The organism is Paraburkholderia sp. (assembly GCF_035501035.1).
Lineage (GTDB): Bacteria > Pseudomonadota > Gammaproteobacteria > Burkholderiales > Burkholderiaceae > Paraburkholderia.
This window is the reverse complement of sequence record NZ_DATJWR010000300.1, coordinates 1-51,582: the sequence shown is the minus strand read 5'-3', so window position 1 is coordinate 51,582 and position 51,582 is coordinate 1. Positions and strand designations below refer to the sequence as shown.

Genomic DNA, 51,582 nt, shown 5'->3' with positions numbered 1-51,582 from the left:
GATCACGGAAAAGAACCTGCACGCGGTGGGCTGGGTGATTCTCGCGATGACGGTCGTGATCCTCGCCTACGACCAGTTCCTGTTCCGCCCGCTCGTGGCATGGGCCGACAAGTTCCGCATGGAGACCACGAGCTCGGGCGACGCGCCCGAATCGTGGCTGCTCGATCTGATCCGCCGCACGCGGCTCATTCACCGTTTGCTCGTGCCGATGGGCTTTTTGCTCGCCACGCTCGCGCGTGTGCCGATTCGCGTGCAGTTGCCGAAGGCCATGCCTGTGGTGAGCGTCACGCGCAGCGTGCGCTCGCGCGCCGGCGATATCGTCTGGGCGCTCTTCGTGATTGCGCTCACGGTGTACGTCGTCTGGCGCGTGGCCGTCTATGTGCGCACGGGCGTCACGCTCGACGAAGTCGGCCATGTGTTCGTGCTCGGCCTCATCACGCTCATGCGCGTGTTGCTGCTGATCGTGATCGCATCGGTGATCTGGGTGCCGCTCGGCGTGCTGATCGGCCTGCGCCCGGCGCTCGCCGAGAAGATCCAGCCGCTCGCACAGTTCCTCGCGGCGTTCCCGGCGAACCTGCTTTTCCCGGTGTTCGTCATCGTGATCGTGAAGTTCCACCTGAATCCGGACATCTGGCTCTCGCCGCTCATCGTGCTCGGCACGCAGTGGTACATCCTGTTCAACGTGATCGCGGGCGCCACCGCTTATCCGAACGACTACAAGGAAGCGGCAAAGAACTTCCATATCCGCGGCTGGCAATGGTGGCGCCGCGTGATGCTGCCGGGCATCTTCCCGTACTACGTCACGGGTGCGATCACCGCTTCGGGCGGCGCGTGGAACGCGAGCATCGTCTCCGAGTTCGTGCAGTGGGGCGATACCAAGATCGAGGCGCATGGCCTCGGCGCGTATATCGCGCAGATGACCGCCGCTGGCGACTTCCCGAAGATCATCCTGGGCATCGCGATGATGTCCCTGTTCGTCACGCTGTTCAACCGCATGCTTTGGCGTCCGATGTACGCGTTCGCCGAGGCCCGCCTGCGCCTCGATTGAGATGGAGTAGACCAACATGCTGAATCCTCAAACCGTCTCACCCGACCTGCTTTCGGTGCGCCCCGCGCCAGGCGCAGAAGTGCTCGCGGTCAAGCACGTTTCGCGCGGCTTCGCGCAGAAGGACGACGAGCGCCTCGTGCTCGACGACGTCAACCTCTCGCTGCGCGAGGGCGAAATCGTAGGCTTGCTCGGCCGTTCCGGCTCGGGCAAGTCCACGCTCTTGCGCATCATCTCCGGCCTGATCGAGCCGAGCGCGGGCGAAGTGAACTGGCTCGGCAAGCCGCTCGAAGGGCCCGCCAAAGGCGTTTCGATGGTATTCCAGACCTTCGCGCTGTTCCCGTGGCTCACGGTGCTGCAGAACGTGGAGTCGGGCCTCGAAGCGCAGGGCGTGGGCGCGCGCGAGCGGCGCGAGCGCGCGCTGGCCGCGATCGACCTGATCGGTCTGGACGGCTTCGAAAATGCCTATCCGCGTGAGCTTTCGGGCGGCATGCGCCAGCGCGTGGGCTTCGCCCGCGCGCTCGTGGTCGATCCCATGCTCATGCTGATGGACGAGCCGTTCTCCGCACTCGACGTGCTCACGGCGGAGACGCTGCGTACCGACCTGCTCGACCTGTGGACGCAAGGCCGCATGCCGATCAAGTCGATGCTGATCGTCACGCACAACATCGAGGAAGCGGTGTTCATGTGCGACCGCATTCTCGTGCTGTCGTCGAATCCGGGCCGCGTGGTGGCCGAGATCAAGGTGCCGTTCAAGCATCCGCGCAATCGTCTGGACCCGGCGTTCCGCAAGCTCGTGGACGACATCTACGCGAAGATGACCGCGCGCGAAGCCGCCGAGGCCACGCATCGCCGTCTCGAAGTGGGCAGCCGCCTGCCGGACGTCTCGACGAACACAATGGCCGGTCTGATCGAGACGCTGGCGGCCGCGCCCTACCATGGCCGCGCCGACATGCCGGAAATCGCCCGCTCGCTGCACCTGGAAGTGGACGATCTGTTCCCGATCGTGGAAATGCTGCAGCAGCTCGGCTTTGCTGACGTGCGCGAGGGCGACGTGCTGCTCACGCCGCCCGCGCGTGTATTTGCCGAGATGGGCACGCAGGCGCGCAAGCTCATGTTCGCCGATCACCTCCTACGCAACGTGCCGCTCGCGGCGCGGATCAAGAAGGTGCTCGACGAGCGTCCGGGCCATCGTGCGCCGCGCGTGCGCTTCGAGCAGGAGCTGGAAGACGTGCTTTCCGACGTCGCCGCCGAAGAAACGCTCGACACCGTGATCGACTGGGCACGCTATGGCGAGGTCTTCTCGTACAACGACCAGACCGAAATCTTCAGCCTCGAGGACGTCGAGGCGTAAAGCGCATCTACGCGCGCAGCCGGGCGGCTTGCCGCCCGGCGTTCTTCATGCCGCCGCCCCGGCGGCGGTCACGTCTTCCCCCTCGCTTCTCTCATATTCGCCACGGCTTGGCAGAGCCCACGATAGATCAGCCCACGAAGCGCGCCTAAGGTGAGCTTCTTCGGGAGCCGTCGCGCCGTGTGTGCGCCGCACCGTGGGCACTGCGCGCAGGCCCTTGATTAGATGGGAAAGTTTGTTCCACCGGCACTGCGCCGCGGCGACTCGCGCGGTGCATCGGTGAGCCTTTTCGGGATGGTGACCAGGCGAAGCGAAGGGTGAGGCCGGTGCGCGCGAACCGCGCACCGGCTGCGGCTTCAACGCGTCAGTTGGGCTTGCCGCCGCTCGACGGCCCGTGGCCGTCGGCCGACGCGCCGCTCCTGCCGTTGCGAGGCTTGCCGGCTCCTTGCGTAGCCTTCGAAGCGTCTCGCGATTGCGCGCGCGTGCGATCGTCGCCCGTGTCGTCCTCGCGATCGTCGCCGTAGGCAAGGCCTTCGACATCGCCTTCGCGCGCCATGCCGACGAGGAAGCTGCGCTGCGGGTTCGCGAGCTCGATGCCACGCTCGGTGAAGCGCAGCAGCACGCGGCGGTTGAACTCGCGCTGCACGCCCCAGCGCGCCGAATCCTTGCACTGGATCTGGCCGACGAGCGTCACGCTCGCGCCGTCCACCTGATCGACGCCCCAGTAGGCGAAGTCGCCGAGGATGCCGTCCTTGTAGGCGTCTTCGTTGCGGATCTCGGCGCCGATTTCCTTCAACGTGTCGATGGCGCGTTGCAGATCCGCGCCATGCGCGATCGCCACCTTCACCGCCGCATTGCCGATGCCGCGGTTCGTGTTGTTCACGGTCGTCACCGAGCTGAACGGCACGGTATAGAGCGAGCCGTCGCCGCCGCGCAGGCGCACGGTGCGAATGGAAAGGAACTCGACCGTACCCGACACGCCCGCCACCGTCACCCAGTCGCCCACCTGCATGGCGTTTTCGGTCAGCAGAAAAATGCCGGTGATGAAGTCCTGCACGAGCTTTTGCGAGCCGAAGCCGAGCGCCACGCCGAAGATGCTTGCGCCCGCAATGAGCGGCGCGGTGTTCACGCCGAGCTGCGAGAGCGCGGTGAGCCCGACCACGACGAGGATCGCGACGAACAGCGTGGTGCGGAACATCGGCAAGAGCGTGCGCAGGCGCGCGGCGCGCACGAAGTCGCCCGTGTCGGTCCAGGCGTTCAGGCGCCGCTCGGCCGCGCCGTTTGCGAACTCCCAGATCACGACGGCGGCAACGACGGCGATGACGATCGTCAGCAGCGCGGAGCCGAGCAGATGCCCGATGGGCGCGAGCGCGAGAATGCGCGCGGGACGCAGGCCCCAGGTGTGCAGCAGCAGGTCGAGCGTCACGATCCAGATCGCCACGATCACGATTCGCCGCAGCGCGGGGTAGTAGCGATAGGCGCGGCGCTGGCCGAAGCTCATGTTCTCGGGGCCTTCGCGCAAGCCGAACAGGCGGCTGAGCGCGCCGAGCAGCACGATCGCGCTCACGCGCGCGGCGAGCAGGACGACGAGGGAGAGACCGCCCGCGCGCACCAGTTCGGCGTAGCCGCCACGCAGATCGAGCGCCCAGACGAACCACAATGCAATGACGACGAAGAGCGCCACGCCAACCCAGATGTCGGCGAACCATTGCATGAACCACGCGTACGAGCCGTGTCGCGCGGCCGCCTTGCGCATTGCGTCGGCCACGGGGCGGCGCAACTGCAGGATCATCACGGCGAGCGCGAGGTGGCCGATCAGCGTGACGACCTTCACGAGCGCGAGATGGGCATCTTCGGTCATGCCGAGCGGCACCGCGCCGCCAATCGCGCCGCCCACGCCGCCAATCGTGACGATGCGCACAACCCAGCGCTGCGCGTAGGCGGCCCAGTCGTCGGGAAGCGGCACGAGGCGCAGCGCGGCCGCTTCGGGTGCGAACAGCAGCTTGCCGAACATGACGGCGATGCGACAGATCACATAGGTATCGACGATGTGGCCCACCGCTTCGGCGCTCGCCGCGTCGTCGGGGCCGAACAGCGAGAGCACGGCCGCGGCGCACAGGCCGAACGCGACCACGGGCACCACTTCGAGCAGCATCACGAGCAGCGCGCCCGGCAGGCGCTGGAGCAGGCGCCAGTGGTGCGCGCCGCGCAACACGTGATAGGCCTCTTTCGCACGCTCGGCGGCGCTCTTGAGCGAGGCGGCGGCGTTGTCCCCGGCCTGGACGGCGATGACGGTTGCGCGTGCCGCCTCGTTGGCGCGCGCATTGGCGTTGGGGCCGGCGTTCGGGTCGCCGTCAGTCTTGCCTTCGTCGTGCGCTTTGTTGTGCGCCTCGTTGTCCGCTTTGTTGTCGGCCAGGTTGTCGGCGGGTTTCATGCCGGCGGCTTCACGCAGGGCTTCCTCCTTTGCGTGTGCCCCGGCTTGCGCCGCGAGCGCGATGCTCGTACCTGTGGCTTCGGGCGATTGCGGCTGCGGTGAGGGCATGACGCCGCCTTCCGGGGTGTCGTCGCCGTCGCGTTGTCTGGCGGCCTGGTGCGCGGCAATGGCGCGCTCCGGCGTGGCGATGGCGCGGCGCAGCAGCGTTGCGAGCACGAGCGCGGGCAGGAGCGTGAGCGCCAGCACGCGCAAAAGGCTCAGCAGCAACGCGTGACCCTCCGGTGTGGAGAGGTGGTCCTGCCACCAGTTACGCGTGGACCAGAGACCGAGCAACGTCGAGAACGTATGGTTCAGATGCTGGCCGACCATGCTCGCGCCGTGCGCAGCGTGATTGGCGAGCTGAGCGACGAGACCGTTCGAGCGCAGCGCGCCTGCGAGCGGCGTGGAAGCCGGCGTGGCTGCGGATGCCCCGGACGCAGTCGCCGCCGTACTGGAAGGCGCACTGCCCGATGCGGGCGCGGCGAGCGCACCGGCAGCTGCGATGGCGCGTAGCGTGTCTTCCACGCGGCCGCGCTGCACGGGATCGTCGAGGACCTGGAGCGCCGCTTGCGCCTGGTTGGGCGTCAACGCGACGGGGGCGGCTGGGTTGCTTACATGCACGTCGGCATTGGGCGCGTGCGCAGCGGGTTGGGACGGATGCGAGGGGCTCGCAGCGGGCTTGAGCATTGCGGCGACGGAGGCCGGTGTCGCCGCCGTCGCGCTCGAAGCGCCGAGCGCAAGTGTCATACAGGCGAATGCGGCGAGCAGAAAATGCAAGCGTGGCGTGCGTGGTAATCGAAAGGCGAAAGAAAGCAACTTCCTTGTCATGGGCTTACGGGTCGGGTGTCGACGACCTTGAGTGGCGGCGGAAAGAAAAGACAGCGGGACGAGTTTGGGGCGTGCGCTTGGGGCGCGTTGGCGCGGTGAACGCTGCCGTCGCCCGATTCGTCCGATCGTTTGTGGCGCTGCCGCAAATGTTGTGCCCGAGCGGGGCCACATGGCGTTTGCGGAGCCGCAAACGGCGCGGCGCGCGAAACGGGAGAGCTGGCTACGCCTCGGAGTATGCCTCTTTTGGCGCACCGGCGCGGTTGAACCGCACACGGCAGGTGCGGATAAAGAGGGACGCTTCGAGGGATGCGCAAGCGCTTTTTCGGGGACCGGCGCCGCTTCTCGCCACGTTCTCTACGCGGGTTTTGATCAGTGGCGCACGCGCACCCGCGAATGCTAACGTTGCACGATCCACCATTGAGGCCCGCCAGAGGCCAACGAGGAGAGCCCATGAACAGCGTCAGCATGTCCGGAGTGCAGAAGGGCAAACTGAGCCGCACGCAGCTGATCGTCGCCGCGACGATCGGCAACGCGCTCGAATTCTTCGATTTCACCGTCTACAGCTTCTTTGCGCTGACCATCGGCAAGCTGTTCTTCCCCACCATGTCGAGCTATGGCCAGTTGCTGGCCTCGGTGGCGACCTTCGGCGTGGGCTTCGTGATGCGGCCACTGGGTGGCATCGTGATTGGCGCTTACGCCGACCGCGCCGGACGCAAGGCCGCCATGACGCTCACGATCTTCATGATGGCGGTGGGCTGCATGCTGATCGGCCTGGCTCCCACCTACGCGCAGATCGGCGTGGCCGCCCCCGTTCTGATCGTGTTCGCGCGGCTGCTGCAGGGCTTTTCCGCCGGCGGCGAAGTGGGTGCTTCCACCACGCTGCTGATCGAAGCGGGCACGCCCACCAATCGCGGCCTGCTCGGCAGCTTCCAGTTCGCGAGCCAGGGCATCGGGGTTTCGCTGGGCGCGTTGATGGCAGGACTCCTTACCACCTTCCTCACGACCGACGCGCTGCTCGCCTGGGGCTGGCGCGTGCCGTTTCTCATGGGCGTGGTGATCGCGCCCATCGGCATGTGGATTCGCCGGCGCCTGGAAGAACAGACGCCCGAGCAGGCGAGCCAGGAGCGCATGCCGGTGCTGACCGTGCTGCGCGACCACTGGCGCCGCGCGGGGCTCGGCATCCTGCTGACGATCGGCTCCACGGTCACGGCCTACGTCGTCACGTTCTATATGCCGACCTATGCGATCCACGAGCTGAAGGTGCCCGCGCCGACGGCCTTGCTGGCGGGGCTCGTTTCCGGCGTCGTGACCTTCGTGGTCGCGCCGCTCTCGGGGCTGCTCTGCGACCGTCTGAGCCGCCGCACGCTGATCCTGTGGCCGCGCGTGGCAGTCGTGTTGCTGATCTATCCGGCGTTCCTCTGGCTCGCGAGCGGCCCGGATGCGGCGCGGCTTCTCATCACCGTGGGTGGCCTGAGCGTGCTGCTCGGGCTGCAGGCCGCACCTTCCATCACGATGCTGCCGGAGATGTTCCCGCGTGCCGTGCGCGCGACGGGCATGGCGATCGTCTACAGCATCGGGGTGGCGATTTTCGGCGGCTTCGCGCAGACCATCGCGACCTGGCTCGTGAAGACCACCGGCAATCTGCTCTCGCCTGCGTGGTACGTGATGGCATGCGTGGCGCTCTCGTGCCTCGCGCTGCCGTTCATTCGCGACCTCACGGGCAAGCCGCTCGAGGATTGATCGTGCACGCCTGGAAATGATCGGCGAGGAGCGCAGGCCGATGGCGCGCTCCCGATGGATTATGCCGCCGCTGAGGCCTTTTTAGCGCGCAACGGCGCGGCGTGTGGCTTCGAGATTCGCGTCGAGCTGGCGCGCGAGTCCGTAGAGCATGCCGAGCGAAGGCGCTGCGAGGCCCATGCGTTGCGCGAGTTCGTACGGCGCGCCTAGCAGCGCTTCCACTTCGAGCGTGCGGCCCGCTTCCACGTCCTGCAGCATCGAGGTCTTGAAGGCGCCGAGCTTGCGCGTGATCGCGTTGCGCTCTTCGATCGTCATCGCGAGGCGGATGCCGAGCGCTTCGCCTATCGATCTCGCCTCGGCCATCACGGCGCTCACGAGTCCCGCCGTGAGCGGATCGTCGAGGATCACGTCGGCGGTCGAGCGCGTGAGCGCGCTGATGGGGTTCATCGTCATGTTGCCCCAGAGCTTCGCCCAGATATCGGCCTGGATGGGTGCGCCCGGCGTGACCTCGAAGCCCGCGCGCGTGAGCAGCTCGCGCGCGGCTTGCGCGTGCGCGGCCATTTGCGGCGAGCCCTCGCCGACGATCAACTGGTTGCCGTTGCCCTTGTGGATCACGCCGGGCCCCGCGATCGACGACGAAAGATGCACGACGCAGCCCGAGGCCTGCTCGGGTGGCAACGCCGCCGAGACGACGCCACCAGGATCGACCGCTTCGAGCCGCCCGTTCGCGCGCGCGCCGCCGAACGCATGGAGGAACCACCAGGGCACGCCATTCATCGCCGAGACGATGTGCGTGTGCGGCCCGACGAGCGGCGCGAGCGAGGCGGCCGCTTGCACGAGCGCCTGGCCCTTCAGGCAGACGAAGACGAGGTCTTGCACGCCGAGCGATGCGGCGGTGTCGGTGGCGTGCACGGCCTGCGTGTAGCGCGTGTCGCCTTCGACGATCGTGAGGCCGTCGCGGCGGATGGCTTCCAGATGTGCGCCGCGCGCGAGCAGGTTCACCGCGACGCCGGCATGCGCAAGGCGCGCTGCGATCAGGCCGCCGATCGCGCCGCCGCCAACGACGGTGATCTTTTGATTAGGTGTATTCAACGCTTCACTCCTGACTAATCGTGGCCAATCGTGCCTATTCCTGGTAGGTGGGATCGATGCGCGTCACACGCCGGATCAGCGCGTCGAGCACGTTCTGGCCCGCGCCGTGCTCAGGCGAGAACTGCAGCGCGTCGCGCGTGGCGCGCTCGGTGATGTCCGGCGCGATCGGCAGCGTCTGGCCGCGCATGGAATCGGTCACGACCTGTACTTCGCAGGCGCGATTGAGCGTCCACAATAGCGCGAACGCATGGGCGAGGCTCACGCCATGGGAGAGCAGCCCGTGATTGCGCAGGATGAGCAGACGCTTGTCGCCCATCGACTTCAGGATGCGCGTTTTCTCGTCTGCGTGCACGGTGATGCCTTCGAAGTCGTGATAGGCAACCATGTCGTGCAACTGCGCCGAATAGAAGTTCGTAGACGCGAGACCGCCTTCCATGCAGGCCACCGCGAGCCCTGCCGTGGTGTGCGTGTGCATCACGCAATGGGCATCTTCCACGTTCGCGTGGATCGCGCTATGAATCACGAAACCGGCCGGGTTGATCGGATACTCGCTCGGGCTCAGGATATTGGCTTCGAGATCGATTTTCACGAGATTCGAGGCCTTGATTTCGTCATACGTGAGCCCGAACGGATTGATGAGGAAATGTTTGTGCGGCCCGGGCACGCGCAGCGTGATGTGGTTGAAGATCAGCTCGGTCCAGCCCATCAGATGAAACACGCGGTACACGGCGGCAAGCTGCACACGCGCTTCCCATTCCGTGGGGTCGCACCATTCGGGGCGCGAGCGCTGGATGTTTTCATTCATGACAGTCTCCTCCTTTTCAGGCACTGATGACGGCGATCATATGCTCAAATAGATGCGTGCGCAAGCATCAAAATTTCGATGGAATTCCTGCATGACAGCGCTTGCGGCGATGCTATGCTAACGGCGTGGTCGTATCGTTGCGGCCGGCGAAATCAGTCAGGAAGACGAATGACGGGGAAGCACAACATTGAAGAGCTGTTCACGTACCGGCTGCATGTGATCAAGAAGCAGACCGACCGGACGATGAACGACGCGTTCGCGGCGGCGCTTTCGCTCTCGCTCACGGAGGCGCGTATTCTGCTAAGCGTGGGTGCGTTCGGGCCGTTGTCGGTGTCGGATCTCGGGCGTGTGTCGAATCTCGATCGCAGCCAGGCAAGCCGCGCCACCGACGTGCTGGAGCGCAAAGGCCTGCTCATCAAGACTTCGAACGAGGCGGACGCGCGCGGCGTGCTCGTAGCGCTCACGCAGCAGGGCCGCAGCACCCACCGCCGTGCGGCGGCGATCTCGAAGTCTACGAACGACGCGATCCTCGGCACGTTGAGCGAGCACGAGCGCGCGGTGCTGGCGGCCGTACTGGCGAAACTCGTGGCGAGCGGCGAAGAAAGCGATTGAAGCAGGCTTGCAAGGTGCCGCGCGCGCTTTGGCACTGAACACGCGCGGTGGCGGTAAGAGGCGTGTCAGCCGCGCGTCGCGGGCTGGCGGAACTTCGCGGCGAGATCGCTCGCACTGCGTGCGAGCAGTGCCACGTCGCTGCCCACGGCTACGAAGGTCGCGCCGGCTTCGAGATATTCGTTCGCAATGATGGGGTCGGCCGCGAGCACGCCCGCGCCCTTGCCTTGTGCGCGCACAGCGCGTATGCCCTTGCCGATCGCTTCGCGCACCCGCGGCGAGCCCGGCTGGCCGAGCAGGCCCATGGAAGCGCTCAAGTCCGCCGGGCCGAAGAACACACCGTCCACGCCATCTACACCCGCGATCTCGTCGAGCTGCGCGAGTGCGCTCGTCGTTTCCACCTGGACCAGCACGCATAACTCGCCGGCGGCATGATGCAGATAATCGCTCGAGCCGTTCCAGCGCGAGGCGCGCGCAAGCGCGCTGCCCACGCCGCGCACGCCGTGCGGCGGATAGCGTGTTGCGGCCACGGCGGCGCGCGCCTCATCGGCGTTCTCGATCATTGGCAGGAGCAGCGTTTGCGTGCCGATGTCGAGCAACTGCTTGATGATCGCGGTGTCGTTGCGCACGGGCCGCACGATGGGGTGCGTGGGATAAGGCGCGACGGCCTGCAATTGCGCGAGCGTGCTGCGCAGATCATTGGGCGCGTGCTCGCCGTCGATCAGCAGCCAGTCGAAGCCGGTGTTCGCGAGCAGTTCGGTCACGTACGAGTCGGCCAGCGCGGCCCACAGGCCGATTTGCGGGCGGCCTTGCGCAAGCGCGCGCTTGAACGGGTTGGCGGGTGCGGTCATACGGTTGGCAATCCTGATCAGATGAAATTGAAGCCGATGCCGCCGAGCGGACCATAGTCGGCATGGAACGTGTCGCCTGCGCGCGCGGGAATCGGGGCGGTGAACGAGCCGCTCAGAATGATGTCGCCGGCTTCGAGCCGCTCGTCGTAGCGCGCGATCTTGTTGGCGAGCCACGCCACACCCGTCGCCGGATGGTTGAGCACGGCCGCGGCCAGCCCGCTTTCCTCCACCGCGCCATTCTTGTAGAGCAGCGCGCCCACCCAGCGCAGGTCCACGTCGAGCGGCTTCACGGGGCGTCCGCCCAGCACCACGCCCGCGTTGGCCGCGAAGTCGGAGATCGTGTCGAATACCTTGCGCGGTGCCTTGGTCTCGCGGTCGAATTGCTCGATGCGCGCGTCGATGATCTCGATGGCCGGCGTGACATACGCGGTGGCGTCGAGCACGTCGAATAGCGTCACGTTCGGCCCTTGCAGCGGCCCGTTCAAAACGAACGCCAGTTCCACCTCCACGCGCGGCGCGATGAAGCGGTCAGCGCGTATGTCGCTGCCGGCGGGAATGAACATGCTATCGAGCAGCGGTGCGTAGTCGGGCTCGTCGATCTGCGACGAGCGCTGCATGGCGCGCGAGGTGAGGCCGATCTTGCGGCCCTTGATCGTGTGGCCCGCGGCGAGCTTGAGCTTGACCCACTCGCGCTGGATTGCGTAGCCGTCGTCGATCGTCATCTCCGGATGCGCTCTGGAAAAGTGACGCAGCTGGGTGCGCGTGCGCTCGGCTTCGTCGAGCTGCGCGGCGAGCTCGCGGATGGTTTGCTGATCTAGCATCATGAATTCCTGTGCGTGCGCGCACTCACGTCTTGTGCCGGGCGTGCAGGTTGTTGTGTTTCCACGCGCCTTCCTCGCTGAACTCGACGATCTCCAGCGAGAGCGCGAGACCGTGCGCGGCGAAGGCTTGCGCGAAGTGCTGCTTCATCGCTTCGAAGAGCGCTTCGCCGGTCGCCTTGCGCACGGACGGCGAGCGGCCCGCGCCGATCTTCAGGCAACCGTGCATGAAGGCGTTGCCGGGATTGCCATCTGCGATGAAGTAATGCTCGCAGCGCAGCGCGCGCGTGCGGATGCCGCCGCGCGGATAGACGCGCGCACCGGTTTCATCGCGTTGTGCATCGAGTACGTGTGCGAGCGCTTCGCAGAGCTGACCGATGCTTTCGGCGCCAGCGAGATTCGCGCTGTATTCGAGGGTGAGATGGGGCATGGCGTTCTCCCGCGTTCAGGCCGGCAACGGCGTGACCGGCAGAATCGCGTTGATCTGCCCGGTGCCGGAGCTGCCGAAATACGGCGTGACGATTTCAGCGCGGCCCTCGTAGCGGTCCCAGCCGAGCGCACCGAGCAGCATGGCCGTATCGTGCATGCCGCCTTCGCCCCAGCACTTTTCGCTGTACATCGGCAGCATGCCGCAGAAGGTCTTCCAGTCGCCGCGTTCCCACATGGCGACGACGTTGCGATCCGTCGTCTCGAGGAACGGGTCCCAGACCTTGTGCATATACTCCTCGGCCGTGCCGTTGTTCGCGAAGTGGTGACTGAGCGAGCCGCTCGCAAGTATCGCCACCGTGCCGTCGTAGCGCTCCTCGATCGCGCGGCGCACCGCGAGGCCGAAGCGCGCGCTCGTGGCGAGGTCGTGCCACACGCACCAGCCCGCCACCGAAACGGTGCGGAAATGCTGGTCGCCGTTCATGTAACGCATCGGCACGAGCGTGCCGTATTCGAGGTCGAGCGTCGTTTCGCTGTGCGCGCGGCTCTTTATGCCCATTTCGTTCGCGACCTCGGCGATCAGGTGGCCGAGTTGCGGGTTGCCGGGATAGGCGTACGGCATGTTCTTGATGAAGTGCGGCAACTCATTGCTCGTATAGACGCCTTCGAAGCGCGGGGCGCAATTGATGTGGTACTCGCTGTTCACGAGCCAGTGCACATCGAACACGACGATCGTGTCGACACCAAGTTCGCGGCAACGGCGGCCGATTTCATAGTGGCCGTCGATGGCGGCCTGGCGACAGCCCTTGTGGGGGCCGTCGAGTTCGGATAGATACAGCGAAGGCACGTGTGTGACCTTGGCTGCGAGTGCGAGTTTGCCCATCGTCTCCCCATGCAAATTGGTTCGTCATCCTGATGTACGAGGTACGCTCACGCGCCCCAGTGCGGAATGTGATGCGAGCCGAGCGAGACGCACACGTTCTTCGGCTCGAGGAACACTTCGTAGCTCCACGTGCCGCCTTCGCGGCCCACGCCCGAAGCTTTCGTGCCGCCGAACGGCTGGCGCAGGTCGCGCACGTTCTGGCTGTTCACGAAGCACATGCCGGCCTCGACGGCGGCCGCCACGCGCAGCGCGCGGCCGGTGTTCTCGGTCCACACGTAACTGGATAGTCCATAGGCAATGTCGTTGGAAAGACGGATTGCTTCGGCTTCGTCCTCAAACGGAATCAGGCAGGCGACCGGCCCGAAGATTTCCTCTTGCGCAATGCGCATGCGGTTGTCGACATCGACGAACACGGTCGGCTGGACGAAGTTGCCCTTCCTGAGCGCTTCGGACAACGAGGGCGTGTCGAGGCCGCCGCATGCGAGCGTCGCGCCTTCCTTCGGCCCTAGCTCGATGTAGCTGCGTACCTTCGCGAGATGGCCCTGGCTGATCATCGGGCCGACGAGGGTCTTTTCATCGAGCGGGTCACCCACCGTGATGCGCTTCGCGCGCTCGATGAAGCGCTCGGCGAACTTCGCGTAGATCGAGCGCTGCACGAGAATGCGCGATCCGGCCGTGCAGCGTTCGCCGTTGTTCGAGAAGATCATGAACACGGCGGCGTCGAGCGCGCGCTCGAAGTCGGCGTCGTCGAAGATCACGAAGGGCGACTTGCCGCCCAGTTCCATCGAGAACTTCTTGAGGCCTGCGGCTTGCACGATGCGGTTGCCCGTGGCGGTCGATCCCGTGAACGAGACCGCGCGCACGTCGGGATGCGCGACGAGCGGCTCGCCCGCTTCCTTGCCGTAGCCGTGCACGATGTTGAGCACGCCCGCCGGAATGCCGGCTTCGAGCGCAAGCTGGCCGAGCATCGAAGCGGTGAGCGGCGAGAGTTCGCTCATCTTCAGCACGGCGGTGTTGCCAAACGCGAGGCAGGGCGCGACCTTCCACGTCGCCGTCATGAACGGCACATTCCACGGCGAGATGAGCGCGCACACGCCCACCGGATGAAACAGCGTGTAGTTCAGGTGCGTGGACGTGGGATAGGTGTGGCCGTCCACGGCCGTGCAAACCTCGGCGAAGTAGCTGAAGTTATCGGCCGCGCGCGGCACGAGCTGCTTGCCCGTTTGCGAGATGGTCTGGCCCGTGTCATTCGTCTCCGTTTGGGCGATTTCGGGCACGTTCTTCGCGATCAGTTCGCCGAGCTTGCGGATGGCCTTTGCGCGCTCGGCGGGGGGCCTCGCCGCCCACGCGGGGAACGCTTCCTTCGCGGCGCGCACCGCAAGATCGACTTCCTCGGCGCCGCCGCGCGCGACTTCCGCGAGCACGTCCTGGTTCGCGGGATTCACGGTTTCGAAGTAGTCGTGGCTGGCGTGCGAGCGGCCGTTGATGAGATGTTCGATTCGCATGACTAAATTATCCTGGGTTCGATTCGCTGGCGGATCAACGCGCGTAGTCGGCGTCGCTTGCAATCGTATTGACGAGGCGGCCGAGACCGTCGATTTCGCACACCACTTCGTCGCCCGCGTTCACGTTGACGACGCCTTCGGGCGTACCGGTCAGAATGACGTCGCCGGGGGCGAGCGTCATGAAGCTGCTCAGGTACTCGATGAGTTCGGCGATGCCCGTGACGAAATCGCGCGTGTTGCCATCCTGCTTGAGTTCGCCGTTGACGTAAGTGCGCAGGCCGAGCGCGTTGACGTCGCCAATGTCGGCGGCGTCGACGAACCAGGGCCCTAGCACGGTGCCGCCGTCGCGATTCTTCACGCGCAGGTTCGGGCGGTAGTAGTTCTCCAGATAGTCGCGGATCGCGTAGTCGTTCGCGATCGTGTAGCCGGCCACGTACTGCATGGCGTCTTCGCGCTTCACGTTCTGCGCGGTCCGTCCGATCACGACGGCAAGCTCGCACTCGTAATGCATGAACGTGACGTCGGCGGGGCGGCGCGTCGTGCCGCGATGGCCGATCACCGTGCCAGGTCCCTTGAGGAACACGAGCGGCTCTTCCTGCTTCGAGAATTGCAGCTCCTTCGCGTGTTCGGCGTAGTTCAGGCCGAGCGCGAAGATCGTGCCGGGCTCGAGCGGCGCGAGCCAGACGACTTCATGCTCCTCGCGCACGCGGCCGTCGGCGAGCCGCACGCGGCCGCCTTCGGGTGTGGCTTCGTGTATTGCGCCTGCGTAGGCAACGCGTCCGCGCATCATGCTTGTGCTCCCTGCGCCGCGTGTGCCGCGACGAATTCGATTTCGAGCGGCGCCCAGTCGCCGATGGCGAGCGTTGCGCGCTCGCCGGCCTGGACCACGGGCGCGCCGTGCGGCACGCCGAGCGTAATGACGTCGCCGGGGGCGAGCGTCATGAAATCGGTGACGTCGGCGAGCAATTGCGCCACGCTGCGCACGCTCGTGGCCGTTGTGGCGTGAAAGGCGGGCCGGCCTTCCACGTTCACGGCGAGGGCGAGCTGGTCGGGATTGGCCACGTGAGAGCGCGCCACCACGGCAGGGCCGATCACGCAGAAGTTGTCGCGTGCGCGAAAGCGCACCGAGGGGCGATAGACGCTCGCGTGCGGCACGCTCAGGTCGGCCACGAGCGTATAGCCCGCAACGTAATCGAATGCTTCATGCGCCGCGACGCGCGCGGCGGTGCGGCCGATCACGATGCCGAGCGACGCGCCCACCTGCACGCCCTCGTTGCCGGGCACGATCACGCGCGCGCGGTGGCCCGCAAGCGTGTTGCGCGGTTTCAGGTAAAGGATGGGCGCACGCGGCGGCGCCTTGTAAGGCGGCGCGTTCACGGCTTCGCCCAGCGCTTCGAGCGCGTGACGGTCGTTGAGCAGCGTGCCGTAAACGGCGCCGCTCACGGGCGCGCGGCAGGCCGCGCACGTGGCTAGCAGCGCGTGCACGGCAGCCGCGTTCACGTCGCGCGGCAAGGCCTCGCCTTCGACGTGCAGCAGATGATCGGCAACGGAAAACATGGCTTGGATTGGCTTCCTGAAAACACTAATATGTTAGCGATAGTGCGCTTGCTATGATCCGTCGTCAATCTTCGATCCGATTTTTGCGGGTTTCCCCTGGGGGTGTCCCCGCTGACCCGATTCTTCGCCTGGCCGAAACCACCATGTCTGAAAACTCGCGTACGTCCACCCGCGTTGCGCACCGCAACCTGCCCATGCTGCTCTTGCGCGCGCGCGAAAAAATGATGGAGCGCTTTCGCCCGCTGATCACCTCGCACGGGCTCACCGAGCAGCAGTGGCGCGTGATTCGCGCGCTCAACGAAACGGGGCCGCTCGAGCCGCGGCAGATTTCCGAGCTGTGCACGATTTCCAGCCCGAGCATGGCGGGCGTGCTCGCACGCATGGAGGCGCTCGGGCTCGTGACGAAGGAGCGTTTCGCCGACGACCAGCGCCGCGTGCTCGTCTCGCTCACGAGGAAAAGCCATCAGCTAGTGAAGGCGATTTCGAAGGATCTGGAGGCGCGCTACAAGGCGCTCGAAGAGGAGGTGGGACCGGAGGTGGTCGAGCGCGTCTACCGCGCGATCGACGATCTGCTCGCCGGGCTGGAGTGAGCGCGGTGCGTGAGGTGAGACTTTACGGGAGCGGCCGGCACGGTGAGGCCGGGCCGCTTGGGTGGGCTAACCGAGCGTGGCGAAAGCTTCATCTAGCTCGGCGGCGTTCTGCGGGCGCACCACGCGCGCGACTTCCACGCCGTTGCGCAGGAAGATCAGCGTGGGCCAGAGCTTCACGCGAAACGAGCGGCCCAGCGCGCGGCCAGGTCCATCCTCGACTTTCAGGTGGCGCACCTGCGGGTTGCGCTCGAAGGCCGCGCCGATCAGCGGCTGCGCGCCCTGGCAATACCCGCACCAGTCGGTGCCGAACTCGATGACGGCGGGCCCGCTGAGCGCGTCGATTTCTTTGCGGGCGGGCGCATTCGTGGCGTAGCTCATGGTGGGATTCCATGCGTTGGCATCTGCATACGATACCGCATCGCGCGGCTTCGTTCAGGCGTGCACACGCGTGGCGATGGTCGCCGTCGATTCGATGCGCTCGACGAGGCAGCCATCGTCCTCGGCGTGCGCGGCCACGAGCGCGTCGATGTCGGCGAGCAGGGCGTCGAGACGCTCGCCCAGGCGCTCGCGCGAGAGGCTCGACATCGAAAGCGGGCGCGCCTTCAATTGCGCGGCGCTCACGCGCCGGTATTCGACCACCGAGATGCGTTCGAGCGCTGCAAACGCGGAGCGCGCGAGTACGTCGAGATGGCTTTCCCATTCCGCCGACTTGCGCAGCGCGCGGGTCGGGTCCGTATCGGCGTAATGATCGAGCAGGTTGCGATATTCGCGTGCCCATGGGCGCAGCGGATCGTCGAGATGCGAGGTGTTGAACAGCGCGACGGCGCCGCGCGGCGCGAGAAGGGTGTCGAGGCGCGCGAGCGTGTCGGTGCGATCCATCCAGTGAAACGCGCGGCCGATCACGGCGAGATGGAACGTGCCGAACTCGGGGCCGAGGTCGTACGAACTGCCCTGGCGGTAGGCGATGTTCGGCGCGATGCCGGCGCCGAGTTGCGCGGCGATCTCCAGCATGGCCGGCTCGGGGTCGACGGCAACGGCTTGCGCCACCCAACTGGCGAACGCGAGCGAAAGCTGGCCCGGGCCGCAGCCGAGATCGAGCAGGCGCTGCGAGCCGTCGAGGCCGACATGCTGCGCCACGCGGCGGATCAAGGCGGGCGAGTAGGCGGGGCGGCCGCTCAGGTAGTGCTGCGCGGCGTGACGAAAGCGATCGGGAATGAACGGCGTGACGTGACTCATGGCGCGGACGAGCCTGTGGACGTGAGGACCCGCACAGTCTGGAGAGGCGCGAGAGCGGCGTCAAGGCACGCAAGAGCGGAAGGTGAGGCTTTTCGGGAGTGAGCAAGCCGGTGCGTGAATGCGCACCTTTGGTCGAAGCGCGCGCGTTCGACCGCGAGGCGCTGTTTCACGAAAGTACCCTGAAAACAGGCCTAAAACTGCATTCTGACGTGCGATGAGGTGAGCGCTGCCTGATCGCCGGCCGCACTCGGAGCGAGACGAATCCACGCTTCGGCGAGCAAAGGTGAGTGCTTTCGGGAGCGGCTCGACGCACGCGCGGCGTACGGGTGAAGCGGGATATGGCGCCAGCCGCAAAATGAAACGAAACGCACTTTAGGCCTGATTTCAAGGCGTTTTTCCATACCTTGCCCGACAAGGCGACAAGCGGCCGCGCCCGCTGTAACGTCATGCGGGCGGCAAAGGTGAGAAGATTCGGGAGTGCGCTGCGCGTTGCCCAGAGCGCCGCCTGCCGTCCGGCTTCGGATGGACGCCCGCACGCGATGGGTATATAACAGAAAGCAGGTGCGGGATTCTTTCGACTACTGTTCAGCAAGGGGATAGGGTTCATCATGACGAGCGACGACACGCAAAAGCAGGACGCTCAAACGCCTGGCGCCGGGGCGCCACAACCGGATCTGGAGAGTCTGAACGCTGCGCTTTCCCACGTCGACGAAGGCGTGAAATCCGGCAAGATCGCGGCGGGCGCGGCCAAGGGCCTCGTCTTCAGCCTCGTCGAAACACTGGGGGCGCTGGTGGGCGATCCGGACTTGCCCCAGCACGCGCGCTCGGGCTACGAAGGGCTCCTCGAAGCCGCGCGCGAATTGCGCGCCAAGCTCGAGCACTGACTACCGCCACCGCGTGCGGCGCTTCGCAACCGCACGCTCACGAAGCCAGCAGGGCGGCCGCCAGGCCGTCCGGCGCGGCGCCTATGTTCAGCTGCGGCGTGCCGTGCCATTCCGCGCAACGCTGCAGCGCCCGGCGCAAATCGGTCACCAGACGGCCGCTCGCCCGCACGTCGGGCTCCAGATGCAGCGACTTCACCTCGAATACCCGTTGCGTGCGATGCGCTTTCGCGTCGATGCGCCCGATCAGCCGCCCGCGGTTCAAGATCGGCAGTGCGAAATAACCGTACTTGCGCTTCGAAGCCGGCAGATAACATTCGATCGCGTAGTCGAAATCGAATAGCGCGACCGCGCGCTTGCGGTCCCACACCACCGGATCGAACGGCGAGAGCAGCGTCGTGACCGTGGAGGCGAGCTTGCCGCTCGCGGCATCGTCGATGAGCGTCGCGTAGTCGCGATGCACGAACGCTTCGTGTTTCCAGCCTTCTACGCGCACCGGCTGCAGCTCGCCCGCGTCGGCGAGCGCGTGCAGTGCCTCGGCATAAGAGCGGCGCGGCAGCCGGTAGTAGTCGGCGGCCCAGACCGCGCGGATCACGCCGAGCGCGCGGCAGGTGCGCAAGAGCAGCGCGCGCTCCGCGTCGGCGCGCTTCGGCAGGTCGCGCGCGTCGCTCCAGTTCGGCAGCACGCGCTCGGCCACGTCGTACACGCGCTGGAAGTTGCGCCGCTCGGCCACCATCAGCGCGCCGGTCGCGAACAGCACTTCAAGGTGGCGCTTCTCCGGCTTCCAGTCCCACCAGCCGCTGCGCTTGTCGCCTTCGGCGCGAGCGAAGTCGGCGGAACGCACGGCGCCCTCGGCGCGGATATGTTCGAGCAGCGCTGCGATTTCGTCGCGGTATTTGGCGTGCCACTCGGCCGCGTATTTCCAGCCCATGCTGGAAGGGTCGAGCATGCGATGGCGCAGTAGCCCGTAGTCTTCGATCGGCACGAAGCACGCCTCGTGCGACCAGTATTCGAAGAGCCGGCCCTCGGCGAGATGCGCGTCGAGCCAGGCCGCCTCGAATGCGCCGATGCGGCTGAACAGCACGAAGTAAGGACTGCGCGCGACCACGTGGATCGTGTCGATTTGCAGTTGCGCCATGCGGCGGATCGCCTCGAGCACGTCGTCTTTCGTGGCCTTGCGGCGCGGCGGCGTGAGCAGCCCCTGCGCCGCGAGGTGCAGCGTGCGCGCCGCAGCGAGCGGCAGTGTCAGCGTGTGGCAGTGTGGGCTGGCCTCGGCAATCGCGCTCGTTTCCGCAATATCCGGACTGCGCTCACGCATGGACGCCCGCTGCCACCGTCACCGGCCGCAGCGTGGCGAGCCGTTGATGGATCTGCGCGACCACGGCCGCGCCTTCGCCCACCGCCGCCGCCACGCGCTTGGTCGAGCCCGCGCGCGCGTCGCCGATTGCGTAGACGCCTTCCACCGAAGTCGCGAGGCTGCACGACGCGTCGCCGTCGCCGGTCAGCACGAAGCCGTGCGGGTCGAGCGCCACGCCGCACGCGCGCAGCCAGCCCGTGTTCGGGTCCGCGCCGGTGAAGAGGAAGAGGTGGCGCGAGTCGAAATGGTCGATGCCTTCCGGGCACGGTTGCTTGAGCAAAACCGAGGCGAGGCCGCTGTCGTCCTCGCCGAGCCCGCCGATCTCGCTGTGCGGATGCACCATCACGTTCGAGAGCGAGGCGATGCGGTCGATCAGGTAGCGCGACATCGTCGATTCGAAGCCGGTCTTGCGGATCAGCACGTCGATCTGGCGCGCATGCGTGGAGAGATAGACGATGGCCTGGCCCGCCGAATTGCCGCCGCCCACGAGCACCACGTTCTCGTGCTTGCACAGCTTCGCCTCGACCGGCGAGGCCCAGTAGTAGACGCCGCGGCCGGTATATCGGTCGAGGCCCTGGATGGCGGGTTTGCGGTACACCGCGCCGCTCGCGATCACCACGGTATGGGCGCGCACGTCGCCGCTGCAGGTTTCGAGGCGGCGCGGTTCTTCCTCGCAGTGCAGCGCGCGCACCGTCACCGGAATCGCGACGTGCGCACCGAACTTCTGCGCCTGCACGAATGCGCGGCCCGCGAGCGCCTGGCCCGAAATGCCGGTGGGAAAGCCCAGATAGTTTTCGATGCGCGAGCTCGCACCCGCCTGGCCGCCCGGCGCGCGCGCGTCGAGCACGATCACCGAAAGGCCCTCGGACGCCGCATAGACCGCCGTCGCAAGGCCGGCGGGGCCCGCGCCCACCACGGCGACGTCGTAGACGCGCTGGCCGTCGAGCTCGGGCAGGATGCCGAGACACGTGGCCATTTCGGGCGAAGTGGGATGGCGCAGCACCGTGCCATCAGGGCAGATCACGAGCGGCAGGTCCTCGCAGCGCGCGGCGAAGCGCTCGATCACGCAGAGCATGTTTTCGTCGCGCTCGTCGAGCAGGGAATATGGATGGCCGTTGCGCGCGAGGAAGCCTTGCAGCGAAATGAGTGCGGGATCGTTGTGCTTGCCGACGAGAATCGGGCCGCCCGCGCCCTTTTCGATCAGCGAGACGCGGCGCAGGATCAGCGCGCGCACGATGCGCTCGCCGAGCTCGGCTTCGGCGACGATGGCCGCACGCAGCCGCTCCGGTGGAATCAGGATCGCATCGACGGGTTCGAGCGCAACGCCGTCGACGAGCGCCGGGCCGCCCGAAAGCTGGCCCACTTCGGCAAGAAAATGGCCGCGCCCATGCTCGACGATGAGCCGCTCGCGACCGAGCCCGTCGCGCTGGAACACTTTGACCGAACCGGAGAGCAGCACGAACATGCCGGGGCCGGTTTCGCCCGTGCGAAAGAGCATTTCGCCCGCTGCCCAGTGCTGTTGCTCGCCGAAGCGCGCGAGGCGCGCGATCTCGTCGTCGGTGAGCTGCGGGAACATCTGGTGGCGCCGCGTGGAAAGCGTCGAGAACGGCGCTTCCGCGGGTTGCGGCTGCGTATCGGAGTGGCGGCTCGCGGAAGGAGGCACCTCGGAATCGGGAACCTCGGCTTCGGTGATCGTGCCCATCTGGCGGTTCTCCTCGTGCGGGCGGCTCGGGAGCGGGCCGCCCGGATCAGACAGCTCTAGGCGTAATGTTGACCGGGACTTCGGAGGCGGCCTCCACCTTCAGCGACTCGAGCGTGCGGCCGGCATCGCGCCACGCGTCGAGGCCGCCGAGCAGCGGCAGCACATCGGAAAAGCCGGCCTCGACGAGTTGCTTGGCCATCCAGGCCGCGGAAATTTCATTGGGGCACGAGCAGTAGATCACGAGCTTCTGATCGCGCGGATATTTCTCGAGGATCTCGTTGAGCTGGCGTTCGTCGGCGAAGAGCGCGCCCGGAATGATGTACGGATCGAGCTTGCGCTTTTCCTCCGAGCGAATGTCGAACACCACGGGCGGCGGCTTGCCGCCCATCGCGTGGTAGAGATCGTCCACTGTAATGCGGGCTCTGGCGAGCTTCTTGATGAGCTGGCGGCGGCGCTGCCAGCGGTAAGTCGCGTACAGCAGCAGGAGCACGACCACCACGACCGCTGCCATGCGCCCAAGGCGGCTCGCGCCGGCGAGCATCATGTCGATCTGCGGTGCGAACAGCACGCCGATCAGCAGGCCGGTGCCGGACCACAGCGCCGCGCCAATGCCGTCGAAGCCGACGAACTGCCGGTAGGACACGCCCATCGCACCCGCCATCGGCACGGAGACGATCGAAAGCCCCGGCACGAACTTGGCGATGGCGAGCACGCGCACGCCCCAGCGGCCGAAGAAGCGTTCGGTCTTCTTCACGCACGTGTCGCGCGAGAGCGAGAGCTTGCAGAGCGTCTTGAGCGTGTTGCCGCCATAGAGACGCCCGGCCAGAAACCAGACGCTGTCGCCAATGAGCGTGGCGAAGATGGAGAGCACGATCACCGGCGCCACTTGCTGGCCGATCGAACCGGGATGCATGGCCGCCATCGCGCCGAACAACACGAGCGCGGGCATCGCGGGCACGGGCAGCCCGAGCGATCCGGCGAGCACATTGATGAACACCAGCGCAGGCCCGTAGTGCGCGATGAGGTCATGTAGCATCGGCTTACTTCCGTTGCGCCTTGAGCGGGGAAACGGGAAAGATTGGAGGGTAACGTAAAGATTATGGACGCATTTCGAAGGCGTGCAAGCGGGGCTGCGCGCGCCGTGCGCGAGAGCAGCGAAGTGCGTGCGCCTGAACCCACCTCAAGCCCCGTCGGGCCGGGGCATCACGACCGCTCGTGCTCGAGCGCACGTGAGCCGGCCTGTCACGCGCGGCACGCGTGTGAAAAAAGCGCCGGATTGAAACGAGACGACAGAACGCAGCGGGCAAGCGGCGTGCAATTGCATGCGCGCCACTTGTCCGCTGCTTGAATGCGCGCGCTTAGCGCGTGTGCGTTTCCCCAGGCAGCTCCGCGCCTTGCGCGCGAATTGCTGCGATCAGCTCAGCCGGCGTGATTTCGTAACGCACTTCGCGATGCATGCCCGGCTTGCGCTCGTCGACTTCGACCAGCAAGAGGCTTTTGCCGTCGGCCGCCGATTCGAGGCGCAGTGAACGCAGTTCGCGCCCGGTCGCGTCGTCATGCTCGGTGAGCAGGGTCATGTTTCCGGAAGACCCGGTCGTGCGCATTGATGTTGTCCTCGTGCGTTGGGTGGTCGAGCCATTGTACGGGGTCGGCCGCGCGGCGTCTTTTAGCGAGTGAGCGTAGCCGCACACAGCAAGGTCGCCGTGCCGCGATCCTGGCCAGCCAGTTTAACGCGACTCGCCGCCACGACGCTCCATTTTTGCTCGCCCCGCAACGGCCCTTGCGAAATGCGTTGCGCGTTGCACCATTGTCATGGTTGCGAAACACGCCGGTGTCGGGCCGGGACGTGCGCCCCAGAAAAAACGGCTCGCCCGGGCAGGCCGTCAAAACGCCATTGTTACTCGATCAGCAAGCCTGCGGTGCGGGTTGCCGACGGTTCGCATGGTGACGCTCGACCGTGGCAGCGTCGAGATGGGGCGAACGCCGATCCCTCTGACCAATCGGCGCACGCGTGCCGCTAGATGCCCGCCGCGTGGCGGCGCCCGCTTCGAGACTTACGCCGCGATGTCCTCGGCCGCCTCGGCAGCGACGTTCGCCGCGCGAACCGGCTGATGGCTTGCGGGGTGGCGTGCGGAGGAACGAGCGGACGGCGAGCGCGCCGCCGGCTGGACGCCCGCCACGGTGAAGAGCCGCACGGCTTCGTCGAGCACGTCGGCTTGCTCGGCGAGACGCTGTGCCGTGGCGGCGGCCTGTTCGACGAGCGCGGCGTTCTGCTGCGTCGCGCTGTCCAGATGCGCGACCGCCTGGTTGACCTGGCGGATGCCCTCGGCCTGCTCGCCGCTCGCATTCGCGACCTCGACGATGATCGACGAGACGCGGCTCACCGCTTCGTCGATCGAGCGCATTTGCGCCGTCGTGTTGCCAACCAGCCTCGTGCCCTCGGCGATCTCGCTCACGCTGGCGTCGACGACCTGCTTGATCTCCTTGGCCGACGCCGCGCAGCGCTGCGCGAGCATGCGCACCTCGCCCGCCACCACGGCGAACGAGCGGCCCGCCTCGCCGGCGCGCGCGGCCTCGACGGCGGCGTTCAGCGCGAGAATGTTGGTCTGGAACGCAATGCCGTCGATCACGCCCGTGATGTCGGCAATGCGCTGCGACGCCTCGGTGATGCCCACCATCGTGTGCTCCATTTGCGCCGCGATCGAGCCGCCTTCGGCAGCGGCGGCCTGGGCGTCGCGCGCGAGATCGAGCGCGCGGGCGCTGGCCTCGGCGTTGGCCTGCACGGTGGTCGTCAGCTGATCCATCGTGGCGGCGGTTTCTTCGAGCGAGGCGGCCTGCATTTCGGTGCGGCGCGAAAGATCGAGATTGCCGCTGGAAATTTCGTGCGCGGCGTCGAGCATCCCGTCGATCTGCGAGCGCACGTCGAAAACGATCGCCGTGAGATTGGCCTGCAATTGATTGAGCGCCTGGAGCACGTCGCCGAGATCGTCGTTCGTGGCGATCGCGAGCGTGGCCGTGAGGTCGCCGGCGGCCATGCGCGTGGAAGCGGTTGCCATCTGCGCGAGCGGCGCGCCGAGGTGGCGCGTGGTGAGACGCCAGGCCCCGAAGGCGCAGACACAGGCCGCGCCGAACGCGCCCCAGAACGGCAGCGGCGGCAATCCTTGCCAGGCGGCGAAGCCGGTCGCGGCGAAGACGGCGGGCACCGCGCCAAAGCCGAAGGCGATGCGCGTGGCGACGGGCACGCGCATCAGCGACTGCAGCGCGCCGATCACGCCCGTGCGAACCACGGCGCCATGGCGCAGTCGCACGCCGTGCAGACGGCCTTCGCGCATTTGCGCATAAAGCGCCTCGGCCTGGCGGACCTCCTCGCGCGTGGGCTTCACGCGCACGCTCAGATAACCGACCAAGGTGCCTTGCTCGGAGACGGGCGTGACGTTCGCCTGCACCCAGTAGTGATCGCCGGTCTTGCGGCGGTTCTTTACGAGCGCGGTCCAGGGCCGGCCTTCGCGAATGGTCTCCCACAGGTCGGCGAACGCTTCGGCCGGCATGTCGGGATGACGGATGATGTTGTGCGGCTTGCCGATCAGTTCTTCTTTCGTATAACCGGACACCGCGATGAAAGCGGGATTGCAGTATTGAATGCGGCCCTTGAGATCGGTGGCCGAGACGAGCATCTGCGAAGCGGGATAGTCGAATTCCTGCTGCGTGACGGGCTGATTGTTGCGCATGAGATTCCTTCGAGAGGGCCGCTTGAGACCCAACGACACTGGAGGGTTAACGGCTTTTCCCCTACGAACTTTAGGGATTTGAGCAGGCGGGAGGCGATCCGCGGGCAACGGGAAAATCCGTTGTGCGATCAATGGATTGGGTGGGATGTTGGGGGGTGTATGCACAGACTTGTGCACTTGAACTGTGGACAAGTCCGTTGCCTCGAAAACGTGCAACTTCTCTGTCGCGCGCACCATTGATGTTTGCGATCAGGGACTTAGCTTCGCTGTCCAGAAGTTATGCACAGGGCTGCCAACAAAAACTGTGGAAAAGCGCGGTGGCTTTTCGACTGCTTCGGGCCGTGATGCTGCGATTGGGAACGCTGGGCATTATCCGAAGCGCGTCAAGGACTTGATGCGATCTTCCCGGGGTTACGCACAGGGCTACCCACTATATTTGTGGACAAATCGCGGTGTATGGGGTGCTTCGCGTTGCCGGGGAAATCGGGTGGTGGCTGAGGGCATGTTCTGATGCCCGGCGAGGTACTCGCGGGTTGCGAGCCACGCAAGACATTAGGCCTGCCGCTGTGAAAGCTTGCAACTTGCTTGACGTTCGGACAGTTACCGTTTTCGATCAGGGACTTGGGTTCGCTGTCCAGAGGTTGTGTGCAGGGCTGCCAACAAAATTTGTGGACAAATCGTGGCTGGCAGAACGTCTCGCGTTACCGGAGAAATCGGATGGTGGATGGTGGTATTAGTTGATGCCTGACGAGTCACGACCTGCCCTCCGGATTGGGTCCGCGCCGGTGCCGGCCCTGTTCGGTGCCCGCTTACCCCCGTTCCTTGTTGGGAATGTGCAGATTTCAGAACCGGCGGACGCCATGTACATCAACCTGCCTTGCCTGGCCGCATCGCCAAGGAAGAACCGGCTGATGCAGGTGCGCGCCTGTCTGGGTTGTCGCAAAGCTGTCTTACATACCTGAAGGGCATTTTGCGCGTCTCGGATGGGATCGAGAGCGGGCAACCTGCGACGAGTGAGTCGGCGCGATGAACCCGCTCAGTGAAATGGTAAAGCTGGCCACAATCCGCTATCCCGAATTTCTGCCAGCCAGGCACTGATCCAGTTCTCCGATCCACCGCAACATTCCCTCTGGCTGTGAGCACCGGGTGACTTGCTGCGTCACATAATCGTTCGTTTGCTGGTACGGGGAATTTATCTATTTACTTCGCATAACGAACTATATATGGAAATGTGTCCGTGGAATCGAAATTTCCCAAACGCTAGCTGGGCTGCGTCAGATGCTGCGCCCATACCTTGGTGCCGGGGACCCGTCAATGGCTCGGTTCCTTGACAGCCTCGTGGGCGCGAGCGTGAAGGTGGTCCATGACATGCACCGCTGGGCGGACGACCTGCATCTGACGCGCGGCCTTGCGGTCACGCTCACGTTCGATGAATCGCGCACCGATGGCTGGTCGCCCTTTGCATTCGCGCTGGCGCTGGAGCGCTACGTTGCGCGGCACGTCTCGCAGCATTCCTTTACCCGCACCACCTACTGCACCACCCAGCGAGGGGCGGTGTTCACCTGGCCGATGCCTACCGGTACGCGCGGTGTCTTCTGATGGAGGATCACGGATGACATGGAACACGCAGCCGCGTGCGCTGGAGGTCATCAGCGATGCGATTCCCGAGCACTGAACGTCTCGTTGTTACCGCGACAAAGCCGACACAAGGAGTGAAAATTAAAGCAGTAGATACGATGAAGGCAATTTTTTCGACCATTTTCAATCCGTCCTTGGCTGGCAGCCTTCTGGAAATTCGAGAAGAGTCCCCTGCTCACCAGGAAATCGATACTCACCAACGACGGCGAGGACCTGCGCAAATCCACCGCATCGAGCAACATAGCCATTAAAGGGATGCTTTGGGTGCCCACCGGCCCTCGCACAATCGCCTACTGCGCTCCCTCCCGCCACTCCTCGGCCCCTCCCACATCTCCCGCCACCGAATAGAGCACTCGCGTATTGCGCGTCTTGAGAAAATCCTCGAGCGTTTCCCCACGCATGGCCGCGTAGATATGAAGGTTAGAAGTCCCGATCACTGCGCCGAGCTTCTCCAGCACGAAGAAGATCACGCCATAATGAATCAACCCACGCCAATCGCGCCTGCGCACGAGTTCCTTTTCCTCTTCAGTCAGCCCAGCCTCGGCAAACGAGCGCTCAGGATCGGCGAGAAACGCGCGGCGATGCGACTCGTCGATCATCGCGTGCAAGTACTTGTTCAACCGGTACGCCTTCAGGCTCGCTTCGAGACCGAACGGATACGTGCCGGCCAGCTTCTGCGCGCCAGCCAGTTGCCTCGCTACGTGCTGCCGGTGCCGCGCCTGCGCCTCGCCAACTGGCGCCATCGCGGCATTCTCGAGCACGAGCGTGCCGATGCCCGTCATCGAAGGCAGGTAGTAGCCGCTGTGCACCGTCTTCACGCTGGCGCTCAGTGCGCCGCGCATAACGAGCCACATGATGACCTCCGCGCCTTCCAGCCCGCCCGCTTGCGCGTACTCCGCGTGCGTGAGTTCGGCGAGCGCCTCCGGGTCGTTCGTGATGGCGTCGAGAAAGCGGTGGTCCCAGTCCACGTTGTTGAAGCCTGCACGCTCGCCGTGCACCTGGTGAGAAAGGCCGCCCGTCGCCATCACCACGACGCGCAGGTCCTCGGGGTAGCTCTCGATCGCGCGGCGCAGCGCCTGCCCGAGCTTGTAGCACCGCCGCGCCGTGGGAATCGGGAACTGCAGCACGCCCACCTGCAACGGCACCACGCGCGTGGGCCAGCCCGTGGCCGTGCGCTCCAGCAGCGCCGACATGGGCGAGAAAAAGCCATGGTCGAGCGGCTTGTCCTGGAAGAACGACATGTCGAATTCGTCGCTCATGAGGCTCGTGCCGATGTGCCGTGCAAGCGCCGGATGCCCGCCGATGCCGGGCAGGTCGCGCACGCCGCCGCCTTCGTCGGCGACCGTGTACTCGCTGCCTATGCCCAGCGCGAACGCTGAGTAGTGGTCGAAGAAGAACGACGTCACGTGGTCGTTGTAGATGTAGACGATCGCGTCCGGCTGCTGCTCGCGCAGCCAGCGCTTGACCGGCTCGAAGCTTTCGAAGATCGGCGCCCAGGCCGGCTCCTGTTCCTTGTGCGCGTCGTGCGCAAAACCAATGGTCGGGGTATGCGAAACGGCGATGCCGCCAACGATCGTGGCCATGTCTCCGTGCTCCTTGTGTCGGGTGTGTGTCGATGGATGGCGACAATGTATGGTTGACGGCAGGTTAAGTAAATTGACTTGTTCGGCAAAATTCCATAACTTCAGATTATGGAAAATAGCGAATCGCCATCTCGCAAGAATTCGGCCACGAAGGTCGCCACGAAAGCGGCCACGAACGCGACCGTGAAACCCGCCACCAAACTGACTAAACGCGCGGACCCCGCCCGCGACGCGGCGGACGAGGCGCGGCGGCAACTGGCATCGAGGCTGCGCCTTCGGCATTTGAACTGCTTCGTGGCAATTGCCCAGGAGCGCACGCTCGCACGGGCGGCGGCTCGCCTGCATTTGAGCCAGCCCGCCGTTTCGAAGACGCTCGTGGAACTGGAGCAATGGGCCGGCGTGCGCCTCGTCGAACGCGGCAGGAACGGCGCGGCGCTCACGGTGCAGGGCGAGCACTTCCTGCGCTACGCGCTCGACGCAACGCGCGCGGTCGAGGCGTCCGCCTCGGCGCTCGCGCGGCATGAAGCGCACGCGGTGCCAGCCGTTCGGCTAGGCGCGTTGCCGACCGTTGCGACTGCGCTGGTGCCCGAGGCGCTTCTGCGCTTCAAGGCGCTCTTTGCGCATGTCGGCGTGAAGATTCATACCGATTCGAACGCCGAACTCTTGCGCGCAGTGAAAGCCGGCGATCTCGACCTGATGGTGGGCCGGATGGCGGAGCCGGCCATGATGCAGGGTGTTTCCTTCGAGTACCTGTACACGGAGTCGCTACGGGTCGTCGCGCGGGCGGGGCACCCGCTTGCGGGCGAAGGCGTGGCGCCCGCCCTCGATGCCGTGCTCGGGTTCCCGCTGGTGATTGCAGGCGAGCGCACGGCGCCGCGTCATCACACCGAGGCGTTCTTCGAGACGCACGGTTTGTCGGTGCCCGAAGGCGCGATCGAAACGCAGTCGGCTTCCGTGGCGCGCCTGATCGTCGCCGGCTCGGACGCCGTGTGGATCGTGCCGCAGCGTGTCGCGCAAAGCGATATCGATGCTGGGCTGCTCGTGCAGATCGACGTGCCGGCTCCGCAGGGCGTGGAGCCTATCGGCATTCTTCGGCGCAGCACTGTCGCGCTCAACGACGCTACCGCCGCGCTCTCGCATCAACTGCGTGCATGCTCGCAGGCCGTGTAGCGCCTGCCGCCGGAAGTGTTGTTGAAATGTCGATTGAGATTGAAACCGGATGAAACATGTGAAATGATATCGATTCTCATTTCCCGTGGATAAATCTGCGGCGAAACAACAACACCAGCCAGCTTAGCGTCGATTTCCTCGGTCCTCCTGGGGCGGCCAGCCAGCCAATCAACCCGCTTCGCACGCGCCAGCTTTGTGCGCGTTGCCCAGCCGGGTTTTGTCTTGCACAGGGACCTCATGTTGAACAGGACGCCGCTCGCGAGTGCGCTCGCGCTGGCTTTTGCTTTGCCTTTTGCCTCCCCCGCGCTCGCGCAGAGCGCGCCTGCTGTCACCGCCGCTTCGACGGCCACCCGAACTTCGGCGAGCACCGGCAACCCCGCCGCCGCGCAACCGGCGCTAGCCGTCCAGACCGGGCAGACCGCGCAGGCGGCGCAAGCCCAAGCTCAAACGGCTCAAACGGCTCAATCGGCTCAAACGGCTCAAACGGCTCAAACGGCTCAAGCGTCCCAATCCGCGGCACCGGCAACCGACAACGCCACACTGCCCACGATCTCCGTCTCGAGCCAAAACGATGATCAGGACTTCCAGGCAGACCGTGCGACCGTCGGCGCGAAGACGCCCACGGCGCTGCGCGACATTCCGCAGACGGTCACGGTCATCAACAAGGCGGTGATGCAGTCGCAGGGCGCCACGTCGTTCCAGGACGCGCTGCGCAACGCGCCCGGCATTACGATCGGCGGCGCGGAAGGCGGCCAGATCGGCAACAACATCAACCTGCGCGGCTTCACGGCGCAAAACGATATCTATCTCGATGGTTTTCGCGACCGCAACCAGTATTACCGCGACACCTTCGACCTCGAATCGATCGAAGTGCTCTACGGTCCGTCGTCGATGCTGTTCGGCCGTGGCTCGACGGGTGGCGTGATCAATCAGGTCACGAAGCAGGCGAACCTCACGCCGCTCACCGAAGTCTCGGCCACGGTAGGCACCAGCGACCGCTATCGCGCGACGCTCGACGTGAACCGGCCGATCGGCGATCACGCCGCATTCCGGCTCAACGCTTTCGGCCAGTCGATGGGCTCGACGCGCGACGAGATGAAGAACAAGGACTACGGCTTCGCGCCCGAGTTGCGCTTTGGTATCGGCACGCCGACCGAGGTGACGATCTCGGCGCTCATTCAGCACAACTACGACATGCCGGACTACGGCGTGCAGGCGATCAACGGCCGCCCGTTCGCGCCATCGAAGAGCACGTTCTACGGCCTCACCGACGACCGCACGATCCAGGACGTGCAGACCGTTCAGGCGCGGGTGGATCACAGATTCGACGACCAGTTCAAGATCAGCAACCAGACGCAGTTCTCGCACTCGCTCACCGATGCGCGCGAAACCGCGCCGGGCGCGGTGCTGACGGGGCCGCTCGCCACGAGCACGGCGCTCAAGAACGGCAACTTCACGAACCTGCCGCTCGAGGACCTCTACATCAAGCTGGCGAGCCACGACCGCGTGATCGAAAACCACTCGATCTACAACGATACGATGGCGCAGTACAAGTTCACCACGGGCTTCCTGAAGCACGACATGATCGCGGGCGTCGAGGTCGGGCACGACAGCTACACGAACCAGGCCTATACGCGCAACAACCTGCCGATTCTTTCGCTGCTCGACCCGGTGTACATTCCAACGCCCTCGAACGTCACGCAGACAGTGGGCAATCACGCGGAGTCGGGCGCGACCACGCTCGCGGCGTACTTCAACGAAACGATGTCGATCGGCGAGCACTGGAAGGTCATTGGCGGCGTGCGTTGGGATCGCTTCCAGGCGCACATCGCCAACACGATCAACGCGCCGCTCTATGCGGACCAGACCAACACCTTCACGAGCGTGCGCGCGGGCGCGATCTATCAGCCAACCGACTGGCAGTCGTATTACTTCTCGTACGGCACGTCGTTCGATCCGTCGCTCGAGGCGCTCACGGTCACGAACACTACGCAGAACCTCGCGCCCGAGCACACGAAGTCGTATGAAGTGGGCGCGAAGTGGGATCTGCTGGGAGGCAACCTTTCGGTTACCTCAGCATTCTTCCAGCAGGAAATGGACAACGCGCGCACGCAAACCTCGACGGGCGAATACACGCTCGAAGGCGACATTCGCGTGCGCGGCTTCCAGGCGGGCGCAACGGGCCACCTCACCGACAAGTGGCAGGTGTTCGCGGGCTACACCTATATGGACGGCGTGATCCTCAAGGCGCTCGACGGCACCCAGGGGAACACGCCGGCCAACACGCCGCGCAACACGTTCACGCTGTGGACCACGTATGCGTTCGCGCCGCATTGGGAAATTGGCGGCGGCCCGACTTATATGTCCGCCCGTTACGCGGCGAACACGAATTACGTGGAGGCGCCTGGCTACACGCGCTGGGATGCGATGGCCGAGTACCGCGAGAAAAAGTGGGACGTACGGCTGAATCTGCTGAATCTCACCAACAAGTTTTACTATGACGCCCTCATCCAGTCGGACGGCGGGCGTTCGGTCCCGGGCATCGGCCGAACGCTCCTTGCGACGTTCGACTACCGCCTCTGATCACCGTACGCGAGAAGTGCTCCGCACATCATGCGGGCTTTTGGGCGACGGCATGAACGCAGCCGCGAAAGCGGCGTAACGAAGGAAACGACAATGCTGGTTCACGTTCCCAACGTACTGACACCCGAGCAGGTGCGCGCGCTGCGCACGCGGCTCGACCACGCAGGCGAAGCCTGGGTGGATGGCCGCGCCACGGCCGGCTGGTCCGGCGCGCCGGTGAAGCGCAACCAGCAGATCGCCGAGCACACGCCCATTGCGCGCGAGCTGGGCGACGTGGTGCTCGCGGCCATCGAGCGCAATCCGCTTTTCATCAGCGCGGCGCTGCCCAACCAGGTGTATCCGCCGCTTTTCAATCGCTATGAAGGCGGCATGACGTTCGGGAGCCACGTGGACGGCGCGGTGCGCGTGCTGCCCAACGGCGTGAAGTTGCGCACCGATGTCTCCTGCACGCTCTTCCTCTCGTCGCCCGACGAATACGACGGTGGCGAGCTGGTGGTCGAAGACACCTATGGCGTGCAGGAGGTGAAGCTGCCGTTGGGCGACATGATCGTCTATCCGGCCACGAGCCTGCACCAGGTGAGGCCGGTCACGCGCGGCGCGCGCGTGGCGAGCTTTTTCTGGGTGCAGAGCCTCGTGCGCGACGACACGAAACGTGCGCTGCTCTTCGACATGGACACCGCGATCCAGCGCCTGAACGCGAGCGACGCCGACGTAGAGGCGCGGCGCAGCCTCGTAGGCTGCTATCACAATCTTCTGCGACTCTGGAGTGAAACATGAGCTTTCCCGATACTGCCGAGATCGACGCGCCGGCGGCGCGCGTGCCTCTCGACGCCGAGCAGCGTGACGAGCGTGCCAGGCGATCGCGCCGCGCAGCGTTCATCAAGTGGCTGCGCAAGGTCCACGGCTGGTTGGGGTTGTGGGGGGCGGTGCTTGGACTGCTGTTCGGCGCAACCGGTTTCGTGCTCAACCACCGCACTGAACCGCTGCGCATCTCGCCGGGCGCGCCGCAGGTTTCGACGATGCAGCTCGCGATGCCCGACCCCGCGCCCGAAACGCCGCGCGACATGATCAAGTGGTTGCGCTCGCAACCGGATCTCAAGCTGCCCGCGCGCACGGGCCGCATGCAGAAGGAGCCCGAGCGCGAGGTGGCGTGGGGTGACCGGCGCATCGTGCAGCCCGAACGCTGGCAGATGAGTTTCAACTCGCCGGGCGAGAGCGTGACGGTGGAGTACTGGGTGGGCAACGACAAGCTCACCCTCAAGCGCAGCGACAACTCGCTCGTCTCGACGATCACGAACCTGCACAAGGGCGTGGGCATGAGCATTGGCTGGGTGCTGTTCATCGACAGCTTCGCGGGCGCGCTCATTCTGCTTTCGCTCACGGGCGTACTGCTGTGGACGGAACTGAACAAGCGCAAGACGGTGGGCGCCGTGCTGCTGTTCGGCTCGATTGTCGTGGCGGTGTGCGTGGGGCTGGCCTGATCGCCCGTGTTGTAACGACTTGGTGCGCGCGAACGCTGTTGATCGTCGCGCCCGCTGCGCTTCAGTCCTTCACGCCGCGCTTGCGCAGCAGATAGGTGTCCATGATCCATCCGTTCGCTTCGCGCGCCTGTGCGCGCACGCGGGCGATCTCGTCCTTCACGTCTTCCAGGCGCCCCGACATCAGGATCTCGTCGGGCGTGCCCACATAGGCGCCCCAGTAGATGTCGAGCGCTTCGCCCGCAAGCTGGGTGTACGCGTTCTGCGCGTCGAGCATGACCACGGCGCTTTCCACGTCCTGCGGAAAACCGCTTTCGGCGAGCCGCCTTCCCGTCGTGATGCTCACCGGCTTGCCGATGAAATTGAGTGGCACGCGGTGTTTCGCCGCGAGCGCCTGCACGCTGCTGATGCCGGGAATCACTTCGAAGTCGAACGCGAGCCGCCCCTCGGCGAGGATCGCGTCGAGAATGCGGATCGTGCTGTCGTAGAGCGACGGGTCGCCCCATACGAGAAACGCGCCGCATTGGCCATCGGCCAGCTCGCTTTCGATCAGATGCTCGAAGACGCGCTGCTTGTCGCGATTGAGCTCGTCCACGGCGGCCTTGTAGTCGATGCCTTCGTCGCGGCGCCGCTCGGGGCTCGTCGCCTCCACGATGCGGTAATCGTGGTCCTTGATGAAGCGTGCACAGATTTCCTTGCGCAGCGCGACGAGCTTGTCCTTGGCGGGACCCTTGTCCATCACGAAGAACACGTCGGCGGCATTGAGCGCTTCGATGGCCTGCATGGTCAGGTAGTTCGGGTCGCCCGCGCCGATGCCGATGATGAGGATCTTTTTCACGTTGCAATTCCGGAAAGGGAGTCGTCGGGCAGCTCGGTGCCACCGAGTTGCGCGGCGCAATGATAGCGCGAGTTCGCTGCGGCATCGCGCCACGCTTGCGCCCCAGGGCCGCGCGCTGTCGGCATGGGCAATTTTCTTCAATACGTTCGCGGCTCGGATGCTTAGGCTCACGGGTAACGATCGCCAACCGGCGTAGCGAGGAAAACCTTGAGCACTGCCTTGTCGATGGCCGCCTTTGCGCTGGCCACCTCCATTACCCCCGGCCCCGTCAACGTCGTCGCGCTGAGCGCGGGCGCGCGCTATGGGCTGCGCGCGAGCCTGCGCCACGTTACCGGCGCGACGGTCGGCTTTACGCTGCTGTTGCTGCTGGTCGGCCTTGGTATGCACGAGTTACTCGCGCGCTGGCCGTTTCTCACGCGCGCGATCGAATGGGCTGGCGTGGCGTTTCTGCTGTACGTCGCATACCGGCTCGCCGCCGACGACGGCCGGATCGACCCCGAGGGCGCGGCGCGCGGCCCTTCGCTGCTGATCGGGGCGATGATGCAATGGCTCAATCCGAAGGCATGGCTCGCCACGGTGGCGGGAATGGGCGTGTATGCGGCATCCGGCGAGAAAGCGCTCGTCTGGCAGTTCGCCGCGATCTACTTCGTCGTGTGTTATGTGTCGATTGCGTGCTGGGCGTGGGCCGGCACGTCGTTGCGCCAGGCCATGCGCAAACCGTCGCGCGTGCGTTTCATGAATCGCGTGATGGCGCTGCTGCTGGCGGGCAGTGCGATCTGGCTATCGCTTGCCTGAATACGCCAGGCGCGTGAGGAGTGTTCAGCCGCGGTACTGCCCCGGCGTCGCGGCGACGAACTGGCGGAACGTGCGCTGCAGATGCGCCTGATCGGCGAAGCCGGCTTCCGCCGCGACTTCGGCGATGGCGCGCCCGCGGCGCAATTGTGCGCGGCTGAACTCGATGCGCCGGTTCACGACATACGCGTGCGGGGTCATGCCGTACTGCTCGCGAAACGCTCGTATCAAATAGGATGGCGAAAGATCGGCGGCGGCGCAGATCTCTTCGAGCTTGAGCGTGCGCGTGTAGTTGGCGTCGATGAATTCGGCGGCGCGCGTGAGGCGGTCATTGGGCTCGCGCGCCGAGGCCGGCGCGGGGTTGAGCGACTGCTGCAGCTTCGTGAAATACGCCACGATCTCGCTTTCCTTGCGCAAGAGCGTTTCCTGCGGATCGACGATAAGCTCGTACAGTGCGTTGAGACCCGCGAATAGATCGGGCTGCCAGGTCAAGGTCTGTTCGAACGGGCGGAAGCCTTCGTGCGCGCCGAAGCCCAGTTCGTGCTGCAGCTTCGCGAGCCAGTTCGTGTCGAGATAGAACATGCGGTAGGCCCAGGCTTCGTCCGCGGCCGGGTTGCACGCGTGCACGACTTCCGGATTGACGACCACCACCGCGCCCGCGCTCACATGCGCGAGCGTCTCGCCGTTCAGGTAGGTGCTGCGGCCGCCCGTCACTGCGCCGATCGAGAACGTGCTGTGCGCGTGGCGGCCGTAGCGGACCTTGCGGCCGTCGGCAATCGCGCGCACTTCGATGAACGGCAGGGCTGCGTCGCGCCAGAAATAGGGCAGGGCGTCGGGCGTTGCGGGTTGCGGCATGAAGGACCTCGGTGGTATCGCCGCGCGCGTGGCGCGGCGCGAAGGTTGTATCTTAGTACGGGTTTGGGATTTGGTTGGGGGCGCGCGCGGGGCGCGGTTTTTTTTCGCGGTTCTTGTCGTTTTGGCATTTTCTTGTTTTCGTGTCGGTGTGCCAGCGTTGCCCCTGTGCGGGGCGGCACCTACTTTTCTTTGCAGCGGCAAAGAAAAGTAGGCAAAAGAAAGCCGCTCACACCGCCAATGCTTCGCCTTGCACCGCTCGCCCACTCGCGGAGTGGTGCCGGAGCATCTGTCATCACTCGCCTTCAAACGAAGTGACAAAGGGCTCATACCTCCGGCGGCGCTTCGCGCGCCGATGGGCATAACCCAAACCATTGGTGGGCTTCCTTTTTCACGAAAGACTGAACGGTACAACCGGTTTCCCTCGCAGACCCGTCCGCGACGCGCGTAGCGCGCAGCGGGATGAATGAGCGCTTTGTCACTAACGTGAAGGGTGCGAGGTGACAGATGCTCCGGCACCACTCCCAGAAACGGCGGGTGGTGCTATGCGAAGCATTGGCGGTGTGAGCGGCTTTCTTTTGCCTACTTTTCTTTGCCGCTGCAAAGAAAAGTAGGTGCCGCCCCGCACAGGGGCAACGCATGCACACCGACACGAAAACAAGGAAAGGCCAAAACGACAAGAACCGCGACAAAAATCTAAAGACTAGAATCCCTGGAAGCACATGCATAGCGCGAGGCGGCAACCTGACGGAGGCCGTGCTACTCTTGCATGACGAACGCTGCCGATCCTTCCTTATTGCCAGGCACTGCAAATGAACAAAACGAACCCAACAAACCCAAAAATCCGCCCATTGAACGAGCGAGATGCCGACGCCTTTCACGCCATGCGCCTGCAGGCGGCTGAAAACTATCCCGCGGGCATCGTGCCGACTTATGAGGAGGAAGCGCGTTGCACGCGCGTAGAGACCGAAGCGCGCGTGCGCGCCACCGAGTATCAGATCGTGTTCGGCGCATTCGATGGCGACAAGCTCGTCGGCATAACGGGGCTCGCACGCGAGCCGCGCCGCAAGCTCGCGCACAAGGCCCTCATCTGGGGCGTATTCGTCAATCCGGCCTATCGAGGTGCGGGTCTCGCTCGGCAGCTGCTCGAAAGTGCGGTCGCTCACGCGCGCACGCTGGGCCTTGTGCAGGTGCAACTCGTGGTGAGCGTGAAGAATCCACGGGCGCAGGCGCTCTATCGTTCGTTCGGCTTCGTGCGGTATGGCGTCGAACCGCGCGGCCTTTGCATCGACGGCGAGTACGCCGACGACGAACTCATGGTGCTCTTCCTCGACAACCCCGCCGTGCCCGACTAAAGGATCGCCCCAAGTCTTACCTCGCGCGCACCGGCAGCCGGTCGCCGATTTCAGTGATGCCTGGCCTCGCCAGATCGCGTGAAGCCAAGGCAAATCGCACATCTTCATCATTTCGTCATACCTGAGCGTCGATAATCCACCGCGAATAAATTGGCCTCAGTGTCACGAGTCGCGCAGCCATAGCGCGACCGGCACGCGGCAGGCCCGGGGATTTCGACATGACCATTCGTCACCGCATCACGCTACTCATAGTCCTGATGTTCGTCGCGTTGACCGCCATTGGCGGCTACGCGGCCTATCAGGCCCGCCGCAGCGCCACCGAAGTTCGTCAGGTCACCCAGGGCGTCGTGCCGAGCGCGCTCGCATCGTCCGACCTCGTCGCGCTCGTGAAGGACGTGCAGCTCGCCACCATGACGCTCGTCTACGCGCCCGACGCCACCGTCGCCTCGCTCGCGCAAACCGAGCTGAAGGAGAAGGAAGCCGCGCTGCGCGCCGCACTCGACGTGCAGCGCATAGGCGCCGCGAGCCACGCCCAGGAAGGTCTCGTCGCGCAGGCGCAGGAAAGCCTCGCGAACTACTTCTCCGCGATCGACGACACCGCGACGATGAAGGCGAGCGGCAAGAACGAGCTTGCACAGGCCAATCTCTTCGCGAATGTCGCGCAGTACCGCGACGAACTCGAAGGCATCGTCACGACCATGCGCGTGGAAAAGAACCGCCAGAAAGACGATGCGATCCGCACGCTCAACGACACGCTCGACACCACCACGAGCGCCATTGCCGCCGTGACGGGCGGCGCGGTGCTGCTGCTCACGCTGATCGGAACGCTGCTGTACCGCCAGATCACGCGCCCGCTCTCGCGCATGCAGGCCATGATGAGCGAGATCGCGTCGAACCAGGACTTCACGCGCCGCGTGCCGGTGGGCCGCATGGACGAGATCGGACATTCGATCGTTGCCTTCAACGGCATGATCGAGAAGATCCAGCTCAGCTCCGCGCAGCTCAAGCGCAAGACCGCCGACATTCAGGCGATGTTGCAGAACATGCAGCAGGGTATTCTCACGGTGGTGGAAGGCGCGACGATCCACAGCGAATACTCGGCGTATCTCGAGGCGATCTTCGAAACGAACGAGATCGCGGGCCGTCCGCTCATGGACCTCGTGTTCTCGCATACCGATCTCGACGCCGACACGCTCGCGCAGATCGACGCCGCCGTGCACGCCTGCCTTGGCGAGGACGACGTGAACTTCGCGTTCAACCAGCATCTGCTCGTGAACGAAATCACGCGCACGCCGCCCGATGGCCGCGCGAAGGTGCTCGACCTCAGCTGGTCGGCGATCACCGACGAGAACGACGTGGTCGTGCGCCTCATGCTCTGCGTGCGCGACGTGACGGAGCTGCGCGAGCTTGCGGCCGAGGCCGGCGAGCAGAAGCGCCGCCTCGAGATGATCGGCGAAATTCTCGCGGTGAGCGAAGAGAAGTTCCAGCACTTCGTCGAGAGCTCGACGGGCTTCATCCACGAGAACGAGCACATCATTCGCCAGCACGATTGCGCGGACACGGGCGCGATTGCCGCGCTGTTCCGCAACATGCACACGATCAAGGGCAACGCCCGCACGTATAGCCTGCAGCATCTCACGGGTGTCGTGCACGAGGTCGAGCAGCGCTACGACGCGCTGCGCCGCGAAGACGCGAGCCACACGTGGGACCAACAGGCGCTGATCGCCGATCTCGAACGCGTGAAGGCCGCGCTAGAGCACTATTCGAGCATCAACGAGGTGAGCCTCGGGCGTGGTCCGCGTTCGGCCGGCGCGCAGAACACGGACGCACGCCTCACCGTCGGGCGCGAGGCGATCGAAGAGACGCTGCGCATCATCGATCGAACCGACGACAGCGATCTGCAGGCGCTGCGCGCGATGCGTGCCGAACTGCGCAGCACGCTGCGCCTGATCGGCACCGAGCGCGTGGCCGACGCGCTCGCAGGCGTGATCGGGTCGCTGCCTTCGCTCGCCCAGGAACTCGGCAAGGTCGAGCCGGCCGTGCATATCGTGGACAACGGGTGCCGTCTGCGCAGCGAGGCCGTCGGCACCGTGAAGAATGTGTTCATGCACTTGCTGCGCAATTCGCTCGATCACGGCATTGAAATGCCGGCGCAACGCCGCGCGCAGGGCAAGGACGAAGCCGGGCATATCGACATCGAAGTGAACGTGCGCAACGGCGCAATGCAGATGACGCTTGCCGACGACGGCCGCGGTCTCGCGCTCGCGCGCATTCGCGGCATCGCGGTCGAGCGCGGCTGGCTCGAAGCGCATGAAGCGGCCAGCGACGAGACGATCGCCTCGTTCATCTTCCGCCCGGGCTTTTCGACGGCAACGAACGTGACCGAAGTGTCGGGGCGCGGCGTGGGCATGGACGCGGTGCGCGACTTCCTCGAACGCGAGGGCGGCGCAATCGAGCTGCGTTTCACCGACGAGCGCCAGGGCGCCGACTACCGGCACTTCCAGACCATCGTGCGCCTGCCGCTGCAGTGGGCGGTGCAAACGGTGGAAGCAGCGCAGGCAAAACTAGAGGAAGCGCTGGCAAGCTAGCGCATGGCGGGGGTGGCAGTGGTCTTACCGTACTTGATCGAAGGCACGGCGCTTGCCGCGCTGGCAGCAGGCGCGGCCGTCGCGTGGCGCAGGCACGCGCAAGCGCAGGCGCAAGAGGCAGCGCGCGTGCAGGGCGCGACGCACGCCGCCGCGCTCGCACAGGCGCAAGCGCGCCACGTGGCGCAGCAGGAGGAGGCCGCGCACGAACATGAGGCGCTCGTCGCGCAGGTCGAATCGCTGCGCGCCGAACTCGCGCAGCGCAAGTTGGTGGCGGATGCGCTCGAAGCGGCGCTCGCGAGCGAACGCGCCCACCGCGACGACGCCATGCATCATGCCGCGCGCATCGCGAGCGAGGCCTCGCGGCTGAAGCTGATGTCCTCGACGTTCGAGCGCTGGCACGAGCAGATGATCTCGCTGATGGCGCAGAACCACGACATGCACCAGAAGAACCAGGAGCTGTCGTCGATCGTGAGCCACGTGCTGATCGTCTCGCTGAACGCCTCGATCGAAGCGGCGCGCGCGGGCGCGGCGGGGCGCGGGTTCTCGATCGTGGCGGGCGAGGTGCGTGCGCTCGCCACGCGCTCGCAGGAGCTCTCGAAGAGCTATCGCGACAGTCTGAACCGCAACGACCTCATCACGGCCGCGACGTTTCAGGACATTCAGGCAGGCGGCAAGATGATCGCGGCGTCGCTCGCGAGCGTCGAGTCCGCGTCGAACCAGTTGCACACCCAGCTCGAAGCGGCGCGCAGCGGGGCGCACGCATGATCGGCACGCATGCGAAGGACAGTATCGAGCGCATTTTCTTCGCGGCCGCGCGCACGCGGCTCGTGACCGACCAGCAGCATGCCTGTGATATCGCGCCGCGCCCGGGCGTGGCCGCACAGGGCGAGCACCTGGTCGTGCTGACGATCTCGTCGATGCAGTTCCGCCTGCTGCTGCTCCTGCACTTCGAAGACGACGAGCGCACGCGGCGCTACTACGTGGGCGATGCGGCACGCACGCTCACCGAATGCTTCATGGAGTTCGGCAACCTGTGCTGTGGCGCGATGAACCAGCAACTGGTCGAGCATTTCCCCGATCTGGGCATGTCGACACCCTATGCGCTCAGCAGTGGATGCCTGCCGTATCTGCGTGAATTGAAGCCGGATTCTGTGCAGTCCTACGCGATTACGATCGATCGGGAAGTGCGGATCGGCGCGACGCTATGCGTGTGCACGCAAACGCCGCTGGATTTCGTCGCGAGCCTCGCGGCCATCGAGGCGCACGACAGCGCGGGCGAACTCGAATTGTTTTGAGCGCGCATGGCGCGTGGGTATGAAATCAGGCAGGCGAAAGCAGAGAAGGGAAACATGAACGCGAACAAGCCAGTCAGCAAGCTGTTGCTGCTGGAAAGCAATACGGCGCGCGCCGATGCGATTGCGCAAATCGGCGCCGCGCATGATTGCGCGTGCGTGCCGGTGCGGCGCGAAGCGCTTTCGGCGGCGCTGAAGGCGCACTACGATCTGGGAGGCGTGCTGCTGGGCGAGGACTTCGGCGGTTCGCGCGAAGCCGCGGCGGCCGTGGCGGTGGCGCTCGAAGCGGAGCGTCCCGAACTGCCTGTCGTGCTGCGGCGCGCAGCACACGAGAGCGGCGGCGATCTGCCCGAGCCCTTGCGTCGCGTGCCTTGCGCGAGCTGGCTGGAAGGCGACGAGCAATCGCTGCTCGCGGCGCTCGGTGCGAACGTGTTCTCGCACGACTATCCGGACCCGCTCGTGGACGGCATCACCGACATGACACTCGGGCGCCTGCGCGGGCTCTTTCCCCAACTGGAGGTGAACTGGGACACGCCGGGCATCGTGCGCGACCGCATCCTCTTCGGCGAAGTGCTCACGCTGATTCCGATCGAGACCGCGTGGTGCCGTGGCTGGCTCCTCATGCAGACCGAAGAGGCGCCGCTGATCGAGTTGCTGCCGCCGCGCGCGGGTCGCGACGAGGCCAGCGACTTTCGTGACGTGAACGGCGTGCTGGCGGAGCTCACGAATCTCGTGTGGGGCGCGTTCCGCAATCGCTATCTGGGCAACGCGCGCGCGGCCGGCGAAGCGGGTTGGGGACGCGCGCAGGTGCAGGTGCCGCTGCTCATCAACCATCGGCGGCGTTATCTGTCGTTTGGCTCCGACAATCCGCAACTGTGCATCAAGTACCGGCTCACGTGCGCGGACACGGGCCGCGAGGTGGTCATCGACCAGCGTTTCGTGTTCAGCCTCGGCTGGTCGCGCGAAGGGTTCGACGAGACGGCCGCACAGGCCGCAGCCGCCGCCGAAGAAGAAGAACAGGCGAGCGGCGAACTCGAATTATTTTGATCAAGGACGCGCCGCACATGGCGCGAAGGACAAGGACAACATGGCGAAAATTCTGGTGGTGGACGATTCGAGCACGGTGCGCGACGAAGTGGCGGGCTTTCTGCGCAAGAACGGTCTGGACGTGGACACGGCGGTGGACGGCAAGGACGGCCTCGCGAAGCTGCGCTCGAACCCCGGCGTGAAGCTCGTGGTGAGCGACGTGAACATGCCGAACATGGACGGCCTCACGATGGTCGAGAAGATCCGCAGCGAGCTTGCGAATACGGCCGTAAACGTCGTGATGCTGACCACCGAGAGCAGCCCCGCAATGAAGGAGCGCGGCAAGGCGGCGGGTGTGCGCGGCTGGATCGTGAAGCCTTTCAAGGGCGAAGCCGTTCTCGAAACGTTTCGAAAGCTGGCGGGCTAGAGCCGGCGCGATCTTGCCTTCGAAATATTTCCCCCGCTTACGATCTGTTACAGCGACGATGGCGCAACGCCGTCTGCGCTGCACGGTGCGTTACAGCGCTAATAAAGTCCAATAGTGCGCCGTTGTCGCACGCGCACCACCCTGCTTGAATACGCCGCTCAACGGGTGAAGCGGGCGGCGCGATGGGCGAGCGGGATGGCAATGACGAAGCGGCGATCGCGCAGTGCGTGGCGCAAGCGCTGGGCGAGCAGCCGCAGGGGCTGGAACGACAGGTGCTCGCGCATAGCGGCAACGCGGTGTACCGCGCGCGCATGGCCGGGGGACGCTCTCTGGCGGTGCGCGTGAGCCCGCAAGCGCAAACGTTCTCGCATACCCGCTCGAATCTCGCCACGCTGCGCGGCCTCGGCTTGCCGGTGCAGGCAGTGCTCGCGCAGGGCGTTACGCCCTCGGGCGGGGAGTTCGTGGTGCTCGACTGGCTGCCTGGCCGCGATATCTACTATGCCTTTTCGACACTCAGCGATACGCAGTCCGAACGGATTGCGGAGGCGGTGACCGCGTTCCAGCGCCGTGTGACGGAGCGGCTGCCAGCGCCACCGGAAGGCGGCTTCGGCTGGGCTGCGATCGGCGAGCGCGCACCCCAGGCGCGCTGGACCGAAATCTTTGGTGCGCCCATACCGCAGGCGCAGCTCGCCGAGATGCTCGCGCGCGTGGACGCCACGCCGCTCGAACGCTTTCGCGCGCGCCTCGGCCTTGCGCGGGCTTCGCTGGAGGACTATTTCGACACGCTGCGCCCGGTCTGCTTCCTCGACGACCTCACCATCAAGAACGTGCTGGTGGACAACGGCGAACTGAGCGGCCTGATCGACCTCGATACGGTTTGCTATGGCGATCCGCTGCTTGTGCTGGGCGCGACGCTCGCGCATATCGATAGCGAGGTGGGCGAACATGGCCGCGCCTACGCGAGAGCGCTGTTGCACCACTGGTCGCCGGAGGGCGTGCAGCGGCGCGCGACGGGTTTCTATGCGTGCCTGTGGATCATCGGCTTTCTGACGCTAGCGCTGGAGCAGGGCAACGCGGCGCGCGTGCGCTGGCTCGTGCCGATTCTGAACCAGTTCCTGAACGTAGCGGAGGGACGCTGAGCCGCGACGCGCGCACTCAGGCCGCGATGGCCGCTTCACCCGCGCCGTTATCCGCCGTCGATCTTGCCGGGCTCAACAGCACCGGAATCGACTTCGACGTGGGCGTGCCCGCGCCATCGGCGACTGAGGAGAGCGGCACGAGCGGATTCGTCTCGGGGTAGTACGCGCCGAGGCAGCCGCGCGGAATGTCGTATTCCACGAGCAGGAAGTCCTCGACGTGGCGCTTGATGCCGTCATCCCACACGCTCGTGATGTCCACATGCTGGCCAGGCTCGAAGCCGAGCATCGTCATGTCCTCGCGGTTCGCGAACAGGACGCGGCGCAGGCCATATACACCACGATAGCGGTCGTCGAGACCGTATATCGTTGTGTTGTACTGATCGTGTGAGCGTGTCGTCATGAGCGTCATGAGACGCTTGCCGTGTTCGGCGCGCGCGCGGTGGATCGGCGTGTCGAGCGCGATGGCATGCACGACGAACTGCGCCTTGCCGCTGGGCGTCTTCCATACGCGCTCGCGCGAGGCGACGCCCAGGTGGAAGCCGCCCGGATGCTTCAGGCGCTCGTTGTAGTTCTCGAATCCGTCGAACACCTGCTCGATGCCGTCGCGAATCTTTGCGTAGTCGGCGGCGAGGCCAAGCCAGTCCACCTTCGCGCTGCCGAGCGTGGCGTGCGCCATGCGCGCGACGATCGCGATCTCCGAAAGCAGGTTCGGGGAAGCGGGCCGGTTCATGCCGTATGAAATGTGGACCATGCTCATCGAGTCCTCGACGCTCACGCCCTGCGGTACGCCATTCTGCAAGTCGATTTCGGTGCGGCCGAGCGTGGGCAGGATCAGCGCGTCGCGGCCGTGCACCAGATGGCTGCGGTTGAGCTTCGTCGTCACGTGCACCGTGAGCGCGCACGCGCGCATCGCTTCCCACGTGCGCGGCGTGTCGGGCGTGGCGATAGAGAAGTTGCCGCCTAGGCCAATGAACACCTTCACGCGCCCTTCCAGCATGGCGTGGATCGTTTCGACCACGTCGTATCCGTGCTCGCGCGGCGGTTCGAAGTCGAAGGCCTTGCCGAGGCGGTCCAGAAACGCCTGCGTGGGCTTTTCCTCGATACCCACAGTGCGGTCGCCCTGCACGTTCGAGTGGCCGCGCACAGGGCACAGGCCCGCGCCGCGCCGGCCAATGTTCCCGCGCATCATCATGAGGTTGGAGAGCAACTGGATCGTCGCCAACGAATTCTTGTGCTGCGTGAGCCCCATGCCCCAGGTCGCGATGACGGCGCGACCTTTCACGTAGATATCGGCGAGCTTGAGCACGTCCTCCATCGGCACGCCCGCTTCGGCCAGGATCGTGTCCCACGATTCGGCGCGCAGGTCGGCGGCGAAAGCCTCGAAGCCCACGCAATGCCCGGCGATGAAATCGACGTCGAGCACGCGCTCCGTGCCGGTGGCGAGCGCTTCGTCATCGAGGTCGATCACGCGCTTGGCCACGCCCTTCAGGAGTGCGAAGTCGCCGCCCACGCGCGGGCGGATAAACACGGAGCTGATCTGCACGCCGACAGGCGAGAGCATGTCGAGCGTGTGCTGCGGGCTCGCGAAACGCTCGAGGCCGCGCTCCTTGAGCGGATTGATCGAGACGATGGTCGCGCCGCGCTTCGCGCATTCGCGCAGCTCGCCGAGCATGCGCGGATGGTTCGTCGCCGGGTTCTGGCCGAAGATCAGCAGGGTGTCGGCGTGCTCGAAGTCGTCGAGCGTGACCGTGCCCTTGCCGATGCCCACCGTGCCCGGCAACCCGCGGCTCGTGGCCTCGTGGCACATGTTCGAGCAGTCGGGGAAGTTGTTCGTGCCGTACATGCGCACGAACAGCTGGTAGAGGAACGCGGCTTCGTTGCTCGCGCGTCCCGAGGTGTAGAACGCGGCGCGGTTCGGGTCGTCCAGCGCGTTCAGGTGCTTCGCGATCAGCCTGAACGCGTCGTTCCATTCGATCGGCACGTAGCGATCCTGCGTCGCGTCGTAGACGAGCGGATCGGTGAGGCGGCCGTGCTGTTCGAGCTCGTAGTCCGATTGCGCCATCAGCTCGCTCACGGTGTGCGCCTCGAAGAACTGCGGCGTCACACGCTTGCTGGTCGCCTCCGCCGCCACGGCCTTCACGCCGTTCTCGCAGAACTCGAAGGTCGAGGCGTGCTCGCGGTCGGGCCACGCGCAGCCGGGGCAGTCGAAGCCGTCGGGCTGGTTCTGCTTGAGCAGCGTGCGGTAGTTGCCGCCCGTCACCTTTTCCTTGATGAGGTTGATGGCGACCTGTTTGAGCGCACCCCAGCCGGCGGCGGGGTGATGATACGGCTCGATGCGACCTTGCGGCTTCTTCATGATGCGGTTGGCTTTTCATCTGGCGTGGGCGGTTCGCCCCGATGAGCCAAGGCTACTGTGTTCCTGTGCTCCCGGAGATCACAGAAAAACTGAAAGGCAAGGGGTACAGTTGCGGCGTTTTGTCATAGACTTGGCGGAATCGATCCGCCGCCGCGGCATTTCTCCTTTCGCCTTCCTTTTACGTGACCCGCTACGAGCAACTCGCCGACGATATCGAAGCCGCCGTGCGGCGCGGCGTGTTCGGTCCCGGCGAGCGCGTCCTCTCGGTGCGGCGCGCGAGCCAGCAGTACGGCGTGAGCATCAAGACGGTGCTGCACGCGTATGCGCTGTTGGAGAGCCGCAGCGTGATCGAGTCGCGGCCGCAGTCGGGGTACTTCGTGCGAGCGCGCGCGGGCGCGCGCGACGCAGGCGGCGCGAACGGCGCGAACGACGCTGCGCGCACGCAAGGCAAGCCGGGCGCGCAGTCAGCGTCCGCCGGCAAGCCGCGCCGCGCGAGTGCGCCGAAGCAGCCGGTCGCGGCCAATGTCGACGTGAGCCGCCTCGTGCTCGCCACGCTGCGCAGCATCGGCGCGCAGGACGCGGTGCCGCTCGGCTCGCCGTACCCGGACCCGGCCCTCTTCCCCTGGCGGCGCATCAACCAGTACGCTAACGCGATCGCACGCCGCCACGCGAGCTGGAGCCTGATCGACGACCTGCCGCCCGGCAACCCCGAGCTGATCCGCCAGATCGCGCGGCGCTACGCGGAGAACGGCGTCAGCGTCGATCCCGAAGAGATCGTCATCACCGTGGGCGCGACCGAGGCGATCAACCTGAGCCTGCAGGCCGTGGCGAAGCCGGGCGACACGGTGGCCGTGGAGTCGCCCACCTACTACGCGATGCTGCACGCCATCGAGCGCCTCGGCATGCGCGCCATCGAAGTGAGCACGCACGCGCATACGGGCATCGACCTCGACGCCCTCGCGCGCGTACTCGCGCGCCAGAAGGTGGCCGCCTGCATGGTGATGCCGAACTTCCAGAATCCGCTCGGTTTTCGCATGCCCGACGCGCACAAGGCGCGGCTCGTCGCGCTCGCCGAGGCGCACGACCTGCCGTTGATCGAAAACGACGTCTATCAGGAGCTGTATTTCGGGCAAACGCGGCCCTCCACGCTCAAGCAGTTCGACACGCGTGGTCTCGTGCTGCATTGCGCGTCGTTTTCGAAGAGCCTTTCGGCGTCGTACCGCATCGGTTGGGCGCTGCCGGGGCGTTATCGCGCGCAGGTCGAGAAGCTCAAGTTCCTCAATACGCTCACCACGCCCTCGGTGCCCCAGGTCGCGCTTGCGGACTATCTGCGCCACGATGGCTACGATCGGCACCTGCGCCGCGTGCGGCGCTTCTATCGCCAGCAGGCGCGGCTCATGCGCGCGATGGTCGAGCGCTTCTTTCCGGTGGGCACGCGCACCTCGGAGCCGCAGGGCGGCTACGTGCTGTGGGTGGAGCTGCCGCCGCGCGTCGATTCGATGCGGCTCTACCAGGCGGCGCTCGCGCAGGGCATCACCATCGGGCCTGGCTACATGTTCTCGATGCGCAACGAGTACCACCACTACATCCGGCTGAACTACAGCTACCCATGGACCGCGCAGACCGAAGCCGCGCTGAAGACGCTCGGCGAACTGGTCGCGACGATGGCATGAGGAGACAGACGATGAACGCAGATGAAAACCGCGACGACGATGATGATGACGCAGCCGGCGAAGGCGTCGACCCGGCGCTGGTGGCCGTGCTCGAACAGCTTTGGCGCGCGGAGTGCGAAGCCCGCGAAGCTCGCGAATCGCACGAATCGCTTGAATCGCTTGAATCGCGCGAGCGGCCGGCGCGCGCCTGGTCGCTCGCGAAGCTCTCGAAGCAGGCCGGCGTGCCGATGAGCGCATTGCGCAGACAATTGACGGCGCTCGTGGACAGCGGCCTCGTCGTGACGACCCAGTCCGAGAACGGCACCGGCACGGCGAGTCTGTCCGACGAAGGGCGCACCTTCTGCGCCGAGGTATTCGGCACGGGGACGCCCGAAACCCTTTAAGCTACGCGAACCTCATTGACGCGAACGACCATGGACTACATCGACAGCCTGCGGATCTTCCGCTCCGTCGTCGAGGCGCGCAGCTTCACGCGCGCAGCGGACATGCACAGCCTGACCACGCCCGTCGTTTCGCGGGCGATCGCGCGGCTCGAAAAGCGCCTCGGCAACCGGCTCTTTCATCGCAGCACGCGTGCGGTGTCGCTCACCGAGGCGGCCGAGCGTTTCTACGAGGGCTGCTGCCGGGTGCTCGACGACCTCGACGCCCTGGAGGCCGCCGCCACCGATCAAACGCGCGAAGCCAACGGCGTGCTGCGCCTCGTCGCGCACACCACGGCGACCGTCAACCGGCTCGTGCCGCTCATTGCCAGCTTCAAGCGCGCGCACCCCAAGGTGACGCTCGACGTGATCCTCACCGAGCGCCCCGTCGACCTCATCGCGGACGGCTACGACCTGGGCCTCGTGCTGCCGTTCATGCTGAACAACGACTCGACCGTCACGCGCCTGCTCGAGCGCATTCCGCTCGCGCTCGTCACGACGCCCGCCTATCTCGCGGCGCATTCCACGCCGAAGCATCCCGCCGATCTCGCCGCGCACGCGTTCGTGCCGATGCCGCCCTCTATGCGCAAGCCTTCGCTTGCCTTTCGCGTGGGCGCCGAGGAAATCGTGGTGCCGCTGCACCACGAGATCGCCTCCAACAACCCCGAGTTCAACCGTGCGATGGTGCTTGAAGGCTTCGGCATCGGCATACTGCCCACTGCGCTCGTGCGCGACGAACTCAAGGCGGGTACACTCGTGACCCTGCTCGATGACTACCCGATCGTCGACATGCAGATCGAGATCCGCCTTGCGTACACCACGCGCACGCTGCTGCCCGCGAAGGTGCGCGCGTTCATCGACCACGCCACCACGTTCTTCGACGGCGTGACGCATGAAGCGCCCGCTACATTGGCTGTCGGGTGAAACGCGCAAGAAGGGGATTGTTGTCGGCGCGTCCATAATCTACTGTCGCGCTTGCGTCTTGATCGGGGCCCGCTTGCCAGCTAATCTGTGCATATGCACATCGAAGCCGAACCAGCGGGTGTCGAGCAGAACCCGGCGCCGAATTCCGACCAGTCTCCCGAGCACGACGACTGTTTTGCCGTGCGCCAGGCCGCGCGGCACCTGTCGCAGCTTTACGAGCGCCACCTGAGCGCGGCCGGGCTCACGCCCACGCAGTTCAGCATTCTCGGTGCGCTCGGCCGGGCGTCGAGCCTCACGATGGCGGAGCTTGCGCGCTCGATGGTGATGGAGCGCACGACGCTCGTACGGGCCTTGCGGCCGCTCCTGCGCGGCGCCCTGATCGCCGACGCGCAGCACGGCGACGAGCGCCGCCGGCGCCTCGCGCTCACGCGGGAAGGCCGCGCGCGGCTGCATGCGGCGCACGTGCATTGGCGCGCGGCGCAGGACGAATTCGAGCGCCGCTTCGGGGCGCAGCGCGCGGCGTGGCTGCGCCGCGAGTTGTTCCGGATCACACGGGCTGTCTAGTTTTTTTGCGGGTTGCGTCGCGCTTTGCCCTGTCGCGGCGTTTTTTTCATCTTGAGTAGTGCATATGCACAGGTAAACATCATGTCGAGTCCTTCCACTCCTGTTGCGGGCGAGCCGGTGCAAGCCAGCGAGCGCAAGCGCATATCGCGCATGCGCCTCGCACTCGGCGCTGTCGCGCTCGTGCTGGCTGCGGCCGCCGGCTACTGGTTCTTCGTGCTGCGCTTCGTCGAGACCACCGACGACGCCTACGTGGGCGGCAACGTCACCGTCATGGCGCCGCGCGTGAGCGGCTTCGTCTCCGACATTCCCGTGCAGGACAACCAGCGCGTGAAAGCCGGGCAAGTGCTGCTGCGGCTCGACTCGCGCGACTACGACGCGAAGCTCGCCCAGGCGAATGCCGAACTTCAGGGCGCGCGCGCCGCGGTCGAGGAACTGCAGGCGCGCCGCACGTTGCAGGAGGCGGTGATCAACCAGAACCAGGCGCAGGTGCGGGCCTCGAACGCCGAGCTCACGCGCAGCGGCCGGGATGAGACGCGCTACCGCGAGCTGGTGAAGGACGACGCGGTGTCGAACCAGCTCGTCGAGCGCGCGGACGCGGATTACGCGAAAGCCCAGGCGTCGGTCGCGCAAAGCGGCGCGGCGGTGCTGGCCGCGCAGCGCCAGCTGGACGTGCTCGCCGCGCAGATCAACGACGCGCAGGCGCGTGTCGCCACCGCTGCGGCGAACCAGCGTCTCGCGCAATTGAACGTCGAATACACGACGCTGACGGCACCCGTGGACGGCTACATCGGCAATCGCACGGCGCGCGTGGGCACGCTGGCTAACGTGGGTGCGCCGCTCCTCACCGTGGTGCCGGCCACGGGCTTGTGGGTGGATGCCAACTTCAAGGAAGACCAGTTGAAGAAGATGCACGCGGGCGACCGCGCCGACGTCACGCTCGACGCCGCGAGCGGCACGCTGCGCGGCACCGTGGAGAGCCTCGCGCCCGCCACGGGCGCGACCTTCAGCGTGCTGCCGCCCGAGAACGCCACGGGCAACTTCACGAAGATCGTGCAGCGCGTGCCGGTGCGCATTCGTCTGGATGTGCCCAAGGGCATGGAAGGCGCCCTGCGGCCGGGCCTCTCCGCGACCGTGAAGGTCCATCTCGCCGACGCGGACTGAAGGAGCCACCGCGATGAACGCCACCTCAAGCGCCGAAGCGCATCTCGCTCCGCATCTGCAGCCGATGGCGCAACGCGCGTTCGCATTCGCGCTGATGTGCATCGGCTTTTTCATGGCCACGCTCGACATCCAGATCGTCGCTTCCTCGCTGCGCGACATCGGCGGCGGTCTTTCCGCGAGCCAGGACGAGCTCTCGTGGGTGCAGACGGCCTACCTGATCGCCGAGATCATGGTGATTCCGATGTCGGGC

Annotated in this window: 45 protein-coding genes and 1 pseudogene; 25 read left to right on the top strand and 21 right to left on the bottom strand. The window is 65.7% G+C overall.

Going from position 1 to position 51,582, the window contains the following annotated elements; genetic code table 11:
- Together VMJ11_RS22310 and VMJ11_RS22305 are read left to right on the top strand one after the other, a co-directional pair.
- A partial coding sequence (locus VMJ11_RS22310; protein ID WP_325621839.1) for an ABC transporter permease subunit occupies positions 1–1,048 on the top strand: 1,048 nt, incomplete at its 5' end.
- Positions 1,049–1,064: 16 nt separating this feature from the next.
- Positions 1,065–2,399, top strand: coding sequence for a nitrate/sulfonate/bicarbonate ABC transporter ATP-binding protein (locus VMJ11_RS22305; RefSeq protein WP_325621837.1), 1,335 nt, complete (start codon positions 1,065–1,067; stop codon positions 2,397–2,399).
- A gap of 361 nt (positions 2,400–2,760) precedes the next feature.
- Here the strand turns inward: VMJ11_RS22305 and VMJ11_RS22300 are convergent, their stop codons facing one another.
- Positions 2,761–5,616: a mechanosensitive ion channel family protein gene (locus tag VMJ11_RS22300; RefSeq protein ID WP_325621835.1), complete on the bottom strand. Its 2,856-nt coding sequence runs from the start codon at positions 5,614–5,616 to the stop codon at positions 2,761–2,763.
- 531 nt (positions 5,617–6,147) lie between these two features.
- On the opposite strand from VMJ11_RS22300, the gene VMJ11_RS22295 reads away from it, so the two are divergent.
- On the top strand, positions 6,148–7,437 hold the full coding sequence (locus tag VMJ11_RS22295) for an MFS transporter (RefSeq protein ID WP_325621833.1): 1,290 nt from the start codon (positions 6,148–6,150) through the stop codon (positions 7,435–7,437).
- 81 nt (positions 7,438–7,518) lie between these two features.
- Here VMJ11_RS22295 and VMJ11_RS22290 read toward each other — a convergent pair whose 3' ends face one another.
- Both VMJ11_RS22290 and VMJ11_RS22285 read right to left on the bottom strand, forming a co-directional pair.
- On the bottom strand, positions 7,519–8,526 hold the full coding sequence (locus VMJ11_RS22290) for a 2-dehydropantoate 2-reductase (protein ID WP_325621831.1): 1,008 nt from the start codon (positions 8,524–8,526) through the stop codon (positions 7,519–7,521).
- A gap of 34 nt (positions 8,527–8,560) precedes the next feature.
- Entirely contained in the window at positions 8,561–9,331 is a 771-nt protein-coding gene (locus VMJ11_RS22285) for a class II aldolase/adducin family protein (protein ID WP_325621829.1), read from the bottom strand.
- A 168-nt stretch (positions 9,332–9,499) separates the two neighbouring features.
- Here VMJ11_RS22285 and VMJ11_RS22280 point away from each other — a divergent pair, with 168 nt between their 5' ends.
- Positions 9,500–9,943, top strand: a complete 444-nt coding sequence (locus VMJ11_RS22280) for a MarR family winged helix-turn-helix transcriptional regulator (RefSeq protein ID WP_325621827.1) — start codon at positions 9,500–9,502, stop codon at positions 9,941–9,943.
- Between the two features lie 65 nt (positions 9,944–10,008).
- Here VMJ11_RS22280 and hpaI read toward each other — a convergent pair whose 3' ends face one another.
- The 7 genes from hpaI to VMJ11_RS22245 are packed head-to-tail and all read right to left on the bottom strand — an operon-like array spanning position 10,009 to position 15,980.
- Positions 10,009–10,791, bottom strand: coding sequence for a 4-hydroxy-2-oxoheptanedioate aldolase (hpaI, locus tag VMJ11_RS22275; protein ID WP_325621825.1), 783 nt, complete (start codon positions 10,789–10,791; stop codon positions 10,009–10,011).
- A 17-nt stretch (positions 10,792–10,808) separates the two neighbouring features.
- On the bottom strand, positions 10,809–11,612 hold the full coding sequence (hpaH, locus tag VMJ11_RS22270) for a 2-oxo-hept-4-ene-1,7-dioate hydratase (protein ID WP_325621845.1): 804 nt from the start codon (positions 11,610–11,612) through the stop codon (positions 10,809–10,811).
- A 25-nt stretch (positions 11,613–11,637) separates the two neighbouring features.
- On the bottom strand, positions 11,638–12,039 hold the full coding sequence (locus tag VMJ11_RS22265; RefSeq protein ID WP_325621824.1) for a 5-carboxymethyl-2-hydroxymuconate Delta-isomerase: 402 nt from the start codon (positions 12,037–12,039) through the stop codon (positions 11,638–11,640).
- A 15-nt stretch (positions 12,040–12,054) separates the two neighbouring features.
- The gene (hpaD, locus tag VMJ11_RS22260) at positions 12,055–12,918 is read right to left on the bottom strand and encodes a 3,4-dihydroxyphenylacetate 2,3-dioxygenase (RefSeq protein ID WP_325621822.1); all 864 of its coding nucleotides are present in this window, start codon (positions 12,916–12,918) and stop codon (positions 12,055–12,057) included.
- A 47-nt stretch (positions 12,919–12,965) separates the two neighbouring features.
- On the bottom strand, positions 12,966–14,423 hold the full coding sequence (gene hpaE, locus VMJ11_RS22255) for a 5-carboxymethyl-2-hydroxymuconate semialdehyde dehydrogenase (RefSeq protein WP_325621820.1): 1,458 nt from the start codon (positions 14,421–14,423) through the stop codon (positions 12,966–12,968).
- Between the two features lie 34 nt (positions 14,424–14,457).
- Positions 14,458–15,213: a fumarylacetoacetate hydrolase family protein gene (locus tag VMJ11_RS22250; protein WP_325621818.1), complete on the bottom strand. Its 756-nt coding sequence runs from the start codon at positions 15,211–15,213 to the stop codon at positions 14,458–14,460.
- Positions 15,210–15,980, bottom strand: a complete 771-nt coding sequence (locus VMJ11_RS22245; protein ID WP_325621816.1) for a fumarylacetoacetate hydrolase family protein — start codon at positions 15,978–15,980, stop codon at positions 15,210–15,212. The genes VMJ11_RS22250 and VMJ11_RS22245 overlap by 4 nt, the downstream gene beginning before the upstream one ends.
- 194 nt (positions 15,981–16,174) lie before the next feature.
- On the opposite strand from VMJ11_RS22245, the gene hpaR reads away from it, so the two are divergent.
- Positions 16,175–16,570 (top strand): homoprotocatechuate degradation operon regulator HpaR, encoded by a 396-nt coding sequence (gene hpaR / locus VMJ11_RS22240; RefSeq protein ID WP_325621843.1) that lies wholly within the window; start codon positions 16,175–16,177, stop codon positions 16,568–16,570.
- 66 nt (positions 16,571–16,636) lie between these two features.
- On the opposite strand, the gene VMJ11_RS22235 is transcribed toward hpaR, so the two are convergent.
- Entirely contained in the window at positions 16,637–16,948 is a 312-nt protein-coding gene (locus VMJ11_RS22235) for a thioredoxin family protein (protein ID WP_325621815.1), read from the bottom strand.
- 54 nt (positions 16,949–17,002) lie between these two features.
- Entirely contained in the window at positions 17,003–17,806 is an 804-nt protein-coding gene (locus tag VMJ11_RS22230; RefSeq protein WP_325621812.1) for a class I SAM-dependent methyltransferase, read from the bottom strand.
- Positions 17,807–18,414: 608 nt separating this feature from the next.
- Between VMJ11_RS22230 and VMJ11_RS22225 the strand changes: the two genes are divergently transcribed.
- A complete protein-coding gene (locus VMJ11_RS22225) occupies positions 18,415–18,690 on the top strand; it encodes a hypothetical protein (protein ID WP_325621810.1) in 276 nt (91 codons plus the stop codon).
- Between the two features lie 37 nt (positions 18,691–18,727).
- Here VMJ11_RS22225 and VMJ11_RS22220 read toward each other — a convergent pair whose 3' ends face one another.
- The 5 genes from VMJ11_RS22220 to VMJ11_RS22200 all read right to left on the bottom strand — a co-directional run bounded on the left by VMJ11_RS22220 (position 18,728) and on the right by VMJ11_RS22200 (position 25,474).
- Positions 18,728–20,005, bottom strand: a complete 1,278-nt coding sequence (locus VMJ11_RS22220; protein ID WP_325621808.1) for a winged helix-turn-helix domain-containing protein — start codon at positions 20,003–20,005, stop codon at positions 18,728–18,730.
- The gene (locus VMJ11_RS22215) at positions 19,998–21,746 is read right to left on the bottom strand and encodes an FAD-dependent oxidoreductase (protein ID WP_325621806.1); all 1,749 of its coding nucleotides are present in this window, start codon (positions 21,744–21,746) and stop codon (positions 19,998–20,000) included. Before VMJ11_RS22215 ends, VMJ11_RS22220 begins: the two co-directional genes overlap by 8 nt.
- Before the next feature lie 46 nt (positions 21,747–21,792).
- Complete coding sequence (locus VMJ11_RS22210) at positions 21,793–22,782, bottom strand: DedA family protein/thiosulfate sulfurtransferase GlpE (RefSeq protein ID WP_325621804.1); 990 nt, start codon at positions 22,780–22,782, stop codon at positions 21,793–21,795.
- Positions 22,783–23,104: 322 nt separating this feature from the next.
- Positions 23,105–23,350, bottom strand: a complete 246-nt coding sequence (locus tag VMJ11_RS22205; protein ID WP_325621802.1) for a hypothetical protein — start codon at positions 23,348–23,350, stop codon at positions 23,105–23,107.
- Between the two features lie 450 nt (positions 23,351–23,800).
- Complete coding sequence (locus VMJ11_RS22200; RefSeq protein WP_325621800.1) at positions 23,801–25,474, bottom strand: methyl-accepting chemotaxis protein; 1,674 nt, start codon at positions 25,472–25,474, stop codon at positions 23,801–23,803.
- A 1,194-nt stretch (positions 25,475–26,668) separates the two neighbouring features.
- Between VMJ11_RS22200 and VMJ11_RS22195 the strand changes: the two genes are divergently transcribed.
- Positions 26,669–27,073, top strand: coding sequence for a type VI secretion system baseplate subunit TssF (locus VMJ11_RS22195; RefSeq protein WP_414694451.1), 405 nt, complete (start codon positions 26,669–26,671; stop codon positions 27,071–27,073).
- Positions 27,074–27,402: 329 nt separating this feature from the next.
- Here VMJ11_RS22195 and VMJ11_RS22190 read toward each other — a convergent pair whose 3' ends face one another.
- Positions 27,403–28,695, bottom strand: a complete 1,293-nt coding sequence (locus tag VMJ11_RS22190; protein ID WP_325621797.1) for a gallate dioxygenase — start codon at positions 28,693–28,695, stop codon at positions 27,403–27,405.
- Between the two features lie 183 nt (positions 28,696–28,878).
- Here VMJ11_RS22190 and VMJ11_RS22185 point away from each other — a divergent pair, with 183 nt between their 5' ends.
- The 4 genes from VMJ11_RS22185 (at position 28,879) to VMJ11_RS22170 (ending at position 33,929) form a co-directional block, all read left to right on the top strand.
- Positions 28,879–29,865 carry a LysR substrate-binding domain-containing protein gene (locus VMJ11_RS22185; protein ID WP_325621795.1) on the top strand — a complete coding sequence of 329 codons (987 nt, stop codon included), beginning with the start codon at positions 28,879–28,881 and terminating at the stop codon, positions 29,863–29,865.
- A gap of 237 nt (positions 29,866–30,102) precedes the next feature.
- On the top strand, positions 30,103–32,448 hold the full coding sequence (locus VMJ11_RS22180) for a TonB-dependent siderophore receptor (protein WP_325621793.1): 2,346 nt from the start codon (positions 30,103–30,105) through the stop codon (positions 32,446–32,448).
- A 93-nt stretch (positions 32,449–32,541) separates the two neighbouring features.
- Positions 32,542–33,225: a Fe2+-dependent dioxygenase gene (locus tag VMJ11_RS22175; RefSeq protein WP_325621791.1), complete on the top strand. Its 684-nt coding sequence runs from the start codon at positions 32,542–32,544 to the stop codon at positions 33,223–33,225.
- Positions 33,222–33,929 carry a PepSY-associated TM helix domain-containing protein gene (locus VMJ11_RS22170; RefSeq protein WP_325621789.1) on the top strand — a complete coding sequence of 236 codons (708 nt, stop codon included), beginning with the start codon at positions 33,222–33,224 and terminating at the stop codon, positions 33,927–33,929. The genes VMJ11_RS22175 and VMJ11_RS22170 overlap by 4 nt, the downstream gene beginning before the upstream one ends.
- A 61-nt stretch (positions 33,930–33,990) precedes the next feature.
- On the opposite strand, the gene cobF is transcribed toward VMJ11_RS22170, so the two are convergent.
- Entirely contained in the window at positions 33,991–34,764 is a 774-nt protein-coding gene (gene cobF, locus VMJ11_RS22165) for a precorrin-6A synthase (deacetylating) (protein WP_325621787.1), read from the bottom strand.
- A gap of 207 nt (positions 34,765–34,971) precedes the next feature.
- Here cobF and VMJ11_RS22160 point away from each other — a divergent pair, with 207 nt between their 5' ends.
- A complete protein-coding gene (locus tag VMJ11_RS22160) occupies positions 34,972–35,559 on the top strand; it encodes a LysE family translocator (RefSeq protein ID WP_325621785.1) in 588 nt (195 codons plus the stop codon).
- 24 nt (positions 35,560–35,583) lie between these two features.
- Here the strand turns inward: VMJ11_RS22160 and VMJ11_RS22155 are convergent, their stop codons facing one another.
- Positions 35,584–36,411, bottom strand: a complete 828-nt coding sequence (locus VMJ11_RS22155; protein WP_325621783.1) for an AraC family transcriptional regulator — start codon at positions 36,409–36,411, stop codon at positions 35,584–35,586.
- Positions 36,412–37,220: 809 nt separating this feature from the next.
- Between VMJ11_RS22155 and VMJ11_RS22150 the strand changes: the two genes are divergently transcribed.
- The 7 genes from VMJ11_RS22150 to VMJ11_RS22120 all read left to right on the top strand — a co-directional run bounded on the left by VMJ11_RS22150 (position 37,221) and on the right by VMJ11_RS22120 (position 44,235).
- Positions 37,221–37,763, top strand: coding sequence for a GNAT family N-acetyltransferase (locus VMJ11_RS22150; protein ID WP_325621781.1), 543 nt, complete (start codon positions 37,221–37,223; stop codon positions 37,761–37,763).
- 218 nt (positions 37,764–37,981) lie between these two features.
- Positions 37,982–40,351: a HAMP domain-containing protein gene (locus VMJ11_RS22145; protein ID WP_325621779.1), complete on the top strand. Its 2,370-nt coding sequence runs from the start codon at positions 37,982–37,984 to the stop codon at positions 40,349–40,351.
- Positions 40,352–40,354: 3 nt separating this feature from the next.
- Positions 40,355–41,116, top strand: a complete 762-nt coding sequence (locus VMJ11_RS22140) for a methyl-accepting chemotaxis protein (protein WP_414694450.1) — start codon at positions 40,355–40,357, stop codon at positions 41,114–41,116.
- Positions 41,113–41,646, top strand: coding sequence for a hypothetical protein (locus tag VMJ11_RS22135; protein ID WP_325621778.1), 534 nt, complete (start codon positions 41,113–41,115; stop codon positions 41,644–41,646). Before VMJ11_RS22140 ends, VMJ11_RS22135 begins: the two co-directional genes overlap by 4 nt.
- Positions 41,647–41,700: 54 nt before the next feature.
- Complete coding sequence (locus tag VMJ11_RS22130; protein ID WP_325621776.1) at positions 41,701–42,690, top strand: chemotaxis protein CheX; 990 nt, start codon at positions 41,701–41,703, stop codon at positions 42,688–42,690.
- A 40-nt stretch (positions 42,691–42,730) separates the two neighbouring features.
- The gene (locus VMJ11_RS22125) at positions 42,731–43,096 is read left to right on the top strand and encodes a response regulator (RefSeq protein ID WP_028209901.1); all 366 of its coding nucleotides are present in this window, start codon (positions 42,731–42,733) and stop codon (positions 43,094–43,096) included.
- A gap of 182 nt (positions 43,097–43,278) precedes the next feature.
- Positions 43,279–44,235 (top strand): phosphotransferase family protein, encoded by a 957-nt coding sequence (locus VMJ11_RS22120; RefSeq protein WP_325621774.1) that lies wholly within the window; start codon positions 43,279–43,281, stop codon positions 44,233–44,235.
- Between the two features lie 16 nt (positions 44,236–44,251).
- Here the strand turns inward: VMJ11_RS22120 and VMJ11_RS22115 are convergent, their stop codons facing one another.
- Positions 44,252–46,591 carry an FdhF/YdeP family oxidoreductase gene (locus VMJ11_RS22115; RefSeq protein ID WP_325621772.1) on the bottom strand — a complete coding sequence of 780 codons (2,340 nt, stop codon included), beginning with the start codon at positions 46,589–46,591 and terminating at the stop codon, positions 44,252–44,254.
- Positions 46,592–46,773: 182 nt separating this feature from the next.
- Here VMJ11_RS22115 and VMJ11_RS22110 point away from each other — a divergent pair, with 182 nt between their 5' ends.
- The 6 genes and pseudogenes from VMJ11_RS22110 to VMJ11_RS22085 all read left to right on the top strand — a co-directional run.
- Complete coding sequence (locus tag VMJ11_RS22110) at positions 46,774–48,264, top strand: PLP-dependent aminotransferase family protein (RefSeq protein WP_325621771.1); 1,491 nt, start codon at positions 46,774–46,776, stop codon at positions 48,262–48,264.
- Between the two features lie 11 nt (positions 48,265–48,275).
- A complete protein-coding gene (locus VMJ11_RS22105) occupies positions 48,276–48,647 on the top strand; it encodes an ArsR family transcriptional regulator (protein WP_325621769.1) in 372 nt (123 codons plus the stop codon).
- A 30-nt stretch (positions 48,648–48,677) separates the two neighbouring features.
- Positions 48,678–49,607, top strand: a complete 930-nt coding sequence (locus VMJ11_RS22100; protein ID WP_325621767.1) for a LysR family transcriptional regulator — start codon at positions 48,678–48,680, stop codon at positions 49,605–49,607.
- A gap of 93 nt (positions 49,608–49,700) precedes the next feature.
- Positions 49,701–50,171, top strand: coding sequence for a MarR family winged helix-turn-helix transcriptional regulator (locus VMJ11_RS22095; RefSeq protein WP_325621765.1), 471 nt, complete (start codon positions 49,701–49,703; stop codon positions 50,169–50,171).
- A gap of 81 nt (positions 50,172–50,252) precedes the next feature.
- Positions 50,253–51,332 (top strand): HlyD family secretion protein, encoded by a 1,080-nt coding sequence (locus tag VMJ11_RS22090; RefSeq protein WP_325621763.1) that lies wholly within the window; start codon positions 50,253–50,255, stop codon positions 51,330–51,332.
- Between the two features lie 64 nt (positions 51,333–51,396).
- Positions 51,397–51,582: pseudogene (locus VMJ11_RS22085) on the top strand (EmrB/QacA family drug resistance transporter); the annotation flags it as partial.

Excerpts from the sequence above, each read along its gene's own strand:
- VMJ11_RS22130 (WP_325621776.1), top strand. The coding sequence starts at position 41,701 with ATGAACGCGAACAAGCCAGTCAGCAAGCTGTTGCTGCTGGAAAGCAAT.
- VMJ11_RS22140 (WP_414694450.1), top strand. The coding sequence starts at position 40,355 with ATGGCGGGGGTGGCAGTGGTCTTACCGTACTTGATCGAAGGCACGGCG.
- VMJ11_RS22280 (WP_325621827.1), top strand. The coding sequence starts at position 9,500 with ATGACGGGGAAGCACAACATTGAAGAGCTGTTCACGTACCGGCTGCAT.
- VMJ11_RS22145 (WP_325621779.1), top strand. The coding sequence starts at position 37,982 with ATGACCATTCGTCACCGCATCACGCTACTCATAGTCCTGATGTTCGTC.
- VMJ11_RS22135 (WP_325621778.1), top strand. The coding sequence starts at position 41,113 with ATGATCGGCACGCATGCGAAGGACAGTATCGAGCGCATTTTCTTCGCG.
- VMJ11_RS22230 (WP_325621812.1), bottom strand. The coding sequence starts at position 17,806 with ATGAGTCACGTCACGCCGTTCATTCCCGATCGCTTTCGTCACGCCGCG.
- VMJ11_RS22125 (WP_028209901.1), top strand. The coding sequence starts at position 42,731 with ATGGCGAAAATTCTGGTGGTGGACGATTCGAGCACGGTGCGCGACGAA.
- VMJ11_RS22250 (WP_325621818.1), bottom strand. The coding sequence starts at position 15,213 with ATGATGCGCGGACGCGTTGCCTACGCAGGCGCAATACACGAAGCCACA.
- VMJ11_RS22215 (WP_325621806.1), bottom strand. The coding sequence starts at position 21,746 with ATGGGCACGATCACCGAAGCCGAGGTTCCCGATTCCGAGGTGCCTCCT.
- hpaD (WP_325621822.1), bottom strand. The coding sequence starts at position 12,918 with ATGGGCAAACTCGCACTCGCAGCCAAGGTCACACACGTGCCTTCGCTG.
- VMJ11_RS22170 (WP_325621789.1), top strand. The coding sequence starts at position 33,222 with ATGAGCTTTCCCGATACTGCCGAGATCGACGCGCCGGCGGCGCGCGTG.
- hpaI (WP_325621825.1), bottom strand. The coding sequence starts at position 10,791 with ATGACCGCACCCGCCAACCCGTTCAAGCGCGCGCTTGCGCAAGGCCGC.
- VMJ11_RS22190 (WP_325621797.1), bottom strand. The coding sequence starts at position 28,695 with ATGGCCACGATCGTTGGCGGCATCGCCGTTTCGCATACCCCGACCATT.
- VMJ11_RS22180 (WP_325621793.1), top strand. The coding sequence starts at position 30,103 with ATGTTGAACAGGACGCCGCTCGCGAGTGCGCTCGCGCTGGCTTTTGCT.
- VMJ11_RS22150 (WP_325621781.1), top strand. The coding sequence starts at position 37,221 with ATGAACAAAACGAACCCAACAAACCCAAAAATCCGCCCATTGAACGAG.
- hpaH (WP_325621845.1), bottom strand. The coding sequence starts at position 11,612 with ATGCTAGATCAGCAAACCATCCGCGAGCTCGCCGCGCAGCTCGACGAA.
- VMJ11_RS22205 (WP_325621802.1), bottom strand. The coding sequence starts at position 23,350 with ATGCGCACGACCGGGTCTTCCGGAAACATGACCCTGCTCACCGAGCAT.
- VMJ11_RS22210 (WP_325621804.1), bottom strand. The coding sequence starts at position 22,782 with ATGCTACATGACCTCATCGCGCACTACGGGCCTGCGCTGGTGTTCATC.
- VMJ11_RS22245 (WP_325621816.1), bottom strand. The coding sequence starts at position 15,980 with ATGTTTTCCGTTGCCGATCATCTGCTGCACGTCGAAGGCGAGGCCTTG.
- VMJ11_RS22300 (WP_325621835.1), bottom strand. The coding sequence starts at position 5,616 with ATGACACTTGCGCTCGGCGCTTCGAGCGCGACGGCGGCGACACCGGCC.
- VMJ11_RS22095 (WP_325621765.1), top strand. The coding sequence starts at position 49,701 with ATGCACATCGAAGCCGAACCAGCGGGTGTCGAGCAGAACCCGGCGCCG.
- VMJ11_RS22235 (WP_325621815.1), bottom strand. The coding sequence starts at position 16,948 with ATGAGCTACGCCACGAATGCGCCCGCCCGCAAAGAAATCGACGCGCTC.
- hpaR (WP_325621843.1), top strand. The coding sequence starts at position 16,175 with ATGCTGCTCTTGCGCGCGCGCGAAAAAATGATGGAGCGCTTTCGCCCG.
- VMJ11_RS22155 (WP_325621783.1), bottom strand. The coding sequence starts at position 36,411 with ATGCCGCAACCCGCAACGCCCGACGCCCTGCCCTATTTCTGGCGCGAC.
- hpaE (WP_325621820.1), bottom strand. The coding sequence starts at position 14,423 with ATGCGAATCGAACATCTCATCAACGGCCGCTCGCACGCCAGCCACGAC.
- VMJ11_RS22220 (WP_325621808.1), bottom strand. The coding sequence starts at position 20,005 with ATGCGTGAGCGCAGTCCGGATATTGCGGAAACGAGCGCGATTGCCGAG.
- VMJ11_RS22225 (WP_325621810.1), top strand. The coding sequence starts at position 18,415 with ATGACGAGCGACGACACGCAAAAGCAGGACGCTCAAACGCCTGGCGCC.
- VMJ11_RS22115 (WP_325621772.1), bottom strand. The coding sequence starts at position 46,591 with ATGAAGAAGCCGCAAGGTCGCATCGAGCCGTATCATCACCCCGCCGCC.
- VMJ11_RS22200 (WP_325621800.1), bottom strand. The coding sequence starts at position 25,474 with ATGCGCAACAATCAGCCCGTCACGCAGCAGGAATTCGACTATCCCGCT.
- VMJ11_RS22265 (WP_325621824.1), bottom strand. The coding sequence starts at position 12,039 with ATGCCCCATCTCACCCTCGAATACAGCGCGAATCTCGCTGGCGCCGAA.
- VMJ11_RS22175 (WP_325621791.1), top strand. The coding sequence starts at position 32,542 with ATGCTGGTTCACGTTCCCAACGTACTGACACCCGAGCAGGTGCGCGCG.
- VMJ11_RS22295 (WP_325621833.1), top strand. The coding sequence starts at position 6,148 with ATGAACAGCGTCAGCATGTCCGGAGTGCAGAAGGGCAAACTGAGCCGC.
- VMJ11_RS22100 (WP_325621767.1), top strand. The coding sequence starts at position 48,678 with ATGGACTACATCGACAGCCTGCGGATCTTCCGCTCCGTCGTCGAGGCG.
- VMJ11_RS22305 (WP_325621837.1), top strand. The coding sequence starts at position 1,065 with ATGCTGAATCCTCAAACCGTCTCACCCGACCTGCTTTCGGTGCGCCCC.
- VMJ11_RS22105 (WP_325621769.1), top strand. The coding sequence starts at position 48,276 with ATGAACGCAGATGAAAACCGCGACGACGATGATGATGACGCAGCCGGC.
- VMJ11_RS22120 (WP_325621774.1), top strand. The coding sequence starts at position 43,279 with ATGGGCGAGCGGGATGGCAATGACGAAGCGGCGATCGCGCAGTGCGTG.
- VMJ11_RS22090 (WP_325621763.1), top strand. The coding sequence starts at position 50,253 with ATGTCGAGTCCTTCCACTCCTGTTGCGGGCGAGCCGGTGCAAGCCAGC.
- VMJ11_RS22285 (WP_325621829.1), bottom strand. The coding sequence starts at position 9,331 with ATGAATGAAAACATCCAGCGCTCGCGCCCCGAATGGTGCGACCCCACG.